Genomic DNA, 55366 nt, shown 5'->3' with positions numbered 1-55366 from the left:
GGCAGGGCCCGCTCCCTCAGGACGGTCAGCGGACCGAGGAGTGGTCCCCGCTGCCCCGACCGCGGGATCGTCTCCGTCGCTCGGCCACAGCAGCCCCGCGAGGAGCACCGCCGCCGCGCACGCGCCGGCCACGATGAGTACCCGCCTGCGCCGGGAACCCGTCTCCCCTCCGCCCGCCGGCGGCCGTACCCTGATGGTCCGCCGATCGAGGAGATGTCGCGCCCCGCTGACGACTCGATCGCGGAGGGCGAGCAGGCCGACGAACGCCCGTACCGAGCCCCCTTTGACCGGACTCTCTTCCCGCATCCGACGCTCCCGCAGCCGTGCGCGGGTGACGGGTTCGGTGCGGACTCGTCGCACCGCACCGGAGACACCTGCTTCCGTGGGCGCCGCCCGGTCCTCTGCAGCCTCTTCCAGTGGTCGTGGTGCTGCGATCTCCAAGAGGTCGCTCTCTGCGTCCTCGAGCAATCGCCGGGGCACCCGGCGCTGTGCTGCGGCCGAGCGAACGCGATCGCGGGTGCGGTCGAGGACCCGGGCCATCGTCTTGTCGGTGCATTCCGCGCGTAGCCGGTCCACGATCACCAGGACGGCGGTCGACGCGTCCTGACCGGGCCCCAGCACCAAGACCGGCCGGCCCCCGTCGGTGAGCCACCATGTCCCGTGCATGTCCACCGCCGACGCAGGCCCCAGCTCCGCCAGTCCACGCAGAAGACTCACGACCACCGTGCTGACCTCCCCCGATGGCAACCCGCCCCGACGGAACCGCCGATCCACGTAGGCCTCCAGGCGCTCGGTGCACCAGGGCAGAAGGACGTCGTGTCCGTCCGCGCGGCGGATCATGTCCACCGGCGCGGCGATGTGCTGGGTGCCCGCATACCGGCAGCCCGCCCAACCAGCGAGGCTCTCGGCCTCGACGCGCACGACCGGACCGTCCGGCGAGGTGACGAGCGCACCGCGAAAGGGCCCCTCAGCAGAGTCGAGGAGTCGGATCGTACGGTGCGCCTGGGGAAGCACGGCCTGCTCGCGGGGGGCACTCTCACGCGCTGGTGTCATGCGATCCATCCCACCCGACCCGCGGGACGCTCCGTCCGAACTCGCTGCTCGGGGACGAGATCCCGTGGCGGGTCGGATTGTGCAGGAGAGATCGCGCACACGCTCTCCGCTGCACGCGAACGGCGGCATCGCACGGCCTTCGGACTCGGTAGGCTGGTCTCCATGGCAAAGCGTGCTCCTGAACCCGAGAAGCGTCCTGGGTTCTTCTCCCAGATCAAGTCCCTCTTCCGGTTCACGCGCGAGGCCTATCCCTGGCTCCCCTGGGCGCAGGCCGCGATCCTCATCGGCGGCGTGCTGCTCGGCCTCCTGGCCGGCTACCTGATCCCGCCCTTCCAGGTGTGGACGCTCGTCCTCTGGGCCATCACGGGCTTGATGCTCGGCGTCCTCGGCGCGCTGTTCCTCATGACCCGGCTGTCGACCTCGGCCATGTACACGAAGATCGACGGCATGCCCGGTGCGACCGGCCACGTGCTCAGCACGAGCCTCGGTCGTCGGTGGCAGGCCTCCGAGACCCCGGTGGGCATCAACCCGAAGACGCAGGAGGCGGTGTACCGGACGGTCGGCCGCGGCGGCATCGTCGTCGTCGGCGAGGGCGCCCGCGGACGCCTCACGCGACTCGTGAACGAGGAGCGCAGCCGTGCGCAGCGCGTCGCTCACGGCGTGCCGATCACGGTGCTCTACGTCGGGCACGGCGAAGACGAGGTGCCCATCGCCGACCTCGCGAAGACCATCAAGAAGCTCCCGAAGGCCATCGACAAGGCCACGATGGCGGCCGTCATCCGCCGCATCGACTCGGTCTCGCAGTCGCTGTCGTCGCTTCCCATCCCGAAGGGGATCGACCCGACGAAGGTGCGGGCGCAGCGTCCGCGCTGACCCGCTGCCCGGGATCGCGAAGCGCGGCCGTCCTCACCGAGGGCGGCCGCGCTTCTCTCATTCCGAGAGCGGCTGCTTGGGCAGGCGGCGCACCTTCGCGCGGCGACGACGACGTTCGGGGATCATCGAGCGCATCTCATCGAGCTTTCCGAAGCAGAACAGGCGGTCGTCGGGCTCGAGCACCACATGCTTGCGAGGGTTCGGGATGACACTGACCCCCCGGTGCAGGGTGAGCACCGTGATGTCGCGCTCCCACAGGCCCGCCTCCCCCAGCGTCTTGCCGACGAGGTCGGCGGCACCGTGGACCATGAGTTCGGCGACGCCGTAGCCGGTGGAGACGGTGAGGCGCTGCCGGACGTCGATCTCCGGGAAGGCGACCTGACCGGCGATGTAGTCGATGATCGCGCCCGCGACGTCGAGCTTGGTCGCGGTCTCGATACCCTGCAGGCCCGGGGAGGAGTTGACCTCCATCACCAGGGGTCCCTCGTCCCCCTCCAGCATGTCCACGCCGGCGACGCGGAGTCCCATGATCTGGGCCGACCGCACGGCAGCCCGCTCGTAGACCGGGTCGAGCTCGATCGCCTCGACCGAGCCGCCACGGTGCACGTTGGAACGGAACTCGTCCCCCGCTGCCGATCGGCGCATCGCGGCGACGACGCGGTCCCCGACGACGAGCGCGCGGATGTCGCGGCCCCGGCTCTCGGCGATGAACTTCTGGATGAGCACGTTCTGCTTGGTCGAGTGGAGCGTCTCGATGATGGCCTCAGCCACCTTCACCTGCGGCGCGAGGATGACGCCGATTCCCTGGGTGCCCTCAAGCAGCTTGATCACCACGGGAGCGCCGCCGACGCGCTCGATCGCCGGCCGCACGTCGGCGCGGTTGCGGACGAAGGCCGTCGGCGGCATCGCGATGTTGTGCCGGGAGAGGATCTGGTTCGCCCGGAGCTTGTCGCGCGCGCTCGAGATGCCGTTCGCCGTGTTCGGGGTGTAGACATCCATCTGCTCGAACTGTCGCACCACCGCGGTACCGAAGTACGTGATCGAGTTGCCGATACGTGGCAGGATCGCGTCGTAGTCGCTGAGCTGCCGACCACGGTAGTGCAGGTCGGGTTCGTCGGAGGTCAGGTCGATCGCGAAGCGCAGGGTATTCAGCACCTTCACGTTGTGCCCTCGCTGCAGTGCGGCCGCGCGGAGGCGTTGGGTGGAGTACGCCTGCGGCGCACGGGACAGCACTGCGATCTTCACGGGGGATTTCCTGCCAGGATGTATCAGGTGAGTAGGTCTACCCATTCAAACACCCTTACGGGGTGGCGCGAGTGGGTGAGCCTGCCCGATCTCGGAGTCGACTGGATCAAAGCCAAGATCGACACCGGCGCCCGCACTTCGTCCCTGCACGCGTTCGACATCCAGGAGTTCGAGCGCGATGACGAGCCCTGGGTGCGGTTCCGTGTGAAGCCCTGGCAGGACAGCCAGGAGGATGCCGTCGTCGTCGAGTCCCCCATCCACGACCGGCGGGCCGTCCGGAGCTCCTCCGGCCACGCGCAGGAACGTCTCGTCGTGCAGCTGATGATCCGTCTCGTCGACCGAGAGGTGCTCGCCGAGGTCACGCTGAGCAACCGGGACGAGATGGGTTTCCGGATGCTGATCGGCCGCGAAGCTTTGCGTCGCGGGTACGTCGTCGACCCCGCGCGCTCGTTCCTCGGCGGCAGAGCACCCCGCGAAGCACGCCGTCGCAACCGCGGCCGCGACTGAGCCTCAGGCGCGGATGAGGACCGTGCCCACAGCCTTGTCGTGGAGACCGCGCTGGTCCGGGTCCCACACGACGGCCGGGATCACGACAAGGAGAAGCAGCGTGCGCACGATCGGGCGCCACAGACCGACCCATCCGCCGTCGAGACGGACGACGCGCATGCCGAGGATGCGGTGCCCTGGGCTGCCGCCGGCGGTCGGGATGAAGAGGATCTGCACGACGCCGAAGATGAGCAGCGTGGCGAACGGGTCGTACTGGAAGAACGCGACGGAGAGGATGACGGCTGCCGTCCAGTCGATCGCGAGGGCCCCGATCCGACGTCCAGGGCGACCGATGCTCCCCGGTCCGGACTCCGGGAGTCCGAGTCGCTCACCGGGGTACGTGTTCACAGCATCCGTCACCCCTCCAGCCTACCGAGGCTGTGGATGCCCTCCGATCCTGCTCACGCTGTAACACGGACGAAACAAAGCGGATACCGTGGAGAAATCCCCCGTCCGTACTGTGCAAAGTGGCCCCGAAGCCATCGATCCGCATCACAGGAGTCGTACATGTTCAAAGATTCGTCCGAGGTACTGGCCTACATCAAGGAGAACGACGTCAAATTCCTTGACATCCGTTTCACCGACCTCCCTGGTGTGCAGCAGCACTTCAACATCCCTGCGGCGACGGTCGACGAGGCCTTCTTCACGGACGGACAGCTGTTCGACGGCTCCTCCATCCGTGGCTTCGCCAGCATCCACGAGTCGGACATGCAGCTGATCCCGGATGTGACGACGGCGTACATCGACCCCTTCCGCGAGGCGAGCACCCTCGTGATGATCTTCGACATCTACAACCCGCGCACCGGCGAGATCTACTCGAAGGACCCGCGTCAGGTCGCGAAGAAGGCGGAGAAATACCTCACCTCCACCGGCATCGCCGACACCGCGTTCTTCGCCCCCGAGGCCGAGTTCTACATCTTCGACGACGTGCGCTACTCCGTCACTGCCGGCGAGAGCTTCTACAAGGTCGACTCCGAGGAGGCCGCGTGGAACACCGGCCGCGAGGAGGAGGGCGGGAACCTCGCCAACAAGACCCCGTACAAGGGCGGCTACTTCCCCGTCAGCCCGGTCGACAAGACGGCCGACCTGCGCGACGACATCACCCTCAAGCTCATCGATGCGGGCTTCATCCTCGAGCGCTCACACCACGAGGTGGGAACGGCCGGCCAGCAGGAGATCAACTACCGCTTCGACACCATGGTGCACGCGGCCGACGACATCCTGAAGTTCAAGTACATCGTCAAGAACACCGCCGAGGAGTGGGGCAAGGTCGCCACCTTCATGCCGAAGCCGCTGTACGGCGACAACGGCTCGGGTATGCACACCCACCAGTCGCTGTGGAGCGACGGCAAGCCGCTCTTCTACGACGAGGCCGGCTACGGTCAGCTCAGCGACATCGCGCGGTGGTACATCGGCGGCATCCTGGCCCACGCGCCGGCGCTGCTCGCCTTCACCAACCCGACGCTGAACAGCTACCACCGTCTGGTCAAGGGCTTCGAGGCGCCGGTCAACCTGGTCTACTCGGCCGGCAACCGCTCCGCCGCGATCCGCATCCCGATCACGGGCTCGAACCCGAAGGCCAAGCGCATCGAGTTCCGCGCCCCCGACGCCTCCGGCAACCCGTACCTCGCCTTCGCCGCGCAGCTCATGGCGGGCCTCGACGGCATCAAGAACCGGATCGAGCCGCACGAGCCCGTCGACAAGGACCTCTACGAGCTTCCGCCTGAGGAGGCCAAGAACATCCCGCAGGTGCCGAACTCCCTGCTGGACTCGCTCGAGGCGCTCCGTGCCGACCACCAGTTCCTCCTCGAGGGCGGCGTGTTCACCGAGGAGCTCATCGAGACCTGGATCTCCTACAAGTACGAGAACGAGATCCTGCCGATCGCTCAGCGCCCGCACCCGTTCGAGTACGAGCTGTACTTCGGAGTCTGAGCCGAACGCAGATCGCGAAAGAGTCCGTCCCCATCCGGGGGCGGGCTCTTTCGCTGCATGGGAACCGTGCGGCTACGGCAGCCCTACCCCCCACGTACTCATTTGGGGTTACTTCCTACGCATATTCAGACATTTCGCTATCCTCTGACCCTGTCTTGACCTATGCTCGATCCCGCAGCCGGGGGGCTCGCAGGAAGAGGGCGGCATGTCGCAGGATTATGAGGTCGACACGGATGTGTTGCGGGCGATGGCGGCGAAGACGCGGCGCATCATCGCAGACGTCGGGGCGACCGACCTCACCCCGCCGACGAGCGCCGGCCACGAGTGGGTGGTCGCAGCCTCTGAGCGGTTCGCCGAAACCTGGTCTGCGGGCCTCGCGGCGCGGGTGACGGACTCCGACGATTTCACCGAACGTCTGGCGACGACGGCCCGGGTCTTCGATGAGGGGACGGATGCCGCGAAGGCCGAGGTCGACGCGATGATCTGGGAAGAATGATGGAGCTCGGGCAGACCCGCTCCGCCACCGCCCTCATCCCTGGCTCCCCCGGCGAGGTCAGGCAGACAGCCGAGGGGTGGAAGGCACACGGCGTGGCTGCGGCACGGGTGCACGACCAGCTCGCGTCGCTCGACGATGAGGGCACCTGGACGGGCGAGGCCTACGACGCGTACCTGACGCGCTTCGATCGTCAGTTGCTGCACTGGTCGAACGCCGGCGACGGGCTCCGCGAGGGCGCTCACGCCCTGTTCACCTGGGCGGATGCGCTGGAGTGGGCGCAGGAGGAAGCCGCGCGCGCCATCACCCTGTGGGACGAGGCCGAGCAGCAGGCCGCCACGGCACTGGCCGCGCACCGCGCTTACGTCCGCGAGCTTCGGGTCGGGCAGGGCCTTCGGCACCCGGAGGTGGAGGTGCCATTCGTCGACCCGTCCGGTCCCGCGCATGAACAGGCCAGAGAGGTGCTGTTCAACGCCCGGGCGACGCTGGAGGTCTTCGCCCGAGACTGCGCTGTCCGGTTGGACCAGGCCGCAGAGGCAGCGCGCATGCCGCTCACCGAGGCTGAGGCCGCGACCGCAGCCCAACATGCCGTCACCGAGGCGGTGTTCACCCTTGCTGTCGTGCAGCCGTTCCAGGCCACGATGGACATGCTCGCCGTCTCCGCGCAGACGCTGTGGGAGCACCCGGACATCATCCTCGAACTCCTCGGCGGGGCTGCGACCTTCATCGGAGGCGCTGCACTGGCTGTCGGCGGTGGAGGTCTGACGGTGACCGGAGTCGGTGCCCTCGCCGGCGCGCCCGCCATCGCCGCCGCAGGTGTCGGGGTCGCCGGAGCCGGTGCAGGACTCATCGGCGACGCGGCAGGGCGATGGTTCCGCGAAACCGACAGAGCCGCCGACCCGCGCAAGGGCGTCGATCGCGGGGATGGACGAGACTACGAGGGCAAATACGCAAACGGTCAGGAGAACAAGCCGTGGGTCGACAAAGAGAAGATCGGACTTGACCAGTATGCGGACGAGCACGGCGCGGAGGTGCTCCGCACGAAGGTCAGGGTCGACTACGACGGATCTCCTCAGAACGGCCGCATCTACGACGGACTCGAGCGAAACAGCGACGGCACCTATACCGCGATCGAGGTGAAGTCAGGAGAGTCGGCTCGATCCTCCTACAACAGCGCGGGAAGCACGCAAAGGCAGTTCGATGACAGCGTGAACGCGGGCATCCCGGCGCATGGCAAACTCGATGGCGACCCCATCGTTGTTACACACGTCGAAGTGAGGTACGTTCCTTGACGTTTTACGGGCCATTCGCGGAGACAACCCCGCGAGGGATGACCGGATGGATCAGCGACCGTCGCCGCCCCATCCCGGATCATCTGCGCATGATGCTCGGGCACCTCGACGGGCAAGAAAAGTTCACTTACGTAATCTGGCGAGCCCCGAACCCCGAGAGTATCATCGTCACTCCGCAAGATGGCGGAGACGGGTTCATGCAGGCGGCGGGTTCAGCCGATCAGATGACCGTGGAAGTGCGCCTCGCCGCGCCTGACGGCGAGACCCACCTGTACACGGTAGGGCGTCCCGAGCCTGCCGACGGGACGACACTGATCCCGATCAGTCAGACCCGTGCGGTGCGCGTGTTCTCGAACGAGGTGTTCACCGCTGACGAAGCCGCGGTTATCTTCTACACGTACTACCTCACGGACGCCGTCGCTCAGCCGTACGTCCTCCGCGAGCTCGACCTCAGCCAGGAGCTGTCGGAGCAACGATGAGAATCGCGGTCCGTCACGACGCCATCGCCGACACGGTCGCGCGTCTCGCCCTCACCGTCCGACAGTTCCAGGAGCAGCTCGACACCCTCGACGCGGAGGCCGCTCGACTTCGATCCTCATGGTCCGGTGAGGCGCAGGCGGCATACGACCGCGCCCACCACGACTGGGACACCGCCATCCGCCGTATGAAGGCCGCCCTCGCCGAAGCCAACCGCCGACTCATCACCGCCAATGCCATCTCCAGGGAGACCGCCAGCACCGCCGCCCGCCTCTGGAAGTGACGCTCATGCGGGTTCGGGATGGACCCCGCGCGCGCCAAACCGGACGGCGAAGACATCGTCGTCACACGAGTAGAAACGCAGGTTGTGCCTTGACGTTCAAGCCCACCTACGCCTCGGTCTCTCCCTCGGGACTCTACGGATTCGTCACGGACGCGTACCGTCCCATCCCTGAGGAGCTCTGCTTCATGTTGGGACGCCTCGACGGGGAAACGAAGTTCACGTGCAGCATCTGGCGAGCCGAGAACCCTGAGAAGGGATTCGTCACGCCGGAAGACCTGACCGGCTCCTTCATCCAGGCGGCGGGATCAGCCGATGGCATTACTGTCGAAGTCCGACTTCCTGGACCTGACGGCGAGACCCACCTGTACACGGTAGGGCGTCCCGAGCCTGCCGACGGGACGACGCTGATCCCGATCAGTCAGACCCGTGCGGTGCGCGTGTTCTCGAACGAGGTGTTCACCGCTGACGAAGCCGCGGTCATCTTCTACACGTACTACCTCACTGACGCCGTCGCCCAGCCATACGTCCTCCGCGAGCTCGACCTCAGCCAGGAGCTGTCGGAAGAACGATGAGAGTCTTGGAGACCGCCAGCACCGCCGCCCGCCTCTGGAAGTGACGGCGCTCCGGGCATGACCCCCGTCAGGGCTCGTCGGCGACGATCTCGGCCTTGAACCCCGCGGAGTTCTCCAGCCATCCGGCGTAGTGATCGGGCCCACCGGCGTGCGGGTAGCGCTCCCCGTACAAAGGCCGCCAGCCGTGCTCGGGTGCCGCCGCGATGATCGCGTCCACTCGGCTCGGCGGGCCCGCAGCGAAGGCGAGATGGTTCACGCCCGGGGCGCGACGATCGTGTGCGTTGCCGCTGAGGTTCGGGGATATCGTGAAGGTGACATACGCGCCACCCGCCTCCCAGGACTCGCCCTCGGGCCATGCGCCGGCCCGGACGAAACCCACCGCACCGAGCAGCCACCCCCACTCCGCTCGCGACGACGCGAGGTCGGCGACCCAGATCTCCACGTGGTGAATCCCTGCCATCCGTCCAGTCTCCCAGCTCCCCATGGATCCGCCGTTGCAGGTGTCGGCCTCCACGTCAACCCCAACGCAGCGTTTTCTCTGCGCGGATACGGTGAAGACATCGTCGGGATACCCGGTCCCGCCAGTGGAGGACGCCGTGATCACCCAGGAAGCTCCGCCGACCGCCGCGCTTCTGGACGGCCGCTACCGTCTGGCAGAGGCCGTCGGTATGGGCGGGATGGCGACCGTGTACCGCGCGGAGGACATCGCCCTCGAACGCACCGTCGCGGTGAAGATGTTCCGCGAGTCTGACGACGCCGTCGTGCCGGTGGAGCGGGTGCACTCGGAGAAGGCGCTCCTCGCGGGTCTCAACCACCCTGGCCTGGTCACCCTCCTCGACGCGCACCTCGAGCCCGGACGACCGAAGTACCTCGTGATGGAGTACGTGCCCGGACCGACTCTGAGCAAGCGCATGGCACGCGCGACGGTCCCACCGCGCGAGATCGCCACGATCGGGGCGGACATCGCCTCCGCCCTCCACGCCGTGCACAGCGCCGGCATCGTGCACCGCGACATCAAGCCCTCGAACGTCCTGCTCACCCCGCCTCTCGACACGAACGGACGGTGGAGCGCGAAACTCGCCGACTTCGGGATCGCCTGCGCCATCGACATGTCCCGTGTCACCACTCCCGGCATCGTCCTCGGGACGCTGACCTACATGGCACCGGAGCAGTTGCGCAACGGCGACATCCGTCCCGCGGTCGACGTCTACGCGCTCGGGCTTGTCCTGTTGGAGGCGCTCACCGGTAAGCCCGGCTTCGCTCCCACCCTCAGCGTCGAATCCGCCCTCGCCCGCCTCCACATCGCACCGGAGATCCCCGCGGAGCTGGGGTCGGAGTGGGTCGGGCTGCTCACCGCGATGACGGCGATCGACCCCGAAGCGCGGCCGCACGCTCTGGAGGTCGAGGGCGAGCTGCGCCGGCTCGTCGATCTGCCTTCGACCGGAGAGGTCGCCACGGACGTCACCGTACCGCTTCCGGCGCCGACGGCAGGCGCCCTCCCCCGCACCCGCGCCGAGGCTCGCGCTCGCCGTCGCGCCGCCTCGGCTTACCCCGCCGCGTCTCCGACCCGGCGCACGCGCCGTCGTCGCGAATCTCTCCTCATCGCCGCCGTGGTCGTGCTCGGCGCGGTGACCACCGCCTCCGCAGCACTGGTCGGGCACGGCGAGCAGGCCCTCGCCAGCTCGGGTGCCGTCTCCGACGGCGCGTCGAGGATCGTCGAGGACCTCGTGCCTATCGAACCGACTCCCGCCGACACCGCCCGCGACCCGGCGCCGGCAGAGACCGTCGCGGTGGAGCCGGTGGCCGCGACCCCGGTGGCACCGGCGTCATCAGTCACCGAGTCGGCGCCGGATACGAGCCTGCCCGAGAACGCCGCACCTCAGGCGCAGGAGAACCGAGGCAAGAGCCCTGGCCGCGACGGCAACAACGGCAAGGGCAACAGCAGCCACTGACCCGACGCACCCGACGCCCGCCGAGCCGGCGGGTGTCGCTGAGCAGCGCGCGGGACCGAGTGGAGGAAGATCGAGTGTCGACTATCGACAGAGGGAGGGGACCATGCGTCGCAGGAAGTTGATCGCACCGCCGGATCCGGCACCCAGCGTGTCCGCACAGCGACGGTCGCCGTCGAGCGTGGTCGCCGGCGCCAGGGCGAACCCGTTCATGTTCGGTCTCCTCGGCGCCCTCGGGGTGCTCGTCGCGCTCATGATCGGCGGCATCGTCGGCCAGCTCGCCACCGTGCTGGTCTACATCGGCGTCGCGCTCTTCCTGGCGCTCGGGCTTGACCCGATCGTGCGCTTCATCGAGCGCAAGCTCCCCCGTCCGGCCGCGGTCGCCGTGGTCGTGATCGGGGTCCTCCTCGCCTTCGCCGGGATCATCCTCGCGATCGTCCCCACCCTCGTGGAGCAGATCGGGAACCTCATCAAAGACGGTCCGGAGATGATCAAGGAGTTCACGAAGAGCGCCTGGTTCCAGGACGTCAGCGGACAGTTCGGCGGCACGATCCAGGATGCGGTCGACGGCGTGCTCGGCTTCGTGCAGAACCCGGACAACTTCCTCGACATCGGCGGCGGCGTCTTCGCCGTCGGCGCAGGGATCGCCGGCGGCTTGACGGGCGTCACGATCGTGCTCATCCTCACCCTCTACTTCATGGCATCGCTGCGCAGCATGAAGCGGGTGGCCGCGCGCTTCGTCCCCGCCTACCAGCGCGACACCTTCAGCGAGCTCCTGGAGGACGTCTCCAGTGCCGTCGGGCGCTACGTCATCGGTCAGGCGAGCCTCGCGCTCACCAACGGCGTCCTGAGCCTCATCTTCCTCACCATCATCGGAGCGCCGGTGCCGGCGCTGCTCGCACTGATCGCGTTCATCGGCTCGATGATCCCGCTCGTCGGAACGCTCTCGGCATCGATCATCATCTCGCTCATCTGCCTGTTCGTCTCGCCGACGACCGCGCTGATCGCGATCATCTACTACCTGATCTACATGCAGATCGAGGCGTACGTGCTCTCCCCGCGGATCATGAACAAGGCCGTCGCCGTCCCCGGCGCACTGGTGGTCATCGCCGCGGTGGCCGGTGGAGCGCTCGGCGGAATCCTGGGCGCTCTCGTCGCCATCCCGGTGGCCGCGAGCATCATCATCATCGTGCAGAAGGTCGTCTTCCCCAATCAGGACAGGAAGAGGACGCCGCCGGCGGTGACCGTCGCCTGATCAGCGAACCAGGACGGCGCCCGGCTGCACCCGCACGGTGAACGCGTCGATTTCGCCGATCTCCTCGCCGTCGATCTCGAACATCTGCGGCGCGGAGAGCTGCACGCGGATCCGCTCCGCCGAGACGTGGGTGGTGGAGTCCGTGCTGACCGCCTGATCGACGTTCCCGATCATGCGACGGATGCCGTTGTCCCAGACGACCGAGCGGACGGTGTCGAGCCACTGCAGCGCGCCGTCGGAGCTGATGAGCAACATGTCGAGGAGCCCGTCGTCGAGGACGGCATCGGGCAGCAGACGGATGCCACCCTGGAGCATGCCGCAGTTGCCGACGAGCAGCGTGTGACCGCGCACCTCCTCCGGCTCGTGGTCGTCGAGCTGCAGCGTGATGTCCGTCATCTCGGTACCGGCCAGTGCGCGCCCCATCGCCTCGACGTAGGCGAGCCAGCCGGCGCGATCCTTGAGGTCGTCGTTGGTCTCCACGAGCATCTGCGCGTCGACCCCGAAGCCGACCATGACGGAGAAGGCATGCTCCTCGCCGTCGAACTCCACCCAGCCGAGGTCGATGCGGTGCGGCTCGGAATCGCGGATGTGCTCGAGCGCCGGCAGCACGCCCTCGAGCGGCACGCCGAGGTTGCGCGCGAGCAGATTGCCTGTGCCCTGCGGGACGATCCCGAGAGCGACATCGGTGCCGACCAGAGCCTCCGCGACCGCGCGGATCGTGCCGTCACCGCCGACCGCGATGACGAGGGCACAGCCCTCCTCCACCGCTTTCGCCGCGACGCCACGGCCGGGGTCATCCGGAGTCGTCTCGCCCCAGCGCACGTCGGCTTCCTCACCGAAGGCGATGGTGACGGCCTCGCCGAGGACATCCCGGTCGGACTTCGTCGGGTTCCAGATCACGCCGATGCGAGGAGAGGTCATACGCTCACTCTGAGCGACGGACGACGATCGTGCAACTCGACCGGCCGTCTAGCCGTAGAAGAGCTGCTCGAAGGTTCTCCGGGCACGCCGGGTGACGGCGAGATAGTCCTCTTCGAGCGGTGTCGCCGACCGGGGTGGATAGCCGAGCAGACGGGCCAGGGCATCCAGCTGACGGCGGTCAGCGGGCAGGACGTCGCTCGTCTGACCCGTGAGCAACGTGATGCCTGAACGGAGTCGGCTCGACAGCAGCCACGCCGCCCGGAGGCGCTCCGCGTCGTCCTCCTCGACGAGCCCGGCGCCGACCGCGGCGTCGAGTGTCTGCAGGGTCGACGTGGTGCGCAGGCCGGGGACATCGGTCGCGTGCTGCAGCTGGAGAAGCTGCACGAGCCACTCCACGTCGCTGAGAGTCCCCGGTCCGAGCTTGAGATGACGACGCGGGTCGGTCCCCTGCGGCAGCCGCTCCCCCTCGACCCTGGCCTTGATCCGCTTGATCTCCCGGAGCCCCTGGAGATCGACCGCCTCCGGGTACCGGATGCTGTCCGCGAGTTCCATGAACCGCCCGATGAGCTTCGCGCTGCCGGCGACACCGCGAGCCCGCAGCAGCGCCTGAGCCTCCCACGACAGCGACCAGCGACGGTAGTAGGCCGCGTAGGCGTCGATGGACCGCACGATCGGACCGTTGCGCCCCTCCGGCCGCAGACCCGCATCCAGGTCGAGCGGGAGGCGATGGTCGGTCAGATGCTCGCGGAGTCCCGCCACGATCCTCGTCGCCAGCTTCTCCGCTCTGCCCGAGTCGACACCGTTCGCGTCGTACACGTACAGGACGTCCGCATCGGACCCGAAGCCGAGCTCCGCACCGCCGAACCTCCCCATGCCGATGACGGCGAAGTCGAGCGCTGCGTCCTCCGGCGGGACGACCTCTCGGAGAACGGCGCGGAGGCCGGCCTGGATCGTCGCATCCGTGATGTCGGTGAGCGCGGTGGCCACCTCCTCGATGGTGACGACGTCGAGCACCGCGGCCATGGCGGTGCGCAGGAGCTCGCGACGCCGCAGGGCGCGGACGGCCCGCAGCGCGTCGGCGACCGTCTCGTGACGCGTCTGGATCGCCCGCGCCTCCTCGTCCAGCGCCTGCGCGCTCCGCGGACGCAGCCGCTCGGCGCTGTCCAGCCAGGCCACCGACTCCGGGATCCACTCCAGCAGCTCGCCGATGTAGCGCGACGACGACAGCAGCCGCGTGAGGCTCTCTGCGGCGCCGGACGAATCCCGCAGCATGCGCAGGAACCACGATGTGTCGCCCAGCCGCTCGCTGATGCGGCGGAAGGCCAGGAGACCGTAGTCGGGGTCGCTCCCATCGGCGAACCAGCGCACCATCACGGGCATCAGGTGCCGCTGGATCGTCGCCTTGCGACTGATCCCGCGCGTCAGTGCCCCGATGTGCCGGAGGGCTCCGGCGGGATCGCGGAAGCCGATGGCCGCGAGCCGGTCATGGGCCTGCTCCGCGGAAAGGGTGCGCTCTTCCTCGGGCAGCCCGGCCACCGCGCTCAGCAGCGGGCGGTAGAAGAGGCGGGTGTGGATGTCGCGCACCTCGCGCCGGACACTCTCCCACCGGGCCCAGACGCCCTCCCCCGTGTCCGCCAGCTTCGTGCTGCGCGCCAGGATGCGCAGACCAGCGGGCGTCTTCGGCATGAGGTGGGTGCGGCTGAGATCACGCAGCTGGAGACGGTGTTCCATGAGCCGCAGCACGCGGTAGTCGTGCGCGAAGGCGCCCGCATCCGCACGGCCGATGTAGCCGCCCGCGACCAGCGCGTCCAGGCTCTCGAGTGTGCTGCGGGTGCGGAGGGAGGCATCGGTGAGACCGTGCACGAGCTGCAGGAGCTGCACCGTGAACTCGATGTCGCGCAGCCCGCCCGCCCCGAGCTTGAGCTGATACGGGGCGTCCTCCGGGTCGATGTGCTCCATGACCCGCTCGCGCATCCGCTGGACGCTCTCGACGAACTCCTCCCTGGCGGCGCTCGACCACACGCGCGGCTGCACGGCATCGATGTAGGCGGCGCCCAGTGCGGGATCGCCGGCAAGAGGACGAGCCTTCAGCAGCGCCTGGAACTCCCAGCTCTTCGCCCACCGGTCGTAGTACGCGACGTGGGAGGCGAGGGAGCGGACGAGAGCTCCCTGCTTGCCCTCGGGGCGCAGTGCCGCGTCGACCTCCCAGAGTGGCGGTTCGACCTCGATGGCGCTGAGGAAGCGCATGGTGTCCCTGGCCAGACGCGTCGCGATGTCGATCGCCTGCGGCTCGGACAGCGTCTCCTCGTCGGACGTGCCCCCGACGAAGATGACATCGACATCGCTGACGTAGTTGAGCTCCCTGGCCCCCGCCTTGCCCATGCCGATCACAGCCAGCTGTGTCGTGGCGACGGCATCCCGACCTGACGACGGTGCCTGGCGCGTGCGGGCGATCGCGAGCGACGCCTCGAGGGCGGCGCCGGCGAGGTCCGCGAGGGAGGCGGCGACCTCGGCGACGACGTCTTCGGGTCGCGGGTGGCCGAGGTCGAACGCCGCGATCTCCGCGAGGTTCCGCCGATACACGACGCGGAGGGCCACGATCGTCGGGTCCTCCGCCGAGTCGGCGAATCCGTCCTCAGCCCCGACGGCGGCGAGCAGCCGATCGCGCCAGACGTCCGCGGCGGGCAGCGCGTCGACGGGCGCCGCAAGCACGTCGAGCTCCTCGGGATGGCGCAGGAAGAACTCGGCCAGCCCCACGGAGGCACCGAAGACGCGCCAGACACGCCGGCGCGTCTCCTCGTCGGTGACAAGGGCCCGCAGCGGGGACGGGTCGCGTCGCGCCACCCGCAGCATCCCACGGACAGCCGCGTCGGGATCTGCAGCGACAGACGCCTCGAGCAGCATCGCCCGCGGTACGTCGAGCAGGCTCTCGAGCTCTGCCAGTGACGCCGCGGCCTCGCTCAGCTCGGCGAATCCGAGTCGAGCGAGGGCCGAGAGCGAGACGGAGGCGTCGGGGCGAGCCATGCCGTGCTCAGAGGAGCTCGAGGTTGTTCTTCAGCTCCAGCGGCGTGACCTGACCGCGATACGCCTCCCACTCCTTGCGCTTGTTGAGGAGCACGTAGTTGAAGACCTGTTCCCCGAGCGTCTCCGCGACCAGCTCGGAGGCCTCCATGTACTCCAGGGCGTGGTCGAGGCTGGCCGGAAGCGCCGAGTATCCCAGCGCCCGACGCTCGGCGTCGCTCAGCGCCCAGACATTGTCCTCCGCCTCCGGCGGAAGCTCGTAGCCCTCCTCGATGCCCTTGAGGCCGGCGGCGAGCATGAGCGCGTAAGCGAGGTAAGGATTCGCCGCGGAGTCGAGGGCGCGGTACTCGACGCGCGAGGACTGGCCCTTGTTCGGCTTGTACATCGGGACGCGGACGAGCGCGGAGCGGTTGTTGTGGCCCCAGGTGATGAAGCTCGGGGCCTCGTCGCCGCCCCAGAGCCGCTTGTAGGAGTTGACGAACTGGTTCGTCACCGCGGAGATCTCGTTGGCGTGCTTGAGCAGACCCGCGATGAAGTGCCGACCGGTCTTGGAGAGCTGGTACTTCGCACCCTCCTCGTAGAAGGCGTTCTGGTCGCCCTCGAACAGCGACATATGCGTGTGCATGCCGCTGCCGGGCTGACCGCTGAGCGGCTTCGGCATGAACGTGGCGTACACGCCCTGCTCGATCGCGACCTCCTTGATGACCGTCCGGAAGGTCATCACGTTGTCCGCGGTGGTGAGGGCGTCGGCGTAGCGCAGGTCGATCTCGTTCTGGCCGGGGCCGCCTTCGTGGTGGCTGAACTCCACGGAGATGCCGAGGTCCTCCAGCATGCGGACGGAGCGCCGACGGAAGTCGTGCGCGGTGCCGCCGGGGACGTTGTCGAAGTAGCCCGCGGAGTCAACGGGCACGGGCCCCTCGGGGCCGAAGGACGACGACTTGAGCAGGTAGAACTCGATCTCCGGGTGCGTGTAGAACGTGAAGCCCGCATCGGCGGCCTTCGCGAGCGTGCGCTTCAGCACGTGACGGGGGTCGGCCACCGCGGGCTGCCCGTCGGGCGTGGTGAGGTCGCAGAACATGCGGGCGGTCGGGTCGATCTCCCCCCGCCACGGCAGCGTCTGGAAGGTCGTCGGGTCGGGCTGCGCGAGCAGATCGGACTCGTAGGTGCGGGTCAGCCCCTCGATGGCGGAGCCGTCGAAACCGATGCCCTCGGCGAAGGCGCCCTCGACCTCGGCCGGCGCGATGGCGACGGACTTGAGCGTGCCGATCACGTCGGTGAACCACAGGCGCACGAACTTGACGCCGCGCTCCTCGATCGTCCGGAGGACGAAGTCCCTCTGCTTGTCCATGGCTACTCTGCGCCCTGGCCCTTCTCCGCACCGAAGCCGCTGGTGGGCTTCGCGTCCCAGCCCTGCTCCGCGGCCTCTTCCTCGGCCCAGGCGCGCGACCGCTCCTTGAGCACCTCGGGGGCGCGGTGCGCCTCGGCCTCCGTGTCGAACGGACCGATGCGGTCGATGGACGGCGAGAGCATGCCGAACTCGACCTCGCCCGTGGCGGAGTTGTACCAGTACTTGTGATCGCCGTCGGTCATGGCTGCTCCTTCTTCCCGCGAGCGGTTGGGGTGATGTCATCGATCCTACTGGCGTGCACCGTGGTCGCTAAGCTATCGGCCATGGCAAAAGCGATCGGCGTCGACATCGGCGGCACGGGCATCAAAGCGGGAATCGTCGACCTCGAACACGGCACCATGGCCTCGGATCGGGTACGTGTGCCCACTCCGGCCGGCGCGGCACCGCAAGACGTCCTGGTCGCGGTGCAGACCGTCCTGAAGACGCTCGACGTGCATGAGTCGACCCTGCCGCTCGGCGTGGCGTTCCCCGCGATCGTCAAGCGCGGGAAGACGCTGTCCGCCGCCAACGTCTCGAAGGAGTGGATCGACTTCGATGCCGAGCGCTTCTTCCGCGACGGCCTCGGCCGGAACATCGTCTTCGTGAACGACGCGGACGCCGCCGGCGTCGCGGAGGCCCGCCACGGCGCGGCGCGCGACGTGCTCGGCTTCACGCTGCTGACCACGCTCGGCACCGGGATCGGCTCCGCGTTCCTGTACGACGGCGTCCTGCTGCCGAACACGGAGCTCGGACACCTGAACTTCCGCGAGTACGAGTCCGTCGAGACGTATGCGGCCACCTCGGCGCGCGAGCGCGAGGGCCTGAGCTGGGAGGAGTGGGCCGAGCGCCTGCAGGCGTTCTACTCCCACATCGAGTTCCTGTTCAGCCCCGACCTGTTCGTGGTCGGCGGCGGCGTGTCGAAGAACGCGGGCGACTTCCTGCCGCTGCTCGACCTGAAGACGCCGATCGTCCCCGCGATCCACCGCAACAACTCCGGCATCATCGGCGCGGCCTCGCTCGCCGGCGACTGACCCTTCGGCGGGCTCAGGGCCCTTCGACAGGCTCAGGGACCCAACGAGACGCTCAGGGGCCCAAGAGGAAGGCCCCGATGACGGGAGTCATCGGGGCCTTCTGCGTTCGGGGCGAATGGGCCGACCTGTACGCCGGGTTCTGTTCCGGGGTTCTTCGCCCCTTCGACGGCCATCTCTCTCGGCGACACGTTGCCGTGCCGCTCCAGCGGTCTACCCGAGGACTCGGCGAGCCGCGTCATCATCCTCTGTCTGACCTTGCTCCGGGCGAGGTTTACCTGGCGGGCCGTGTCACCACGGTCCCCGGTGGTCTCTTACACCACCCTTTCACCCTTACCCCTCGCGGGGCGGTCTGCTCTCTGTGGCACTATCTCGCGGATCACTCCGGGTGGGTGTTACCCACCGCCCTGCCCTGTGGAGCCCGGACGTTCCTCGGTGCGGTTGCCCGCCACGCGACCGTCCAGTCGACCCATTCGCCCCTCCAGTCTACGGGGCCTCACTTCTCCGCGGAGTCCGCGATGCGCAGGTCGAGGGGCACGTCGATCGGGAAGGTGCCGAACAGGCGGATCGTCGCGACGGCGGCGGCCTCGCGGACGGCGTCGGCCGCGGCCTCCGCGTACTCCTGCGGCGTGTGCAGGATCACCTCGTCGTGCAGGAAGAACGCCAGGTGCGGTTCCCGGGCGAACGGCCCTGACGCCTCCGCGGCGCCGAAGACCTCGGGGAGCTGCGCCAGGCGGTGGCGGATCTCGGCGAGCCAGATGAGCGACCACTCGGCCGCGGTGCCCTGGACGATGAAGTTCCGGGTGAAGCGCCCCCACTCCCGCGCGCGGCGGCGGGCGAGGGAGACCACGGCGGGGTCGGCATCGGCGCCGGTGGCGTCGGCCTGCAGCCGCATCCACTCCGTGGACGGACGCGGCGAGGAGCGACCGAGCCAGGTCGAGACGATGCCGCCGTCCTCCCCCACCCGCGCCGCGTCGTCGACGAGCGCCATCGCGCGCGGATAGACCTTCCGCAGCCGGGGAACGAGTCGCCCGCTGTCGCCGCTGGTAGCGCCGTACATCGCTCCCAGCACCGCGTACTTCGCCTCCTCGCGCGTCGCGACGGCACCGGACGCGACGACGCCGGCGTAGAGGTCGCCGCCACGCGCCGCGTCCGCCATCGCCTCGTCGGACGCCATGGCCGCGAGCATCCGCGGCTCGAGCTGGGCGACGTCCGCGACGACGAGTGCCCAGCCCGGATCCGCGCGTACGGCGGGGCGGAGGTTGCGCGGCAGCTGCAGCGCACCGCCGCCGGCCGACGCCCACCGTCCGGTGACGACGCCCCCGGGGATGTACACCGGACGGAAGCGGCCGTCCTGGACCCATTCCGACAACCAGGTCCAGCCGTTCGCGCTGAGCAGGCGAGACAGCTTCTTGTAGGCGAGGAGCGGTTCGATCACCGGGTGCTCGTGGGCGGACAGCTCCCACTTGCTCGTGGACTCCACCGACACGCCGACACGGTGCAGGGCCCGCAGCAGCTTCGGCTGACTGTCCAGATGCAGCGTGGGGTCGTCGAGCAGGGCCCGCACCTCGTCGCCGCGTTCCACCATCCGTCGGGGCAGCCCGCCCGCTGCCGGACGCGCACCCAGCGTCTCGGTGAGGATCGCGTCATGCACCCCCGCGTCCCAGGGCAGCCCCGCGACGCGCATCTCCTCGGCGATCAGCCCGCCGGCCGACTCCGCAGCGCAGAGCAACGTCAGGCGGCCGTCCGTGGCCTCCGCCATCACGTTCCGCTGCGCACGGTACTGCTCGAGCGCCGCCGTGATCGCGTCCTCGCCCGACTCCTCATCGAGGACGTCGAACAGGGAGGGGGTGGTGTCGACCGGGTCGCGACGCTCCCAGCCCGCGGCCGGGGGCAGCGGGGTGTTCACCATGGCGGTGTCGCGCAGGATCGCATGGCAGAGGACGAGGTCGTGGCTGCGCGTGATCCGGACCCCGGCGTTCAGCAGCAGCGCGTAGATCTCCGCCGCACTGCGGATGATCCATCGCGGCGTGTCGGCGGCTTCGACCTCAGCCACCCAGCCGGCGAGTTCGGACGCGGGGAGGAGGGTGCGCTGCTGCTCCTCGTCATGCTCATCCAGCTCGATCGCGGCGTACTCCCCCGCACCGAGGCCGATCAGCGCGAGACGTCGCTCCGGGCCCGACGCCGGCACCGTCACGGGCGGTGCGCGCCGGATGCGCTCACGACGAGAGTCCCGACTCCTCAGTGCGCACGAGGATGCAGCCGCACTCGGGGCACGAGACCACCTCGTCCTCGGGCGCGCGACGGATGTCGTTGAGATCAGTGCCGGGGAGCATCATCCGGCACCCCTCGCACGTACCGCGGGTGAGGAGCGCGGCTCCGGCGCTGTTCACGGCGCGGCGATCATACTCCGCGAGCAGGGGCGCGGGAACCGTGGCGGCGACGGCCTCCCGGTCGCGCGCGAGCTGGGCGCCGAGCTCGGTCGCCGCAGCGACGTCGGCCTTGCCCTGGGCGGTGAGAGCGCTGCCCTCCGCGGTCGTCGCGTCCAACAGGGCCTGCTGCGCGGCCACGGCGGCGTCGGCCTCCTCGACCCGGCCCATGATGTCGAGCTCGGCATCCTCGAGGTCGCTCAGGCGCTTGGCGAGGCTGGCGAGCTCGTGCTCCAGGGCCTGCGCCTCCTTCGGATTGGTGGCTGCCGCGAGGCGCTGGGCATCGCGGTCGCGGCGCTGCTCGGCGAGCGCGACATCGGACTCCAGCCGCGAAAGCTCGGTGCGGGCGTCATCCCTGGCACCGGTCAGAACCGTGAGCTCACGGAGCTGCTCCTGCCGGATGGCGACGAGTTCGGCGATCCGGCCCGCCTGGCTCGGCCGGGTGCGGGCTCGTTCCGCCTGCGCGATGCGCCGGTCGAGGTCCGCGATGTCGAGCAGGGTGCGCTGGTTCTCCGGGGTGGCGTTCACGCTCTCAAATCTAGTCGCTGCCGGGCCGAGCGCCGCATCACCGGATGTCGCCGTCCACGTAGAACCACGTCCGGTCCTCGCGGACGAAGCGGCTGCGCTCGTGCAGCGATCCGCGCGTGCCGCCCTGACGCCACAAGGCCTCGAACTCGACCACGCCCACGGTGTCGAAAGGGCCGCCCGCCACGCGATCCACGATCACCAGCCGCCGCCACTCCAGGTCGGTCTCGAAGCCGATCGTCTCCGGTCGCGTATCCGGGTGCCAGGTGCGAAGGAGGTATGGGGCGTCCTCCCGTACGAACGCCGTGTACCGCGAGCGCATCAGCCGCTCGGCGGTCGGCGCAGGAGCCCCGTCGAGGAGCGGTCCGCAGCAGGCGGCGAAGATGTCCCCGGAGGCACAGGGGCAGCGGGCGGACTCCGTCATGAGAGCGCGACGATCAGGGTCATGCCTGCCAGCATCGCGCAGAGGGCCGCGACCCTCCAACTCGCTCTACGCTGGAGGCACGCCAACGGAGGAGCAACGATGACCACTGTCCCCACCTTCCGCGCCCACAACGGCTTCACCCTGCCGGCTCTCGGCCTCGGGACGTACCGCCTGAACGGCGACGCCGGAGCGGATGCCGTCGCCCAGGCCCTCCGTGCCGGATACCGGCTCGTTGACTCGGCCTTCAACTACGAGAACGAGGGCTCTGTCGGGCGCGGCGTCGCATCCGCAGGCATCCCCCGCTCCGAGGTCATCGTGACGACGAAGCTCCCCGGACGGCACCACGCCCGCGCGACGGCGACAGCCAGCATCGAGGAGAGCCGCTCACGCCTCGGCCTCGATGCGACCGACCTGCACCTCATCCACTGGCCGAACCCGAGCCAGGACGAGTACGTCGAGGCATGGACGGCTCTCGTGGACGCTCAGGCGCGCGGCGTCGTCCGCCAGATCGGCGTCTCGAACTTCCTCCCTGAGCATCTCGAGCGCATCGAGCGGGAGACAGGGGTCCGACCGGTCGTGAATCAGATCGAGGTGCACCCGTACTTCCCGCAGGAGGAGCAGCTGGCGTATCACCGCGAACGCGGCATCCTCACCGAGGCCTGGAGCCCGCTGGGTCGCGCGCAGGCTCTCCTCGACGAGGACGTCGTCCGCGAGGTGGCCGCCGCTCACGACATCACCCCGGCGCAGGCCGTCCTCGCCTGGCACGTGGCCAGAGAGACCGTCGCGATTCCGAAGGCATCCTCCGCGGCGCATCAGGCCGCGAACCTCGCCGCGGCCGCCGTGGTGCTCGATGACGCGGAGGTCGCTGCGATCACGGCGCTCGGACGCGCAGACGGGCGCCTGTTCGACGGTGACCCCGCCGTGCACGAGGAATCCTGAGTCACGACCGCTCAGACGCGCTGCGTGCCGAGGACGCGCAGGAACTCCAGCTTTCCGGCGGCCTCGCTGCCCGGCTGCGCCGTCAGGACGATGAGCGCCTGTGACTCGTCCTCGGTGAACAGCGCCTGACAGTCCACCTCGATCTCCCCCAGCTCCGGGTGGACGATCACCTTGTGCTGCTCGAAGCGACGGGCGACCTCGTGGGCCGCCCAGAGCTGCACGAACTCGGGGCTGCGCTCCGACAGTTCGGCCACGATCTCCCCGGCCCGCGACCGCGCGCCCATCGTTCCATACGCCGCGCGCAGCGCCGCCACCAGTGCCCGGGACTGCCGGGGGTGATCGACCTCCCGGTACCGGCGTCGCTCCTCGTCCGGTCGCGCGAACCAGCGATGGATGCCGCTCCGGTCGAGGCCGGTCAGGGCGCTCGCGTCACCGATCAACGCCCGCGAGGCGTCGTTCTGCACCAGCACCTCGTCGAGAGCCGAGACCACGAACGCCGGGGTGTCGTGCAGACGATCGAGCACGCGGAGGATGCCGGGTCGGACGTAATCGGTGACCACCGTCCGATCGGGTGCACTGAGCCCGCTCAGTCGGTACAGGTAGTCGCGCTCGTCGGATGACAGACGCAGGGCACGAGCGAGGGCGGCGAGGATCTGCGCGCTCGGCTGCGGGCCCCGACGCTGCTCGAGACGTGTGTAGTAGTCCGTCGACATGGTCGCCAGCTGCGCGACCTCCTCCCGCCGCAGTCCCGCCGTCCGCCGACGCGGCCCCTCAGGCAGCCCCACATCGGCGGGACGGAGCGCCTCCCGACGGCGCAGGAGGAAGTCGGCCAGGGCATCGCGATCCATCCGTGCAGTATCCCCCCGGATACCGGACGGGATCCAGGGACCGCCGATCCCCCGATCAGCCGTCTCTGGAACGGCGCCGGTGCAGCGCCGAGGCTGAGGTCATGGACATCACCGGAAACACCATCTTCATCCCCGGCGCGACGAGCGGGATCGGTCTGGCGCTGGCACTCCGACTGCAGGAGCGCGGCAACACCGTGATCGTGGGAGGGCGACGAGAGGACCGGCTGGCCGCGATCGCCGCCGAGCATCCCGGACTCCGCACCGTCCGCATCGACACCACGGACCCGGGAAGCATCGACGAGGCCGCGGCCGCGGTCCTCGTCGCGCACCCGACGCTGAACGTGCTCATCACGATGGCGGGCATCATGCGCGCGGAGGACTGGACCACGCCGGCCGGCTTCCTGTCCACCGCCGAGGAGACCGTCACGACGAACATCCTCGGCCCGATCCGTCTCATCGCCGCCTTCATCGAGCACCTGCGAGCCCAGCCCGCGGCGACCATCATGACCGTCTCCTCCGGTCTCGCCTTCGCGCCCCTGAAGGTCACGCCCACGTACAACGCGAGCAAGGCGGCGATCCACATGCTCAGCGAGTCGCTCCGGCTCCAGCTCGCGGGGACGACCGTCGCGGTGCAGGAGCTCGAACCGCCGGCGGTGCGCACGGATCTCATGCCCGGGCACGCGGAGAACGATGCTGCTCTGCCCCTCGACGCGTTCATCGACGAGGTCATGTCCCTCATCGAGACCCAGCCCGACGCGACCGAGATCCAGGTCGAGCGGGTGAAGTTCCTCCGCTACGGCGAGGCTCGTGGCGACTACGACGAAGTCGTCGCGGTGCTCAACCGCACAGATCCGCACGGTCGATGAGCGCGGTGGATGGCCGGCCGCCCCACCGCCGTCACGCCTGCAGGGACGCGGCGACCGCGGTGAGCGCGTCGGCGGACTCCCGCAGCAGTCCGAGCTCCCGATCCGAGAACGCGGTCGTGCGGATCGGCACCGCGCCCGCGGCGCTGACGATGGACGGAACGGACAGGGCGACGCCGTCGATCCCGTGGAAGTCGTGGAGCACCGTGCTCACCGGCATCACCGCATGCTCGTCCCGGAGGATCGCCTCCACGATGCGCGCACTGGAGAGTCCGATCGCATAGTTCGTGGCGCCCTTCCCCTGGATCACCTTGTAGGCGGCGTCGCGGACGTCGACGGCGATCTCGTCCAGCTCCTCCAGGGTGAAGCGCGGGTGGTCCGGGGTCTCCCAGTCGAGGATCGGGACCGTGCCGATCGTCGCCCGCGACCAGAGCGGGAACTCGGTGTCGCCGTGCTCTCCGATGATGTGGGCGTGCACGCTCGCCGTGGACACTCCCGCCCGCTCCCCCAGCTTCCAGCGCAGCCGAGACGTGTCGAGCACGGTGCCCGACGCGAAGATGCGCTCCGGCGGCAGTCCGGTCTCCTGCTGCGCGATGACCGTGAGCACGTCGCACGGGTTCGTGACGATGACGTAGACGGCGTTCGGCGCGACGGCGAGCAGCTCCGGCATCATGCGCCGGATGATGCCGGCGTTCACCCCGGCGAGCTCGGTGCGCGTCTGTCCAGGGTTCTGTTTCGCTCCCGCGGTGATGACCACGACATGGGAACCTGCGGCCACGGAGATGTCACTTCCGCCGATGATGTCGCTGCTGCCCGTGAACTGCGTGCCGTGCGCGAGGTCCAGCACCTCGGCCTCGACCTTCTCGGTCGCGATGTCGTACAGGGCGACGTGGCGTGCCGAGCCACGGATGAGCGCGGCGTAGGCGACGCTGGACCCCACGCTTCCCGCGCCGACGACGGTGAGCTTCGAGTTCTCGATGATCTCCATGCGCCCATCCTGACAGCGCGGGCGCTGTGACGGCAGGGGTCTCGCCGGGAGAATCGCAGCGTCATCACACCGCCGCGGCGACCGCCTCTGCCGCGGTCCGATGGGTGAACCGGAAGCCGGACTGCTCCAGCACTTCCGGCCGCACATCGGCGTCGGGGAGCAGCAACGACTCGGCGGCATCGCCGAGGGCGAGGCGCAACGCCCACCGGGGAGCGGGCAGCCAGAACGGCCGGTGCATCCGCTGCGCGAGCGCGCGGCCGATGTCATCGGCTGATGCCCTCGTGGGTCCGGCGAGATTGACGGGCCCCGCGAGCTTCTCATCGAGGACGTGGCGGATGCCGCGCACCTCGTCCTCCAAGGAGATCCACGGCCAGATCTGTGTGCCCGTCCCCAGAGGGCCGGCGACGCCGAGCTTCGTGAGCGTGATCATCGGACGGAGCACACCCCGGCGATGGATCACCGGTGCCGTCCGTAGCAGGGCGACCCGCGTGTGGTCCTCGGCGCGCCGCGCCGCGGTCTCCCACCGCACGGTGAGGTCGGCGAGGAAGGTGCTGCCGGGTCCGGAGTGCTCGGTGAGCACCTCGCCCGGCGCCGATCCGTAGTAGCCCACGGCCGAGGCGGAGACGAAGGCGGGCGCGTCGGTGCGCAGGGCGCGCAGCGCGATGGTGAGGGTGTTCGTCGCGTCGAGCCGCGATTCGACGAGTCGACGTCGATACCCGCGCGTCCACGGCAGGCGTCCGACGCTCGCACCACCGAGGGCCACGACGGCCTCGGCGCCGGCGAGAACATCAGGGTCGAGGGCTGCGTCGCCCGGCGCCCACTCGACCTCGCCCTCCGCCTGCGGGGCCCGTCGCACCAAGGTGCTCACGTCGATCCCGTCGGCGCGGAGCGCGGCGGTGAGCGCGGATCCGATGAGGCCCGATGCCCCACTGATGACGATGCGTCGCTCCATTGCCGCTCCCCGCTGCAAATGATACGGGTGGGCCCTGCCGGGATCGAACCGACGACATCCACGGTGTAAACGTGGCGCTCTACCAGCTGAGCTAAAGGCCCTGGTGCGCTCAGTCTATCCGGGCGCGGATGCGCACCCGTGTCGTGGAAGAGGGCTAGGCTGAGGTCGGCGCGCGTTGTGCACGGCCGACAAGGCTGCCCGTGTCGCTTCCCGTTTCCTTGGCATGACCTGCCAGCTTGACGAAAGGTTCCCCCGTGACCGTCCACGACCAGGATCCGTACTCTCAGGGCCCCCTCGACAGCGATCCGGAAGAGACCGGCGAGTGGCAGCAGTCGCTCGACGAGCTGGTGGACGCCAAGGGCCACGGCCGCGGGCGCGAGATCATGCTCAGCCTGCTCAAGCGCTCCAAGGAACTGCATCTGAACGTGCCGATGGTTCCGACCACCGACTACATCAACACCATCGCCCCGGAGAACGAGCCCGAGTTCCCCGGCGACGAGGAGATCGAGCGCCGCTACCGCGCCTGGATCCGCTGGAACGCCGCCATCACGGTGCACCGCGCTCAGCGCCCCGGCATCGGCGTCGGCGGTCACATCTCCACCTACGCGTCGTCCGCGGCGCTGTACGAGGTGGGCTTCAACCACTTCTTCAAGGGCGCGGACCACCCCGGTGGTGCCGACCAGATCTTCATCCAGGGCCACGCCTCCCCCGGCACCTATGCCCGCTCGTTCCTCGAGGGTCGCCTGACCGAGGACCAGCTCGACGGCTTCCGCCAGGAGAAGTCGCACGCGCCGAACGGCATCCCGTCGTACCCGCACCCGCGCCTCATGCCGGAGTACTGGCAGTTCCCGACGGTGTCGATGGGTCTCGGCCCGATCAACGCCATCTACCAGGCGATGTCGAACAAGTACCTCGAGAACCGCGGCATCAAGGACACCTCGCAGTCGCACGTCTGGGCCTTCCTCGGCGACGGCGAGATGGACGAGGTCGAGAGCCGGGGTCAGCTCCAGGTCGCCGCGAACGAGGGCCTCGACAACCTCACCTTCGTCGTCAACTGCAACCTGCAGCGCCTCGACGGCCCGGTGCGCGGCAACGGCAAGATCGTCCAGGAGCTCGAGTCGTTCTTCCGCGGCGCGGGCTGGAACGTCATCAAGGTCGTCTGGGGCCGGGAGTGGGACGACCTGCTCGCCCGCGACACCGAGGGCGCCCTGCTCAACCTCATGAACGTCACCCCCGACGGGGACTACCAGACGTACAAGGCCGAGTCCGGCGCCTACATCCGTGAGCACTTCTTCGGCCGCGACGAGCGCACCGCCGCCCTGGTCAAGGACTACTCCGACGACGACATCTGGAACCTGAAGCGCGGTGGCCACGACTACCGCAAGGTCTACGCCGCCTTCAAGGCCGCGACCGAGCACAAGGGCAAGCCGACCGTCATCCTCGCGAAGACCGTCAAGGGCTACGGGCTCGGCCCGCAGTTCGAGGGCCGCAACGCGACCCACCAGATGAAGAAGATGACGCTGGACAACCTCAAGACGTTCCGCGACGCGATGCACATCCCGATCACGGACGCGCAGCTCGAGGAGAACCCGTACCTGCCCCCGTACTACAACCCGGGACCGCAGGACGAGACGATCCAGTACATGCTCGAGCGCCGTAAGGCCCTCGGCGGCTTCCTCCCGGAGCGCCGTTCGACGCACGTGGGCCTCTCCCTGCCCGAGGACAACGCCTACGCGTTGCCGAAGAAGGGCTCCGGCACGCAGGAGATCGCCACGACCATGGCGTTCGTCCGCCTGCTGAAGGACCTGCTGCGCTCGAAGGAGTTCGGCCACCGGATCGTGCCGATCATCCCCGACGAGGCGCGCACGTTCGGCATGGACGCGTACTTCCCGACCGCGAAGATCTACAACCCCAACGGCCAGCACTACACGTCGGTCGACCGGGAGCTGCTGCTCGCCTACAAGGAGAGCCCGCAGGGTCAGATCGTCCACGTCGGCATCAACGAGGCCGGCGCCGTCGCGGCGTTCACCGCAGCGGGCACCTCGTACGCCACGCACGGCGAGCCGCTGATCCCGATCTACATCTTCTACTCGATGTTCGGTTTCCAGCGCACCGGCGACGCCCAGTGGGCGGCCGGCGACCAGATGGCCCGCGGCTTCATCATCGGCGCCACCGCCGGACGCACGACCCTGACGGGTGAGGGCCTCCAGCACGCCGACGGCCACTCGCACCTGCTCTCCTCCACCAACCCGGCGACGGTGTCCTACGACCCCGCGTACGGCTACGAGATCGCGCACATCATGCGCTCCGGTCTCGAGCGGATGTACGGCGGGCAGCACGAGGACCCGAACGTCATGTACTACCTCACCGTGTACAACGAGCCGATGGTGCAGCCCGCCGAGCCGGCCGACGTGGACGTGGACGGCATCGTCCGCGGTATCCACCGCGTCTCCATCGGCGAGGGCGACGGCCCCCGTGCGCAGCTCTTCGCCTCCGGCGTCGGTCTGCCGTGGGCGCTCGAGGCGCAGGAGCTGCTGAAGAAGGACTGGGGCGTCGTCGCCGACGTGTGGTCGGTCACCTCGTGGACCGAGCTGCGCCGTGACGGCCTCGCCGCCGACGAGCACAACTTCCTCTACCCGGAGCAGGAGCCGCGCACCGCGTACCTCACGCAGAAGCTCCAGGGCGCCGAGGGTCCCGTCGTCGCGGTCAGCGACTTCATGCACGCCGTGCAGGACCAGATCCGCCCGTGGGTTCCGAACCGCTTCGCCACGCTCGGCGCCGACGGCTTCGGGTTCTCGGACACCCGTGCCGCGGCACGCCGCTTCTTCAAGATCGACGGACCGTCGATCGTCGTGCGCACGCTGCAGGCACTGGCCGAGGAGGGCAAGGTCGACCGCGGCCTCTCCGCTCAGGCCATCGAGAAGTACCGCCTGCACGACGTGAACGCCGGCACGAGCGGCAACGCAGGCGGCGAAAGCTGAGCCCTCGGTGACAGCTGCCTCCGCCGCCGGCATGGACAAGGCCGCCACGCTCACCTGGCTCCGCCGGATCTCCGGTGACATCGCCACGGTGACGATCAAGCGGCTGGAGGACACCCTCCCCTGGTACGCCGACATGCCACCGGCCCGCCGCTCCGCGGTCGGGCTGGTGGCGCAGGCGGGCATCACGTCGTTCATCCAGTGGTACGACGACCCCACGTCCACCCCGTGGATCGCCGCGGACATCTTCGCCGCCGCTCCCCGTGAGCTGCTGCGGAGTGTGAGTCTGCAGCAGACGCTCCAGCTCATCCGCGTCACCGTCGAGGTGACCGAGGAGCGGGTCGCGGGCAAGGGCGCGGATCTCCGAGAGGCCATCCTGCTCTACTCGCGGGACGTGGCGTTCGCGGCGGCCGACGTCTACGCCCGCGCCGCCGAGGCCCGCGGCCTCTGGGACGCACGGCTCGAAGCGCTCGTCGTCGACTCGATCCTCACCGGCGAGGCCGACGAGGAGCTGCCCAGCCGGATCGCCGCGCTCGGGTGGCACGGTCACGGGGAGGTCGCTGTCCTCGTCGGGACCACGCCCCCGCAGTTCGACGTCGATCTGGTGCGCCGCACCGCGCGCAAGCTCGCGGTCGACGTGCTCATCGGGGTCCAGGGCTCGCGACTCGTCCTCGTGCTCGGACGCGCGCGCGTCGAGGGTCAGGAGGGCGAGGACGAGGAACTCGGGTTCCAGGAGATCGCCACGCGTCTGGAGCCCTCGTTCGGCCCGGGCTTCGTCGTGCTGGGCCCGGCGGTCGCCGCCCTCGTCGACGCCAGCCAGAGTGCTCGTGCGGCCCTGGCCGGATTCGCCGTCGCCCGGGCCTGGCGCGGCGCACCGCGGCCCGTCGAGGCCGACGACCTGCTCCCCGAGCGCGCCCTCGCCGGCGATCCGCTCGCGAAGCAGACCCTCATCGAGCGCATCTACCGCCCGTTGCAGGCGCACTCGACCGACCTCGTCACGACGCTCTGGAGCTACCTGGACAACGGCCGGTCCCTCGAGGCGACGGCCCGCGAGCTCTTCGTGCATCCCAATACCGTGCGCTACCGCCTCAAGCGGGTGAGCGAGGTGATCGGGTGGGACGCGACCGGGCCCCGCGAGGCGCTCATCCTGCAGACCGCGCTCATCCTCGGCTCCATCGGAGCCGCGGAGCAGGTCCGGCGCCGTTCGCCTCTGCGTCGCCCTCCGCGCTGACCGAGACGGCGAACCTGTGCGCCACACACAAGGGTTCCGCGCAATCTTGTGATGGATCATCCACCGTTCTGCCGAGATCGTTGGCAGACTGGGTGGGTGATTGTCGTCGTCTGCCCTGGACAGGGCTCGCAGACCCCCGGATTCCTCGCCCCCTGGCTCGAGCTCGACGGAGTGGAGGAGCGTCTCGCCGCCTACTCCGAGGCCGCGCAGGTCGATCTCCGCGCGCACGGCACCGAGTCGGACGCGGACACCATCCGCGACACCCGCGTCGCCCAGCCGCTGATCGTGGCCGCCTCGCTCGTCGCCGGTGACGCTCTCGTGGCCGCCGCCGGTCGCCGCGCGGACGGCATCGCCGGGCACTCCGTCGGGGAGATCGCCGCTCTCGTCGGCAGCGGTGTCCTGGACGCCACGACCGGGATGCGCCTCGTCGGCATCCGTGGGCGGGCGATGGCGGATGCCGCGGCCCAGACCCCGACCGGGATGAGCGCGGTCCTCGGCGCTGACGAGGAGACGCTCCTCGCCCGACTCGCCGAGCTCGGCCTCGCGCCGGCGAACTTCAACGGCGGCGGGCAGATCGTCGTCGCCGGCCCTCTTCCGGCCCTGGCGGCCCTCGCCGAGGAGCCGGTCAAGGGCACGCGCGTGGTGCCGCTCCAGGTCGCCGGCGCGTTCCACACCGACTACATGTCCTCCGCCGTCTCGGTTCTCCGCGACGCTGTGGCCGACGTCCAGCCGGCCGACCCCGAGATCACGCTCTGGACCAACCGCGACGGCTCCGTCGTGACCGACGGAGCGACGGCGCTGGACTACCTCGTCGATCAGGTCTCCTCCCCCGTGCGGTGGGACCTCTGCATGACCTCCTTCGCCGACGCCGGCGTGACCGGCGTCATCGAGCTCGCCCCCGCGGGCGCCCTGGTCGGTCTCGCCAAGCGCGGCCTGCGCGGCGTGCCGACGGTCGCCGTAAAGACCCCCGAAGACCTCGAAGCCGCCGTCGCGCTGCTGAACGGAGAAGCCGCATGACCGCCTCCCTCGCCCAGATCGCCGGGCCCGCCTACACCCGCATCTACGCCTTCGGCGCGGCTCGCGGCGAGAACGCGGTGCCCAACGAAGACCTCATCGGGCCCATCGACTCGAGCGACGAGTGGATCCGGCAGCGCACCGGCATCATCACGCGCGTCCGGGCCGACAAGGGGACGGACGCCATCGACCTCGCGACCGAGGCGGCGGCCGAGGCCATCGAGAAGTCGGGTGTGCCGGCCGACCAGGTAGACCTCGTCATCGTCGCGACCATCAGCAACCCGAAGCAGACGCCGTCGGTCTCCGCGATCGTGGCGGACCGCGTCGGCGCCAACCCGGCTGCGGCGTACGACATCAACGCGGCCTGCGCCGGCTACGCGTACGCGGTGGCGCAGGCCGACGCGCTCATCAAGGCCGGTGCCGCCCGCCACGCCCTCGTGATCGGCACGGAGAAGCTGTCCGACGTCGTCGACCCCACGGACCGCAGCATCTCGTTCCTCCTCGGCGACGGCGCCGGCGCGGCTCTCATCGGCCCGAGCGACACGCCGGGCATCGCCCCTGCCGTCTGGGGCAGCGACGGCTCCAAGGCCGACGCCGTCGGCATGAACGGCACCCTCACCGACTTCCGCGACGGCGTGGTGCCGTGGCCGACGCTCCGCCAGGAAGGTCCGACGGTCTTCCGCTGGGCGGTCTGGGAGATGGCGAAGGTCGCCCGCGAGGCGCTGGAGAAGGCCGGGATCGAGGCCTCCGACCTCGCCGCCTTCATCCCGCACCAGGCGAACATGCGCATCATCGACGAGTTCGCCAAGCAGCTCGGCCTTCCGGAGACCACGGTCATCGCCCGTGACATCGAGACCACCGGCAACACGTCGGCCGCCTCGATTCCCCTCGCCAGCCACCGCCTCATGGCCGAGCACCCGGAGCTCTCCGGCGGCCTCGCCCTGCAGATCGGCTTCGGCGCCGGCCTCGTCTTCGCGGCCCAGGTCGTCGTCCTCCCCTGAAGACGCGCCGACCTTCCCTAGACTGTTCCACGGTTCCGAATACAACCCGTAAGAAAGAGGAAGACCACCATGGCTTTCACCAACGATGAGGTCCTCGCCGGCCTCGCAGAGCTGATCACCGACGAGACCGGCATCAACGCCAGCGAGGTCGCCCTGGAGAAGTCGTTCACGGACGACCTCGACATCGACTCGATCTCGATGATGACGATCGTCGTCAACGCCGAGGAGAAGTTCGGCGTCACCATCCCCGACGACGAGGTCAAGAACCTGAAGACCGTCGGCGACGCCGTCAACTTCATCGTCGCGGGCCAGGAGTAATCCCGGCGGGATGCCACCCTCGCCCCGCGCGGGGCGTGGCATCCTCCGGCCCTGCCCATCCCCCGCACGAACTCGTTTCGACAAGGAACCACACCTCATGACCAAGCGCATCGTCGTCACCGGCATCGGCGCCACCTCCGCCATCGGCGGGACGGCCCCGGAGAACTGGGACAACCTCCTCGCCGGTGCCTCCGGCGCCCGCACGATCGAGCACGACTGGGTGCAGGAGTACGACCTCCCCGTCACGTTCGCCGCCTCTGCGAGCGTCCGTCCGGAAGAGGTGCTGCCCCGCCACGAGGCGAAGCGTCTCGACCCGTCTTCGCAGTTCGCCCTCATCGCGGCCCGCGAGGCCTGGGCGGACGCGGGCTCGCCAGAGGTCGCTCCCGAGCGCCTCGGCGTCGACTTCGCGACGGGCATCGGCGGCCTGTGGACGCTGCTGGACGCCTGGGACACGTTGCGTGAGAAGGGCCCGCGCCGGGTCATGCCGCTGACCGTGCCGATGCTGATGCCGAACGCGGCCGCCGGCAACCTGTCGCTGCAGTTCGAAGCCCGGGCCTACGCGCAGACCGTGGTCAGTGCCTGCGCCTCCAGCACCGAGTCGATCATCCACGCGTTCCACCACCTTCAGGAGGGCCTGGCCGACGTCGTCATCGCCGGTGGCACCGAGTCGGCGATCCACCCGATCACGATGGCCGCCTTCGCCTCCGCGCAGGCGCTGTCACGTCGTAACGACGATCCGGCCCACGCCTCGCGACCCGGCGCGATCGACCGCGACGGCTTCGTGATGGGCGAGGGTGCCGCCGCCCTCATCCTCGAGACCGAGGAGCACGCCAAGGCCCGCGGCGCGAAGATCTACGGCTACATCCTCGGAGGCGGTGTGACCGCCGACGCCTACCACATCACCGGCAACGACCCCGAGGGCAAGGGTGCGGCGCGTGCCGTCGTCCAGGCACTCGAGGAGGCCGGCATCACCCCCGACCAGGTGACGCACATCAACGCCCACGCGACCTCGACCCCGGTCGGGGACCCCAACGAGTACGTCGCGCTGAAGAACGTCTTCGGCGACCGGATCGATGAGATCCCGGTGTCGGCGACCAAGGCGTCGACCGGACACCTCCTGGGCGGCACAGGGGCGCTGGAGGCGATCTTCTCCCTCCTCGCGCTGCGGGACCGCCTGGCCCCGCCGACGATCAACATGACCGAGCCGGACCCGGAGGTGCCGTTCCGTCTGTCCGGAGAGGCGGCTCCGCTCGGCGACGGCCCGCAGATCGCCATCAGCAACTCGTTCGGCTTCGGCGGACACAACGCCGTGCTCGTGCTGGGCGGCGTCGACTGACCGCTTCCGCATGCACGACGAAGGCCCCCGGGATGTGAACCGGGGGCCTTCGTCGTACGCGGTCCGCTCTGGCCCTTCGACAGGCTCAGGGACCCAGGGGCGCGCTCGCCCGGGCGGCAAGGCGCTGCGAACGCTCCTGACGTCGGCGCTCGATGCGTGGGAGGAACCAGCCGATCAGCGGACCGACGCCGAATGCGAACAGCACGGTGCCGACGCCGACGGGGCCGCCGAGCAGGAAGCCGACCAGCAGCACGGAGCCCTCGATGACCGTCCGGGCCAGCCAGACCGGCCACCTGGTCACTCGCACGAGGCCGGTCATGAGTCCGTCGCGCGGTCCGGGACCGAAGTCGGCCGCGATGTAGAGACCGGTGGCGAACGCCAGCAGCACGAGTCCGAAGACGAACATGGGCGCCCCCACCCATACGGACGGCGGCGCGGGCAGCACGAGGAGCGTGAGGTCGGCGAACGGTCCGATGAGCAGGGCGTTCAGCAGAGTGCCGAGGCCCACCCGTTGACGGAGCGGGATCCACAGCAGCAGGACGACGATCGAGATGAGCACCGTGACGACCCCGTACCCGAGTCCCGTCCAGCCCGCGACGCCCAGCGACAGGACGTCCCAGGGCGCGACGCCGATGCCGCCCCGCACCATGAAGCCGAGGGCGACGCCGTAGAGGAAGAGCCCGCCCACGAGCTGCGCGAGCCGCTCGACCAGGTCCCGACGGCTGGTCGCGGTGAAAGGCAGGAAGACGGCACGGAAGAGCATCTCTCCATCGTGGCCCGTGCGAAGACCTCCCGAGGACGACCACTGAGCGAAAAGTGGCCTGCACATGGAAGGCCACTTTGCGGCAGGCTGGAGGCATGGCCTCCCGTCTCGTCACGCAGCTCGGCACCCAGGACCTCGGTGACGCCTCGGCGTCCGGTCTCGCCGACCGCATCAGAGCGCTCATCCTCGACGGTCGCCTCACCGTCGGCGAGCGACTGCCGAGCGAGCGCGCCCTCGCCCTCGAGCTGCGACGGTCCCGGTCGACCATCACCCGCGCTTACGGTGTGCTGGAGGCCGGCGGTTACGTATCCCGGCATCACGGCGGCAGCACCCGCGTCGCCCTTCCGCACGGCCCGGCGGTCGTCGCCCCCGGGCGGGACGACGAGGCGATCGACCTCTCGATCGCCTCCATGGACTCGACCCCCGGGCTGTACGACGCCACCGTGCGCTCCCTCCCCCGGCTCGCTGCCCTGCGCGGTACGAGCGGATACTCGCTGCAGGGTCTTCCCGAGCTGCGTGAGGCCGTGGCCCGCCGGTTCACCGAACGCGGCGCGCCCACCACGCCGGACGAGATCATGATCACCTCCGGCGCCCTGAACGCGGTCAACCTCATCCTGACGGCCATCGGGCGACGGGGCGAACGCGCCCTCGTGGAGCAGCCGACCTTCCCGCACGCGCTCGAAGCCCTGCACCGCCACGGATACCGTCTGGTCCCCACACCGGTCGACACCGACGGCTGGGACACCCGGCACCTCACCGACACGCTGCTGACCGCTCGGCCGCACGTCGCCTACCTCATCCCGGACTTCCACAACCCCACCGGCGCGACGCTGCCGCAGGAGGAGCGGTCCCGGATCGCCACGACGGCCCGGAACACCGGCACCCATCTGATCGTGGACGAGACGACGGCGGAACTCGACATCGACCGCGGATGGGCTCCGGTGCCCATGGCCGCCGAGGGGCCGAACGTCATCACGGTCGGGTCGATGTCGAAGATCGCCTGGGGAGGCATGCGCATCGGCTGGGTGCGCGCCGAGCGCTCGGTCATCGCCCGATTGCTGGCCGTGCGTCCCTCGTTCGAACTCGGCACAGCGCTCCTGGAGCAGTGCATCGCCGTGGAGCTTCTCGACGACGTCCCGGCGCTCACCCATCATGTCCGACGCCGCCTCACGGCGGGGCGGGACGCGGTGGCTGCGGGGATCGCGGATATCCCGGGGATGCGCATGCCGGAGACGCCTGGCGGCCTCTCCGCCTGGATCGACCTCGGTGCCCCCTTGTCGACCACGCTCTCCCTCGCCGCACGGGAACGGGATCTCATCCTCCCACCCGGGCCCCGCTTCACGACCGGCGGCGTGCTGGAGCGCCGCCTCCGGGTCCCGATCACGCTTCCCCCCGAGCGGACGGCGGAGGCGATGACGCGCCTGGCGCGGGCCTGGGCGGACGTGCGCGGCGGTGGAGTGGACGCCACCGCCGACCTTGCTCACGCCGCAGTGATCTGACCGACACAGACGAGGACCCCGCCCGGTCACCCGGGGCGGGGTCCTCGTCGAGCGGAGCGGGGATTCGTCTTCTCAGCGTCCGGGATCACTCACCGGCATCCGATACTCACGCCTCCGCGCTCCTGGTCTCAGCGGCCGGTCAGCCGACCTTGTGGAGCCAGACGACGCGCGCGTCGTCGCTGGCGTGACGGAAGGGTTCCAACTCCTCGTCCCAGGCGGAGCCCAGGGCGACGTCGAGCTCGCGCTGCAGCTCGACGGCGTTTCCCGCGGCGATCTCCATCGCGTAGCGGATGCGGTCCTCGCCGATGACGATGTTGCCGGCGGCGTCGGTCTGGGCGTAGTGGATCCCGAGGTCTGGGGTGTGCAGCCACCGACCGCCGTCACTGCGCGGAGTGGGATCCTCGGTCACTTCGAACCGGAGGTGCTCCCAGCCGCGGATCGCGGTCGCGAGGGCAGCGCCGGTTCCGACGGGGCCGTCCCAGTAGAACTCGGCGCGGCGGGCGCCGGTCAGCACGGGCTGCTCGGTCCAATCGAAATTCACCGCACGCCCGATAGCGCGACCCACCGCCCATTCCAGGTGCGGGCAGAGCGCGCGAGGCGCCGAGTGGATGAACACCACTCCGCGTGCGTAAGCCGTCGCCATGATCTCTCCGTTTCATCAGGTGCGTCTTCCCCTACGACCTGAACCACGAAGTGGCGAGAGTATGCGGTTGTGCGCCCATTCTCGCCGAGTTCCCGCGAAATCACAAGCGTGTGATTCGACGACGAAGGCCCCGGTCCGCGGACCGGGGCCTTCGGGCGCTTCGACGAGCTCAGCCACCCACCGTGGGGACGCTCAGCGACCCACCGTGGGGACGCTCAGCGACCCAGCGTGGGGACGCTCAGCGACCCAGTGTGCGGAGGCTCAGGCCTCGCTCATGGCCTGCTTGACCTGCTGGCCCTTGGCGGCGTAATAGGCCGCGCGGGCGGCGTCCTTGCGGGCCTGCTCGGCATAGCCGAACTCGAGCACGTCCTGCGGGACCTCGACGTTCGGGACGTCGTCGGTGCCGTGGTACTTCTCGATGTACGCGTCGAGCTCGGGACCGGACGTCCACGAGGTGATGAGGCAGTAGCGCGGGTCGGTGCCGTTGTGCGTGGCCGCGTGCCACAGGCGCTGGGTGTCGACGATGAGCTGCGCACCGGCCGGCAGGGCGATGCGGTACTCGATGCTGGGGTCCGTGCGGTTCTCACGCAGGACGAAGTAGCTGTCCTTGTCGTCGGTCAGGTTGAAGAACCCGCGCACGACCCAGCCTGTGCCGTCCGGGTTCAGACGGTTGTTGTCGTCCTGGTGCAGGTTGTAGAGGCAGTCGCCGTACGGGGTCGGCTGCAGCTCGATGACGCGGCAGCGACCGACGTTCGCGCCCGGCTCCTGCGCGCGACGCGTGAGGTTCGGGGCCTTGGCGGTCTGCTCGTCGATCCAGACGCCGTCCTTGTCGGTGCGCGGTGGCTTGTGGTTCCAGAAGCCGTTGCACTCGATGTCACCGAAGGCGCTGGCGAGGGGCGCGAACCGGGTGTCGCCCGAGGACTTCCAGTCGACGTACTCGATGTCGAGCCACTCCTTGGGGTCGGCCTCCTGGTCGTAGCTGTCGAGGACGACGAAGCCCTTCTCCTCCAGCGCTGCGGACTTGATGTATCCCATGATCGAGTCATGTTCCTTTCATCGGGGGCCAGCACGTTTTAACAGGCCCTGATAAGGCAAGGCTAACAGCGGGACCTGGCGCTCCCCCGGAGGGTCACCGTGGATAAGCGAATAGACTGGGCGGGGCACCCGGCGCGTCCGTGGCGCCTGTCGCTACGGGAGGACGAGACACCAGCATGAGCACCGCGACCAACGTCGAGGCGACGGCAGTCAACACGATCGAATGGCTCGCGGCGGGACGCACGACCATCGTCGTCCCCGTCTACCAGCGGCAGTACCGCTGGGACATCGGCGGCTGCGAGCGGCTCCTCTCCGACGTCAGGGCGGTGGCCGCGGAAGACGACGCGCATCGCCACTTCATCGGCTCGATCCTCTCCGCCGAGGACGGCTCCGGCGCGGACGCCGACCTCATCCTCATCGACGGGCAGCAGCGCCTCACCACGCTCATGCTCCTCGTCGCCGCGCTGCATCACTCGGTGCGCGACCGGGACCCGGAGCTCGCCGCCGACCTCGCCCGCGTGCTGGTGCGCACCGACGACCCGGAGCGCACGAAGCTTCGGCCGCACGATGCCTGGGCCGATCTCTACGAGTCGGTCGTGCTCGACCGCCGTGACGACCTCGATCGCGAGTCGCGCTTCGACGACAACTACGCCTTCTTCCGCAGCCAGATCCATGCCGACGAGGTGCCGCTCATCTGGCAGGGGCTGCAGCGACTGGAGCACGTCTCGATCACGCTCGGCGCGCAGGCCAACGCGCAGCAGATCTTCGAGAGCCTGAACTCCACCGGCGAGCCGCTGCGGGACCATGAGCTGATCCACAACTACATCCTCATGGGCCTGAACCACGCCGAGCAGATGGACGTGGAGGCGCGGTTCTGGCTACCGATCGAGCAGCACACGGGCGAGGCGATCGGAGCGTTCTGGCGCCACTACCTCGTGCTCGTCACGGGGAGAGAGGTGGCGGCGAACGGGGAGCACGGGGTGTACAGCGCGTTCCGCCAGTCGTTCCCGCGCGTCGACGTCGCGCACCTCCAGGCCGACGCCGAGATCTGGCGGCACTACGCGGAGATCTACGGCCTCCTCCTCGATCCGACGAAGGAACCGGACCCCGAGATCGCGCGTCAGCTGCGGCACGTGAACACGTTCGGACGTTCCTCGTACCCCCTCGTCATGAGCGCGTACAGCGATCACGCACGCGGGCTCATCGACCGTTCCCAGCTCCTCGAGACGCTCGAGTGGCTGCAGGCGATGTTCCTTCGTCGCGCGCTGGTGAACCTTCCCGCCGAACGCCTCATCGCCCGGCTCTGTCGTGCCCGTCGCGACGGGCACGACGCCCTCGCCCGCGCCATCGCGCGGATCACGCCGTCGGACGAACGGGTCAGTGCGGTGCTCAAGTACAGCGAGCTGCCGTATCCGGCCTACGTGCTCGGCCGGCTCGAAGGCGTCGATGACGTGGACGGCTACGACGTCGAGCACATCGTGCCCGCCGTGCCCGGCGACGCCTGGTCCGGCGACGGCGTGCGCCCGTGGAGCGAGTATTCGGAAGACGAGCAGAACAGCCACCGCGCCCTCGCGCCGACCCTCGGCAACCTCACACTGCTGGAGCAGGGGCTGACAGAACGGGTGTTCGGTGCCTCGTTCCCGGTCAAGCGCGATGAGGCCTATGCACGCAGCACCGTGCCGGCGACCAGCGCCCTCGCCGCACAGGAGTCCTGGGGCACGGCGGCCATCACCGCACGCACGGTGGGCCTGACGGCCGACCTCGTCCGCGTGTGGGCACGACCCGCGCTGCCCGAGATCGACGACGACGGACTCACCCCGATCCTCGACGCGGTCCGACGCCGCGGCTGGCCGGCGGGGTGGGAGCGCGAGTTCGACTACGTCGAGTACCGCGGCGAGCGATGGGAGGTCTACGACGTCAAGCATCTGTTCAACCGCGTGTTCCGCCGCGCCTGGACGGACACCACCGAGGCCGCTCTCGCCTACTGCGCGACCCACGGCGGCCCGATCTACCGCGACAAGGCGTGGAAGGGGCACTGGGATGACCTCGACGACACGCACTACCTCTACATGGGCTGGGACTCGAACTACATGATGACGGCCGTCCAGGGGGTCCTCGACGAGTCCGGCATCGCCGCCGAGGTCTTCGTGAAGTACTCCTACATCGGGAATGTGATGTGACCATGACCACTGTCATCCGCCGCCGCCTGCTCGACCTCGCCGTCGAGGAGCACACGCTCACGGTTCCCCTCGTCTGGGACGACCCGGCAGACACCCGCACCATCGACGTGTTCGCCCGCGTCGTCGCGCGGGAGGGAGGCGAGGCCCTCCCCTACCTGGTGTTCCTCCAAGGCGGGCCCGGTCACGAAGCCCCGCGTCCCTTCCACTCCTCCACAGCGCCCGCGTGGCTGGACCAGGCCCTCGCGCACTACCGACTCGTCCTCCTGGACCAGCGCGGCACCGGCCTCTCCTCCCCGGTCGGCGACGGCGACCTCGTGCGGGGCGCCGAAGCCGTCGCCGAGCATCTGACCCACCTGCGCGCCGATGCCATCGTGCGCGACTGCGAGGCGCTGCGGGAGCACCTGGGGGTGCCGACGTGGAGCGTCCTCGGGCAGTCCTTCGGCGGGTTCACGACGCTGGCCTACCTGTCGACCCACGCGGATTCGCTCGACGACGTCTTCATCACCGGAGGCCTCAGCACGGTCGAGCGCGACCCGGACGAGGTCTACGCCCTCTGCTACGACAAGATGCGCACGGCGTCCGAGCGGTACTACCGGCGCTTCCCGGAGCACCGCGACGTCATGCGACGCCTGATTGATCTCGCGGACGCCGGTGACCTCGTCCTCCCCGACGGCGAGGTCGTATCGCGTTCCCGCCTCCGCTCGGTCGGCTCCGCTCTCGGCACCGACGACGGCTGGCAGACGATCTGGTCCCTCCTCGAGCGCGATCCCTCTTCCAACGCCTTCCGCTACGACCTCCAGCACGCCATGCCCTTCGGCGCACGCAATCCGCTGTACTACGCGTTCCACGAGTCGAGCTATGCGAGCGGACACACGACGCGGTGGTCGGCGGAGCGCGTCGAGCCTGACGACTTCCGCGACGACCCCACGCTGTTCACGGGCGAGCACATCCGTCGCGAATGGGCGGACACCGTCCCCGGGCTGCAGCCGTGGCGCGAGGTCACGTCGATCCTGGCGGAGCACCCCTGGCCGCGGATCTACGACACCGTCGCTCTCGCCGACTCCGGTGCCACGGGAGCGGCCGCGGTGTACGTGAACGACGTGTACGTGCCGCTGGAGTTCTCGCTGGAGACCGCCCGCCTGCTCCCCGGTGTGACGCCGTGGGTGACGAGTGAGCACGAGCACAACGGCCTGCGGAGCGGCCCTGTGCTGGCGCGCCTGATCGACCTGGCCCACGGGCGCCGCGTCCGCTGATATCCGCCGCGCGACGGATACCGTCGACGTGGTCGGCGATCTATCCTGGGCGCATGGAGCATCTGTTCGGATGGACCACGATCGTCCTCGTGCTCGGTGCGGGGCCGGTGCTCTTCTTCGTCGGCATCCGGCACTCCCTCTCCCGTCGCCCGGTGGAGGAGAAGTACGAGCAGGTCGGCTCCGGAGGCCTCGTCGGCGTCTTCGACGCCGTGTGGTCCCCCACGGCGCACGAGGCGGGACAGGAGCGCGACCGGCAGACCAGACGCACCGCCCCGGCGCCGAGTCCCGGCGACCCGCCGGGCCGCATCCAGCACGGACGCATCATCATCGACGTGTGAGCGCCCCACCGGGCATGACGAAGGCCCCGTGCTCCGAGGAGCGCGGGGCCTTCGTGGAGCGGTCCTTACTTGGAGCCGCCGAAGCCCTTGAAGCGCTGGTTGAACTTCTCGACGCGACCGGCCGAGTCCATGATGCGCTGCTTGCCCGTGTAGAAGGGGTGCGAGGCCGAGGAGATCTCGACGTCGATCACCGGGTACTCCACGCCGTCCAGCTCGATCGTCTTGTCGCTCGTGACGGTGGAGCGGGTGAGGAAGGTCTCGCCCGAACCCAGGTCGCGGAACACGACAGCCTTGTACTCGGGGTGAATGTCAGTCTTCATGGGATTCCTTTGTTGCTGCCCTGGATTGTGCCAGGGACGAGGGAAGTCTGTGGTGCCGAACGCACCAAGGATCGATTCTACCAGTACTTCGACGAGCTCAGTAACCCATCGGGGCCGAGCTCAGTAACCCATCGGAACCGAGGTCAGTGACCCGTCGGAACCGAGCTCAGGAGGCGGCGCGGGCGGAGTAGCGTCCGTCCTCGCTGCTGAGCGCGATCGGCATGCCGAAGGTCTCGCCGAGGGTGTCGACGGTGAGCGTCTCGGCGATCGGGCCCGCCGCCACCACGGCCCCGTCGCGGATCAGCAGCACGTGCGTGAACCCGACCGGGATCTCCTCGACGTGATGGGTCACCATGAGCATCGCGGGCGTCGTCGGAGCAGAGGCGTAGCCGCCCAGCAGCGCCAGCAGCTCCTCACGCGACCCGAGATCGAGCGAGGCCGTCGGCTCGTCGAGCAGCAGCAGCTCGGGGTCGGTCATGACCGCGCGGGCGATCTGCACGCGCTTCTGCTCGCCGTCGCTCAGCGTGCCGAACGTGCGGTCGGCGAGGTGCGCGAGACGCCAGTCCCCCAGCACCCGCAGTGCGCGCCGCTCATCGATGTCCTCGTAGCTCTCGTTCCAGCGGCCGAGCACGGAGTACGCCGCCGTGAGGACCGTGTTGAGAACCGTCTCGTCGCGCGGGATGCGCTTGGCCATGGCCGTCGAGGCGAACCCGATCCGGGGTCGGATCTCGAAGACGTCCGCGCGTCCGAGCGTCTCGCCGAGGACGGTGACGGTGCCAGAGGTGGGATGCATCAACGTGTCGGCGAGCTGCAGCAGGGTCGTCTTGCCCGCCCCGTTCGGCCCGAGGATCACCCATCGCTGATCGTCTGAGACCTGCCAGGTCACGTGATCGATGATGTTGCGCCCCTCTCGGCGCACGACGACGTCGGTGAACTCCAGAGCGATCGGCATACCGAAAGCCTATCGGCTCAGGCGGACAGCTCTGCGTAGAGCGCGCGGGTCTCGTCGGCGATCGCACCCCAGCTGAACTGCGCGCGGGCACGCTCCCGACCGGCCTCCCCGTACTCCCGAGCTCGCGCCGGATCCGAGGTGACCTCGGTCAGGACCGCCGCGAGATCGGCGACGAAGCGGTCTGGATCGGTGGGTGTGCCCGTGCCGTCCTGTACCTGCTCGATCGGGACCAGGCGGCCCGTCACGCCGTCGTCGACGACCTCCGGGATTCCGCCGGTCGCGGTCCCCACGACGGCCGCTCCACAGGCCATCGCCTCGAGGTTCACGATCCCGAGGGGCTCGTAGACGGACGGGCAGACGAACGTGGTCGCCGCGGCCAGGATCGCCGACAGCTCATCGCGCGGCAGCATCCGCTCGATCCACACCACGCCCTCGCGGGTCTGCTGCAGCAGCCGCACCCCCTCCTGCACCTCCGCCATGATCTCCGGGGTGTCCGGCGCTCCGGCGCACAGGATCAGCTGGACCTCCGGAGGCAGCAACCGCGATGCCTGCAGGAGGTACGGCAGCCCCTTCTGCCGCGTGATGCGGCCGACGAAGACCACCGAGGGACGGTCAGGGTCCATGCCGATCGAGGAGAGGAAGGCGGGGTCGTGCACAGGACGCCACCGCTCCACGTCGATGCCGTTGTGGATCACGCGGACCCGTGCGGGGTCGACCTGCGGGTAGCTGCGCAGGATGTCGGCGCGCATGCCGGCGCTCACCGCGATCACCGCGGCGGCGTTCTCGTAGGCGAGCTTCTCGATCCCGCTCGAGACGGCGTAGCCGCCCCCGAGCTGTTCGGCCTTCCACGGCCGGAGCGGTTCGAGGCTGTGCGCCGTGAGCACGTGCGGGATGCCGTGGAGCTGGGCGGCGAGATGGCCGGCGAAGTTCGCGTACCAGGTGTGGCTGTGCACGACGTCGGCGCCGGCGATGGCCGACACGATCTCCAGGTCCGTGCCGAGGGTCTGCAGAGCCGGGTTGGCGGCGGCGAGGCTCTCCGGGGCGCGGTAGGCGAAGGTGCCGTCCTCATCGCGCGGCGCACCGAACGCGCGCACCGTCACGCCGATGTCACGACGCAGCGCGGAGACGAGCTCGGCGACGTGTACACCCGCACCTCCGTAGATCTCCGGCGGATACTCCTTGGTGATCATCTCGACTCGCATGCCTAGACGCTATCGAGCGGGTTGTCCAGATGCTAGTTCCCCGCGCCGAACGGGATCTATGGTGGAGCCATGTCCGCTCCAAAGAAGGTCTTCGGGATCATCCTCGCCGGCGGCGAGGGCAAGCGACTCATGCCGCTGACGGCCGACCGCGCGAAACCTGCCGTCCCGTTCGGCGGGCAGTACCGCCTGATCGACTTCGCCATCTCGAACCTCATCAACTCCGGGCTGAGACAGATCGTCGTGCTGACCCAGTACAAGTCGCACAGTCTCGACCGGCACATCTCGCAGACGTGGCGGATGTCGGCCCTCCTCGACTCCTACGTCGCGTCCGTCCCCGCCCAGCAGCGTCTCGGCAAGCGGTGGTTCTCCGGCTCCGCCGACGCGATCCTGCAGAGCATGAACCTCATCAACGACGAGAAGCCGGACATCGTCGTCGTCATCGGCGCCGACCACGTCTATCGGATGGACTTCCGTCAGATGCTCGAGGCGCACATCGAGTCCGGCGCGAAGGCGACGGTGGCGGGCATCCGCCAGCCCCTCGCCCTGGCGTCGCAGTTCGGGGTCATCGACGCCGACCCGGAGTCCGGGCGCATCCGGCAGTTCCTGGAGAAGCCGACCGACGCCACGGGTCTTGCGGACTCCCCGCACGAAGTCCTGGCCTCCATGGGCAACTACATCTTCGACACGGACGCCCTCATCGCGGCGGTCGAGGCGGATGGAGAGCTGCCGACGTCGAGCCACGACATGGGTGGCGACATCGTCCCCTACTTCGTCGACCGCGGCGAGGCCGGCTACTACGACATGAAGCAGAACGAGGTCCCTGGCTCGTCGCCGCGCGACCGCTCGTACTGGCGCGATGTGGGAACGATCGACTCGTTCTTCGACGCGCACCGGGACCTGATCTCGACCCTCCCGATCTTCAACCTCTACAACATGGAGTGGCCGATCCACTCGCAGGCGGTCAACTCCCCGCCGGCGAAGTTCGTCCGCGACTCCGTGGGACGGATCGGGAACGCGATCGACTCGATCGTGTCGCTGGGGTCGGTGCTCTCCGGCACGCACCTCGAGCGCAGCGTCGTGGGCCCGTGGACGCTCGCCGGCGGCGGGTCGACCATCACGGACTCCGTGGTGTTCGATCACGTCCACGTCGGCCAGGGCGCACGCGTGCATCGGGCGATCCTCGACAAGAACGTCGTCCTCGCCGACGGGGCGACGGTCGGGGTCGACCGCGAACGGGACCTCGCCCGCGGGTTCACGGTCACCGAATCGGGGATCACTGTCGTCGGCAAGGGCGTGTTCATCGAGCGCTGAGGCGTCGAGCGGTGCCGAGCCCCGGACTCCGGTCGCTAGGCTCGATGGCGTGACCACCGCGCGATTCCTCGTCGTCCTCGATGCCGATTCCACGCTCATCCGGAACGAGGTGATCGAGCTCCTCGCGGAGGAAGCGGGTCGCCGCGCCGAGGTGCAGGCGGCCACCGAAGCCGCGATGCGCGGTGAGATCGACTTCGCGACCAGTCTCCGCTCCCGGGTGGCGGCTCTCGCGGGCGTGTCCGTCGAGGCGTTCGCCCGGGTCCGCGCCCGCGTCGAGCCCAGCCCCGGTGTCCGCGAGCTCACCGCCGCCGTCCACGCCCGAGGCGGGGTGGTCGGCGTGGTCTCGGGCGGGTTCCACGAGATCCTCGACGACGTCGCGCCGGGGCTCGGTGTCGACCGCTGGCGTGCCAACCGTCTGTCGGTGGCCGACGGTGCGCTGACGGGCGAGGTGGACGGCGACATCGTCGACGGGGCGGCCAAGGCCTTCTGGCTGCGCACCTGGGCGGAGGAGCTCGGCGTGGCACGGCACGCGACCATCGCGATCGGCGATGGGGCGAACGACCTCCCGATGATGGCGGTCGCCGGCCTGGGGCTCGCGTTCAACGCCAAGCCCGCCGTCCGGGAATCGGCGAGCCTGGTCATCGGCCCTGTCGACCTCGGAACGGTCATCCCTCTGCTCCCCTGACCCTCGACGATGTCCGTGGCCGGGTCTACCGTCGGGTCATGGACATCATCCTCATCCCCGGTCTCTGGCTCGACGCATCGAGCTGGGACGACGTCGTGCCCGCTCTCGAGAAGGCGGGGCACCGCGCGCACCCGCTGACCATGCCCGGACTCGACGCCACCGCGGAGGCAGCAGCAGGCATCGGGATCGATGACTGGGTGGCGTCCGCGGTCGCCGCCGTGGACGCCGCGGAGGGCGACGTCGTGGTCGTCGGGCACAGTGGCGGAGGCAATGTCGCCTGGGGCGTCGCCGACGCACGCCCGGACCGCGTGGCCCGGGTCGTCTTCGTCGACACCGTCCCGCCACCCCCGGGCTCCGGCATCAGCGAGTTTCCGGTGCAGGACGGCGTCGTCGCCTTCCCCGGGTGGGGCTTCTTCCCCGACGAGGACGTGCACGACCTGGACGACGAAACCAGGGCACGGACGAGCGCCCTCACACACAGCATCCCCGCTCGGGTCCCGACCGGCGAACTCGCGCTGCGCAACGCCGCGCGGCATGGGATCCCGGTCTCCCTGCTGATGGGAGGACTGGACCAGACGTCGTTCGACGAGGTGATCAGCCAGTGGGGCCCGTACGCGACGGAGTACCGGGCGATCGACGATGCCGAGGTCGTCCGGATCGGGTCCGGACACTGGCCGCAGTTCTCCGCGCCGGAACGTCTCGGCGAGCTCCTCGTGCGTGCGATCGACCGCTGACCGCGAGGGCCGGGGTCAGTGCCCCATGCCGAGACCGCCGTCGACCGGGATGACGGCGCCGGAGATGTAGCCGGCGTCGTCGCTCGCCAGCCAGGTCACCACGCCCGCGACCTCGTCCGGCGTCGCGAACCGGCCGGCAGGGATGTTCGCCTTGTACTGCTTCTGCGTCTCCTCGGGGAGCTCTGCGGTCATGTCGGTCTCGATGAACCCGGGCGCCACGACGTTAGCCGTGATTCCGCGTCCGCCGAGCTCGCGCGTGAGGGAGCGGGCGAAGCCGACGAGCGCGCTCTTCGAAGCGGCATAGTTCGTCTGCCCCGCGGAGCCGTAGAGGCCCACGACGCTGGAGATGAGGATCACCCGTCCGAACCGCGCGCGCAGCATGCCCTTCGAGGCACGCTTGACGACCCGGAACGTGCCGCCGAGGTTGGTCGCGATGACGCTGTCGAAGTCGTCCTCGCTCATGCGCATGAGCAGGGTGTCCTTGGTGATGCCGGCGTTGGCGACGACGATCTCCACCGGGCCGAGCTGCTGCTCCACCTCGGTGAAAGCCGCGTCGAGTGCGGCGGCGTCCGTGACATCCGCGCGCACCGTGAGGGTGCCCTCCGGCCCCTCTCCGCTCCGAGCGGTGACCGCCACCCGGTATCCCTCCCTCACGAAGCGCTCGGCGATGGCGCGGCCGATGCCGCGGTTTCCTCCGGTGACGAGGACGACGCGCTCCGCGCTCATGGGACACTCCTGGGTCTGGGATCGAGGGCCGGGGTTCCGGGCCGTGATCGATCCTAGCGACGTTGCCGGTCCGGGTTCACGACGGCCGTTTGACAGACGAAGACCGTCCTGGAAGCCTGAGGGCGACGAAAGGCAGCAGCGTGAGCGATCCCCGTACCCCCGGTCCGTCGGGTGAGCCGCCGGCCATCCCGCCGGCCCCCGGCTCCTCCCCTGCGTATCCGGGATTCCCGCCGGCGCCGCCGACCAACGTCGCACCGCAGCAGTACTCGCCACCTCAGCAGTACTCGGCCCCGCAGCAGTTCACCACCCCGCAGCAGTACGGGGCGCCGCCCGCACGGCCGTCCAGCGGGCTCGCGATCACCTCGCTCGTCTGCGGCATCGCCGGTGTCGTGCTGTTCTGGGCGATCGTGCCGATGCTCGCCTCGATCGCGGCCGTGATCACCGGCCACATGGCACTCGGGCAGATCCGGCGCACTCCCGGTCTCGGCGGACGCGGCATGGCGATCGCCGGACTCATCCTCGGCTACCTGATGATCGGCGTGCTCGTCTTCACGATCGTCTCGACGCTCATCAGCCTCGTGGTGTTCGGCGCCTTCACCCTGCCCTTCGTCTTCGCGAACTGAGGCTCCTCGCGGGCATGCCGATGTCGCTGCGGCGGCGTAGGCTGGAACCATCGTGAAGAACGCACGTCGAGTACCGGCCGTCACCTCACTGCCGCAGTCCCCGCGGGATGAGGGTGACCATCGTGTGCGCCGGTACGCCCTCACGATGACGATCCGCATCGTGTGCTTCGGGCTGATGTTCTTCGTGCAGCCGTTCGGCTGGTGGACATGGGTGTTCGCGCTGGCCGCCGCGGTCCTGCCGTACATCGCCGTGGTCTTCGCCAACGCCGGCAGCGACAGCACGGAGACGGCAGCCGAGTCGCCGATGCGCGAGATCGACGCACCGTCGGCGGCGCCGACGCCCGCTCCGGAGATCGCCCCTGACGTCATCACCATCCGCGAAGGCCGCACGGACCGATGAGCGAACTCATCTGCTCGCGCGCCGGATGCCGGAGCGCGGCCACGAGGCAGGTCGTCTGGCGCAATCCGCGCATCCATGCCGCCGACCGCGAGAAGATCTGGCTGGCGTGCGATGAGCACGTCGACTTCCTCCATGACTACCTGGCCGCGCGGGACTTCCCGGTGACGGTGCGAGACGGGGTGCCCTCATGAGCAACCGCCTGACCCGCTGGGGTGTGTACGTCCTCATCGCCATCGGCTTCGCGATCGCGTGCGTCTTCCTGTCGAACTGGCAGTTCGAGCGGAACGAGTCCCGGGCCGAGCAGATCGCGCTCGTGGAGCAGAACTACGATGCGCCCGCCGTCCCGCTCGCGGACGTCGTCGCCGAGGACGACCTCGACCCCGCAGACGAATGGCGGCCGGTCACGCTGCATGGCGAGTACCTCGCCGACGAGCAGCTCCTGGTCCGCAACCGTCCGCACGGAGGCACCAGTGCGTTCGAGGTTCTGGTCCCCTTCCGGGACGCGGACGGCCGTGTGCTCATCGTCGACCGCGGCTGGGTGCCCCCGGGCGAGGGCGAGCTCCCCGACACGGTTCCCTCTCCGCCTTCTGGTGAGGTCACGGTGACCGTCCGGCTCCGCCCGGGCGAGCCGCTTCCCGCATCCGGGCGAGGGGCTCCGGAGGGCCAGGTGCCCACCATCCACCTCCTCTCCATCGGGGACCTCGTCGGAGACGACGTCATCACCGGCGCCTACGGGCGCCTGGTCGAGGAGCAGCCCGCCGCGGATGCGGCGCTGGGCGGTTTCGAGTCCCCGACCGACGACCCGGGGCCGCACCTGTCCTATGCGATCCAGTGGATCCTGTTCGCCATCATGGGCTTCATCTTCATCGGGTACATCATCCGGACCGAGATCGTGAAGCACCGCGAAGACGTCGAGGGGAAACCGGCACCGGTGAAGGTCACGAAGCGGCGCGACCGCGACGCGGACGTCGAGGACGAACTGCTCGACGCCCGCTGACGCACCCGCCGAGCGTCACGCGAGCGCGAGAACGCGCCGGACGCTGCGCTGCCCGGCACCCTTTCGATCCCGGACGGCCCGCCCTGCCGACGCAGGATGGGAAACGGGCCTTTTGGACCGTCGGCAAGCACCATTTCGATCCCCCCCGGCGGGGCGCCTCCGGTCGTTCTCGATGTCTAGCGCTCGCGAGCAGAGCCCGTGACGGCATGCCGCCATCCGCGGCCGACGACGTCATAGACGATCCGGGTGTGGTTCCGGTCGGACGCCCCCTGCCAGAACTCGACCCGCGTGGGCACGACACGCCACAGCACCCAGTCCCCCGGACGGAGACCGGCTCGCGCGTCCTCGGAGCGGGCAGCGAGGTCGGCGTCGCTCTCCGCCGGGGACGCCTCTTCCACGGTTCCCCGCACCCGCACCGCGCGTCGCTGCGGCTGCCACCACAGATTCAGGGCCGCGGCCGGACGCGCCTCGAGCTGCGTGGCCTTCCGTGAGGACCGTGCTCCGGCGAACGCCCAGCCACGCGCGTCCACGTCCTTGAGGATCAGCGTGCGCGCGTCCGGCAGGCCGTCCGCGTCGACGGTCGCGAGGGTCGCGGCGTGCGGTTCCGGAACGCCGTCTGCGGCCGCCGTGCGGAGCCAGTCGCGGAAGAGCGGCACCGGATCGTCGGGGAGATCAGCGAGGCGCAGCGGTGGGGCCGTCCCGGTGAGGGCCGGCTGTGCGCGCAACCATACCGCGAGCTCCGAGGGAGGAAGGATCGACTGCTCGGCCATCCTCCGACTATGCCACGACCGGCTACGCGAGCTCGATGAGGTCCTGGTACTCCTGGCTCCAGATGTCCTCGACGCCGTCGGGCAGGATGAGGACGCGCTCCGGGTTCAGCGACTGCACCGCGCCGGGGTCGTGCGACACGAGCACCACGGCACCCTCGTAGTGGGCCAGAGCCCCGAGGATCTCCTCGCGCGAGGCCGGGTCGAGGTTGTTCGTGGGCTCGTCGAGCAGCAACAGGTTCGCGGACGATACGACGAGGGTCGCCAGCGACAGTCGCGTCTTCTCACCGCCGGAGAGCACGCCGGCCGGCTTGAGGACGTCGTCGCCGGTGAACAGGAACGAGCCGAGGACCTTGCGCGCCTCGGTCTCGGTGATGTGCGGGGCCGCCGACACCATGTTCTCCAGCACCGAGCGGCCGACGTCGAGGTTCTCGTGCTCCTGCGCGTAGTACCCGACCTTGAGGCCGTGGCCGGGCTCGAGCTGGCCGGTGTCCGGCTGGTCGACGCCCGCGAGCATGCGCAGCAACGTCGTCTTTCCCGCACCGTTGAGTCCGAGCACGACGACCTTGGAGCCACGGTCGATCGCGAGGTCGACGTCGGTGAAGATCTCCAGCGAGCCGTACGACTTCGACAGTCCGGACGCCATGAGCGGGGTCTTGCCACAGGGCGCCGGCTTCGGGAACCGCAGCTTCGCGACGCGGTCCTCCTGACGCACGTCTTCCAGGCCCGACAGGAGCTTCTCCGCGCGGGCGAGCATCTGGTGCGCGGCCGCCGCCTTGGACGCCTTGGCTCCGAAGCGCGCCGCCTGCTGCTGGAGAGTGGTCGCCTTCTTCTCCGCGTTGGCCCGCTCCTTCTTGCGGCGCTCCTCATCCGCGGCGCGCTGGCGCAGGTAGTTCTTCCAGTTCATGTTGTAGATGTCGATGACCTGGCGGTTGGCGTCGAGGTAGAAGACGCGGTTGACGGTCTCGCCGACGAGCTCGACGTCGTGGCTGATGACGATCAACCCGCCCTTGTAGTTCTTGAGGAACTCGCGCAGCCACACGACGCTGTCCGCGTCGAGGTGGTTGGTCGGCTCGTCGAGGATCATCGTCTGGGCGTCGGAGAAGAGGATGCGCGCGAGCTCGATACGACGGCGCTGTCCACCGGAGAGGGTCGACAGCGGCTGGTCGAGGATGCGGTCCGGCAGCGAGAGGTTGTGCGCGATCGACGCCGCCTCGGCCTCGGCCGCGTAGCCGCCCTGCGCCTCGAACTCCTCGGTGAGCGCCCCGTAGCGCTTCATCGCCTTCGCCGCGACCGCGGGGTCGTCCGAGCCCATCGCGAGCGAGGCCTCGGTCATGCCGAGGTTGAGCTGGCCGAGGCCGCGGGCGTCGAGGATGCGGGTACGGGCGAGGTCCTCCGGGTTGCCCGAACGCGGGTCCTGCGGCAGGTAGCCGAGTTCGCCGGAGCGGGTGACGGTACCACCGGAGGGCAGCACGTCGCCGGCGAGCACCTTGGTGAGTGTCGTCTTGCCCGCACCGTTGCGTCCGACGAGGCCGATCTTGTCGCCGTCGGACACACGGAACGAGACGTTCTCCATCAGCAGGCGCGCGCCAACGCGGATCTCGAGGTCGTGCACGGCAAGCACAGCGGACGTCCGTTCGTTCGGAAGGAGGGTGATGGCCGAGCGGCCAGCCTCCCAGTATATGCCGCTGCGACGGCGCTGATCGCCGACAAGATCCCTCTGCAGGGTGACCGAGGCGATACCGGGGAGTGATGACCCGCCCCGCACCCGCTGCCTACGGTGCTGGAGTGGACATCCTCAACGACCTCATCCTGCAGGCGATCGCCTCCCCGTGGCTGTACGCGGTGCTCTTCGCGGTGACCGTGATCGACGGGTTCTTCCCTCCGGTCCCGAGCGAGACGGTCCTCGTCGCTGCGGCGGCCGTCGCCGCGTCCACCGGCGACGGCAACATCCTGCTGCTCGGGGCGGTCGCCGCCCTGGGCGCTGCGATCGGCGACAACATCGCATTCCTCATCGGTCGCCGACTCGGCACCACGAGGTTCGCGTGGATGCGTCGCCCTCGCGTCGCCGCCGCGTTCGCCTACGCGCAGCATGCTCTCGACCGCCGCAGCGCGACGCTGATCCTCGGCGCGCGATACATCCCGATCGGCCGCGTGGCCGTGAACATGTCCGCCGGAGCGCTCGGGTTCCCCTGGCGGCGGTTCCTCCCGCTGAGCCTCATCGCCGGTGTCAGCTGGAGCGTGTTCAGCCTCGCGATCGGGTTGCTCGCCGGCGCCTGGCTGCACGACCAGCCCGTGCTCAGCGCCGCCATCGGCGTCGTCATCGCCCTGATCGTCGGCATCGTCATCGACCGGATCGCCGCGCTCCGCCGCCGCCGTACGGCGGTCCCGCACCTGGCAGGATGAGACGCATGGCACGCCGCCGAGAGCGCACCCCGCGCCCGTCACGGATCAGCCGTCGCACCGGCGCCCTCGTGGCGCTGACCGCGGCGGTCGTCGTGCTGTACGCGCTCCTCGTCCCGCTCCAGACGGTGCTCTCGGGCACGCCGCTGCCGCTGTCTTTCCTGCTCGGTGCCGCCGTGTGCGGGCCTCCCCTGCTCGTCCCCTCCCGTCCGCGGACCGCGATCGTCGTGTTCGCCGCCGGCGCCTTCCTGCTCCCTCTCCTCGTCGAGCCGGCGCGGGCGATCCAGTCCCCCTGGCCGTGGTCGGTACCGGCACTGCTCGCGTTCGTCCTCTTCGTGGGCGTGATGTCCTTCGTGCAGGGAGCCCGACTCGGCGCCCTCACCCTCGTGATCGGCGCACTCACCTCCCTGACGGCGCCCCTGCTGCGGCCGGACATGGTCGCGACGCCGGCGAGCTCCGGGAGCGTCACCGCCGACCTGATCGTGACGACCTCGGTCGCCGCCGCGATGTTCCTCATCGCCGTCCTCGTCGCCGGCCGCGTGCGGGTGGCGGCCGAGCTGACCAGGGAGAAGGAGCACAGCGCCCTGGAGGAGTCGCGGCGCGCCCTCGTGGAGGAGCGCACCCGGATCGCCAGGGAGCTGCACGACGTCGTGGCGCACAGCATGTCGGTGATCCAGGTCCAGGCGTCGACCGCGCGCTACCGGATCGCGGACCTCGATGCCGACGCGGCGGCCGAGTTCGACGACATCGCCGCCACCGCTCGCTCCTCGCTCACCGAGATGCGGCGGATGCTGGGGGTGCTCCGCACGGAGGACCAGCATGCCGAGCTCGCACCGCAGCAGGGACTGGACGACGTGCCGGCCCTCGTCGACACCATCCGACGCGCCGGCGTGGAGGTCGGTCTCGTGCTGGAGGGGATCGAGGCGGCCTCGGCCGCCGGACCCGGTGTGCAGATCGCCGCCTTCCGCATCGTGCAGGAGGCACTGAGCAACGCCGTCCGCCATGCCCCCGGAGCACGGGTCACCGTCCGCCTTCACGCCGATGCCGGCAGCCTGCACATCCGAGTGCGCAACGCGGCGCCCCCGCAGCCGGTCGAGAACCCCACCGGGGGCTACGGCCTCCGGGGAATGCGCGAGCGCGCAGAGCTGCTGGGCGGGAGCCTCGCGGCCGGCCCGTCCGACGACGGGGGCTGGACGGTCGACGCCACCCTGCCCCTGTCCCCCGCGGCATCAGCGGCCGCCCCGACCGCCCCGGCGGAAGACAAGGAGAACTCGTGACGATCAGCGTGCTCATCGCCGACGATCAGGCGATGGTCCGCGCCGGCTTCGCCGCCCTGCTGGACGCCCATGAGGGCATCCGCGTGGTGGGCCAGGCCGCGGACGGCGCAGAAGCCGTCACGCTCGCCGCGCGGCTCGACCCCGACGTCATCCTCATGGACGTCCGCATGCCGGAGCTCGACGGCATCGAGGCCACCCGGCGCATCCTGGGTCCGTCGTACCCGGCCGCGCACGTGCCGCGGATCCTCATGCTCACCACGTTCGACATCGACGACTACGTCTACGACGCCCTCGCCGCCGGCGCCAGCGGCTTCCTCCTCAAGGACGCCCTCCCGGAGGAGCTCGTGCATGCCGTCCGCGTGGTGGCGGGGGGCGATGCGCTCCTCGCCCCGAGCGTGACGCGGCGGATGATCGAACAGTTCGCCGGACGGCGGCCGGCATCACGCAGGTCAGCGACCGCCCTCGCCGATCTCACCGACCGGGAGCGCGAGGTGCTCGTCCTCATCGGCAAGGGCCGCTCCAACACGGAGATCGCGGGCGACCTGTTCATCGCCGAGCAGACCGTGAAGACCCACGTCGGCAAAGTGCTCGCGAAACTCGGTCTCCGCGACCGCGTGCACGCCGTCATCCTCGCCTACGACACCGGTCTGGTCGAACCCTCCGCCTGAGTCACCCCTGCGTAGGGGTCAGGACGGCACCACGGGGTGATGTCGTGCCGACCACCGCGTCCATAGCCTCCGATGACACCGTTCCCAGGAGGACTCATGGTCATCGCCGCGGCTCCACGCCTCAGCACCCCCGCCCCCGCCGTATCCGCCCCCACCGGCCACCGCGACACCGGCATCGACGTCGTCCGGGCACTGTGCGTGCTCGGCGTCGTCCTGCTGCACGCCGTCATGGTGGGGGTCACGGTGTCCGAGTCCGGGCCGGTGTTCGAGAACGCGAGCGACGGCACGGGCTGGATCGCGCCGCTGAGCTGGCTGCTGCAGGTGATGCCGCTCTTCTTCGTGATCGGAGGGTTCTCCGGACTCCTCGCCTACCGCCGCCTTCGCGACCGCGGCGGGAGCGCCACCGCCTTCGTGGCC

Annotated in this window: 57 protein-coding genes, 1 tRNA gene and 1 other RNA gene (2 of these 59 cut by a window edge); 34 read left to right on the top strand and 25 right to left on the bottom strand. The window is 69.6% G+C overall.

The window, feature by feature from the left end; all coding sequences use genetic code 11:
• Window positions 1–1053, bottom strand: partial view of a hypothetical protein gene (locus AB0P08_RS06995; protein WP_363588991.1) — the 5' portion only. The gene continues 369 nt to the left of window position 1, outside the view; only the first 1053 of its 1422 coding nucleotides appear in the window; it begins with the start codon at window positions 1051–1053; the stop codon falls past the left edge of the window.
• A 162-nt stretch (window positions 1054–1215) separates the two neighbouring features.
• Between AB0P08_RS06995 and AB0P08_RS06990 the strand changes: the two genes are divergently transcribed.
• Window positions 1216–1926: a DUF4191 family protein gene (locus tag AB0P08_RS06990; protein WP_071328700.1), complete on the top strand. Its 711-nt coding sequence runs from the start codon at window positions 1216–1218 to the stop codon at window positions 1924–1926.
• 57 nt (window positions 1927–1983) lie between these two features.
• Here the strand turns inward: AB0P08_RS06990 and AB0P08_RS06985 are convergent, their stop codons facing one another.
• On the bottom strand, window positions 1984–3171 hold the full coding sequence (locus AB0P08_RS06985) for a RimK family alpha-L-glutamate ligase (protein ID WP_060923121.1): 1188 nt from the start codon (window positions 3169–3171) through the stop codon (window positions 1984–1986).
• Between the two features lie 18 nt (window positions 3172–3189).
• On the opposite strand from AB0P08_RS06985, the gene AB0P08_RS06980 reads away from it, so the two are divergent.
• The gene (locus tag AB0P08_RS06980) at window positions 3190–3678 is read left to right on the top strand and encodes an ATP-dependent zinc protease family protein (RefSeq protein ID WP_187661579.1); all 489 of its coding nucleotides are present in this window, start codon (window positions 3190–3192) and stop codon (window positions 3676–3678) included.
• Window positions 3679–3681: 3 nt separating this feature from the next.
• Here AB0P08_RS06980 and AB0P08_RS06975 read toward each other — a convergent pair whose 3' ends face one another.
• Window positions 3682–4077: an RDD family protein gene (locus AB0P08_RS06975; RefSeq protein WP_232089029.1), complete on the bottom strand. Its 396-nt coding sequence runs from the start codon at window positions 4075–4077 to the stop codon at window positions 3682–3684.
• A gap of 147 nt (window positions 4078–4224) precedes the next feature.
• Here AB0P08_RS06975 and glnA (AB0P08_RS06970) point away from each other — a divergent pair, with 147 nt between their 5' ends.
• From glnA (AB0P08_RS06970) to AB0P08_RS06945, 6 genes are all read left to right on the top strand, one after another.
• Window positions 4225–5649, top strand: coding sequence for a type I glutamate--ammonia ligase (gene glnA, locus AB0P08_RS06970; RefSeq protein WP_187661580.1), 1425 nt, complete (start codon window positions 4225–4227; stop codon window positions 5647–5649).
• 205 nt (window positions 5650–5854) lie between these two features.
• Entirely contained in the window at window positions 5855–6145 is a 291-nt protein-coding gene (locus tag AB0P08_RS06965) for a hypothetical protein (protein WP_187661581.1), read from the top strand.
• Entirely contained in the window at window positions 6142–7434 is a 1293-nt protein-coding gene (locus AB0P08_RS06960; protein ID WP_363588989.1) for a putative T7SS-secreted protein, read from the top strand. Before AB0P08_RS06965 ends, AB0P08_RS06960 begins: the two co-directional genes overlap by 4 nt.
• A 224-nt stretch (window positions 7435–7658) precedes the next feature.
• Window positions 7659–7913, top strand: coding sequence for a hypothetical protein (locus AB0P08_RS06955; RefSeq protein ID WP_363588987.1), 255 nt, complete (start codon window positions 7659–7661; stop codon window positions 7911–7913).
• Window positions 7910–8194, top strand: a complete 285-nt coding sequence (locus tag AB0P08_RS06950) for a WXG100 family type VII secretion target (RefSeq protein ID WP_363588985.1) — start codon at window positions 7910–7912, stop codon at window positions 8192–8194. Before AB0P08_RS06955 ends, AB0P08_RS06950 begins: the two co-directional genes overlap by 4 nt.
• Before the next feature lie 89 nt (window positions 8195–8283).
• Window positions 8284–8766, top strand: coding sequence for a hypothetical protein (locus tag AB0P08_RS06945; RefSeq protein WP_363588983.1), 483 nt, complete (start codon window positions 8284–8286; stop codon window positions 8764–8766).
• A gap of 67 nt (window positions 8767–8833) precedes the next feature.
• On the opposite strand, the gene AB0P08_RS06940 is transcribed toward AB0P08_RS06945, so the two are convergent.
• A complete protein-coding gene (locus AB0P08_RS06940; RefSeq protein ID WP_363588981.1) occupies window positions 8834–9226 on the bottom strand; it encodes a VOC family protein in 393 nt (130 codons plus the stop codon).
• 136 nt (window positions 9227–9362) lie between these two features.
• Here AB0P08_RS06940 and AB0P08_RS06935 point away from each other — a divergent pair, with 136 nt between their 5' ends.
• Both AB0P08_RS06935 and AB0P08_RS06930 read left to right on the top strand, forming a co-directional pair.
• Complete coding sequence (locus AB0P08_RS06935; RefSeq protein ID WP_363588979.1) at window positions 9363–10718, top strand: serine/threonine-protein kinase; 1356 nt, start codon at window positions 9363–9365, stop codon at window positions 10716–10718.
• A gap of 103 nt (window positions 10719–10821) precedes the next feature.
• Window positions 10822–11970 carry an AI-2E family transporter gene (locus AB0P08_RS06930; protein ID WP_363588977.1) on the top strand — a complete coding sequence of 383 codons (1149 nt, stop codon included), beginning with the start codon at window positions 10822–10824 and terminating at the stop codon, window positions 11968–11970.
• Here the strand turns inward: AB0P08_RS06930 and AB0P08_RS06925 are convergent, their stop codons facing one another.
• Genes AB0P08_RS06925 through AB0P08_RS06910 form a run of 4 tightly spaced genes read right to left on the bottom strand, consistent with a single transcriptional unit; the run spans window position 11971 to window position 17502 of the window.
• Window positions 11971–12891, bottom strand: coding sequence for a diacylglycerol/lipid kinase family protein (locus AB0P08_RS06925; RefSeq protein ID WP_187661590.1), 921 nt, complete (start codon window positions 12889–12891; stop codon window positions 11971–11973). It lies immediately after the preceding gene.
• Between the two features lie 48 nt (window positions 12892–12939).
• The gene (locus AB0P08_RS06920) at window positions 12940–15915 is read right to left on the bottom strand and encodes a bifunctional [glutamine synthetase] adenylyltransferase/[glutamine synthetase]-adenylyl-L-tyrosine phosphorylase (RefSeq protein WP_363588975.1); all 2976 of its coding nucleotides are present in this window, start codon (window positions 15913–15915) and stop codon (window positions 12940–12942) included.
• A 7-nt stretch (window positions 15916–15922) separates the two neighbouring features.
• The gene (gene glnA, locus AB0P08_RS06915; RefSeq protein WP_071329447.1) at window positions 15923–17260 is read right to left on the bottom strand and encodes a type I glutamate--ammonia ligase; all 1338 of its coding nucleotides are present in this window, start codon (window positions 17258–17260) and stop codon (window positions 15923–15925) included.
• A gap of 2 nt (window positions 17261–17262) precedes the next feature.
• The gene (locus tag AB0P08_RS06910; RefSeq protein ID WP_187661592.1) at window positions 17263–17502 is read right to left on the bottom strand and encodes an SPOR domain-containing protein; all 240 of its coding nucleotides are present in this window, start codon (window positions 17500–17502) and stop codon (window positions 17263–17265) included.
• Between the two features lie 81 nt (window positions 17503–17583).
• On the opposite strand from AB0P08_RS06910, the gene ppgK reads away from it, so the two are divergent.
• Window positions 17584–18330: a polyphosphate--glucose phosphotransferase gene (gene ppgK / locus AB0P08_RS06905; RefSeq protein WP_363588973.1), complete on the top strand. Its 747-nt coding sequence runs from the start codon at window positions 17584–17586 to the stop codon at window positions 18328–18330.
• A gap of 112 nt (window positions 18331–18442) precedes the next feature.
• On the opposite strand, the gene rnpB is transcribed toward ppgK, so the two are convergent.
• From rnpB to AB0P08_RS06885, 4 genes are all read right to left on the bottom strand, one after another.
• An RNA gene (gene rnpB / locus AB0P08_RS06900) (RNase P RNA component class A) lies at window positions 18443–18799 on the bottom strand.
• A gap of 24 nt (window positions 18800–18823) precedes the next feature.
• Window positions 18824–20524, bottom strand: coding sequence for a bifunctional 3'-5' exonuclease/DNA polymerase (locus AB0P08_RS06895; protein WP_363588971.1), 1701 nt, complete (start codon window positions 20522–20524; stop codon window positions 18824–18826).
• A gap of 22 nt (window positions 20525–20546) precedes the next feature.
• On the bottom strand, window positions 20547–21284 hold the full coding sequence (locus AB0P08_RS06890) for a zinc ribbon domain-containing protein (protein ID WP_259952445.1): 738 nt from the start codon (window positions 21282–21284) through the stop codon (window positions 20547–20549).
• 37 nt (window positions 21285–21321) lie between these two features.
• A complete protein-coding gene (locus AB0P08_RS06885) occupies window positions 21322–21705 on the bottom strand; it encodes a YchJ family protein (protein ID WP_363588969.1) in 384 nt (127 codons plus the stop codon).
• 99 nt (window positions 21706–21804) lie between these two features.
• On the opposite strand from AB0P08_RS06885, the gene AB0P08_RS06880 reads away from it, so the two are divergent.
• Window positions 21805–22644 (top strand): aldo/keto reductase, encoded by an 840-nt coding sequence (locus AB0P08_RS06880; RefSeq protein ID WP_363443734.1) that lies wholly within the window; start codon window positions 21805–21807, stop codon window positions 22642–22644.
• An 11-nt stretch (window positions 22645–22655) separates the two neighbouring features.
• On the opposite strand, the gene AB0P08_RS06875 is transcribed toward AB0P08_RS06880, so the two are convergent.
• Window positions 22656–23492: a helix-turn-helix transcriptional regulator gene (locus AB0P08_RS06875; protein ID WP_363588967.1), complete on the bottom strand. Its 837-nt coding sequence runs from the start codon at window positions 23490–23492 to the stop codon at window positions 22656–22658.
• Window positions 23493–23593: 101 nt separating this feature from the next.
• On the opposite strand from AB0P08_RS06875, the gene AB0P08_RS06870 reads away from it, so the two are divergent.
• Window positions 23594–24358, top strand: a complete 765-nt coding sequence (locus AB0P08_RS06870) for an SDR family oxidoreductase (protein WP_187661598.1) — start codon at window positions 23594–23596, stop codon at window positions 24356–24358.
• A gap of 31 nt (window positions 24359–24389) precedes the next feature.
• Here the strand turns inward: AB0P08_RS06870 and AB0P08_RS06865 are convergent, their stop codons facing one another.
• From AB0P08_RS06865 to AB0P08_RS06855, 3 genes are all read right to left on the bottom strand, one after another.
• Complete coding sequence (locus AB0P08_RS06865) at window positions 24390–25343, bottom strand: L-lactate dehydrogenase (RefSeq protein ID WP_187661599.1); 954 nt, start codon at window positions 25341–25343, stop codon at window positions 24390–24392.
• Between the two features lie 64 nt (window positions 25344–25407).
• Window positions 25408–26295 carry a TIGR01777 family oxidoreductase gene (locus AB0P08_RS06860; protein WP_363588964.1) on the bottom strand — a complete coding sequence of 296 codons (888 nt, stop codon included), beginning with the start codon at window positions 26293–26295 and terminating at the stop codon, window positions 25408–25410.
• A 28-nt stretch (window positions 26296–26323) separates the two neighbouring features.
• A tRNA-Val gene (locus AB0P08_RS06855) sits at window positions 26324–26396 on the bottom strand.
• A 153-nt stretch (window positions 26397–26549) separates the two neighbouring features.
• Here AB0P08_RS06855 and aceE point away from each other — a divergent pair.
• The 6 genes from aceE (at window position 26550) to AB0P08_RS06825 (ending at window position 34173) form a co-directional block, all read left to right on the top strand.
• Window positions 26550–29276, top strand: coding sequence for a pyruvate dehydrogenase (acetyl-transferring), homodimeric type (gene aceE / locus AB0P08_RS06850; protein ID WP_363588962.1), 2727 nt, complete (start codon window positions 26550–26552; stop codon window positions 29274–29276).
• A gap of 31 nt (window positions 29277–29307) precedes the next feature.
• Window positions 29308–30504, top strand: coding sequence for a PucR family transcriptional regulator (locus AB0P08_RS06845; protein WP_187664166.1), 1197 nt, complete (start codon window positions 29308–29310; stop codon window positions 30502–30504).
• A 96-nt stretch (window positions 30505–30600) separates the two neighbouring features.
• Window positions 30601–31521, top strand: coding sequence for an ACP S-malonyltransferase (locus tag AB0P08_RS06840; RefSeq protein WP_363588960.1), 921 nt, complete (start codon window positions 30601–30603; stop codon window positions 31519–31521).
• A complete protein-coding gene (locus AB0P08_RS06835; protein WP_259952297.1) occupies window positions 31518–32519 on the top strand; it encodes a beta-ketoacyl-ACP synthase III in 1002 nt (333 codons plus the stop codon). Before AB0P08_RS06840 ends, AB0P08_RS06835 begins: the two co-directional genes overlap by 4 nt.
• A gap of 69 nt (window positions 32520–32588) precedes the next feature.
• The gene (locus AB0P08_RS06830; protein ID WP_017202249.1) at window positions 32589–32837 is read left to right on the top strand and encodes an acyl carrier protein; all 249 of its coding nucleotides are present in this window, start codon (window positions 32589–32591) and stop codon (window positions 32835–32837) included.
• A gap of 97 nt (window positions 32838–32934) precedes the next feature.
• Complete coding sequence (locus AB0P08_RS06825; protein ID WP_363588958.1) at window positions 32935–34173, top strand: beta-ketoacyl-[acyl-carrier-protein] synthase family protein; 1239 nt, start codon at window positions 32935–32937, stop codon at window positions 34171–34173.
• Between the two features lie 85 nt (window positions 34174–34258).
• On the opposite strand, the gene yczE is transcribed toward AB0P08_RS06825, so the two are convergent.
• Complete coding sequence (yczE, locus tag AB0P08_RS06820) at window positions 34259–34936, bottom strand: membrane protein YczE (RefSeq protein WP_363588956.1); 678 nt, start codon at window positions 34934–34936, stop codon at window positions 34259–34261.
• Window positions 34937–35031: 95 nt separating this feature from the next.
• Here yczE and yczR point away from each other — a divergent pair, with 95 nt between their 5' ends.
• Window positions 35032–36435, top strand: a complete 1404-nt coding sequence (gene yczR, locus AB0P08_RS06815) for a MocR-like transcription factor YczR (protein ID WP_363588954.1) — start codon at window positions 35032–35034, stop codon at window positions 36433–36435.
• A 139-nt stretch (window positions 36436–36574) separates the two neighbouring features.
• Here yczR and AB0P08_RS06810 read toward each other — a convergent pair whose 3' ends face one another.
• Both AB0P08_RS06810 and AB0P08_RS06805 read right to left on the bottom strand, forming a co-directional pair.
• Window positions 36575–37078: a DUF3145 domain-containing protein gene (locus tag AB0P08_RS06810; protein WP_187661607.1), complete on the bottom strand. Its 504-nt coding sequence runs from the start codon at window positions 37076–37078 to the stop codon at window positions 36575–36577.
• A gap of 261 nt (window positions 37079–37339) precedes the next feature.
• Window positions 37340–38113 carry a hypothetical protein gene (locus AB0P08_RS06805; RefSeq protein ID WP_025103622.1) on the bottom strand — a complete coding sequence of 258 codons (774 nt, stop codon included), beginning with the start codon at window positions 38111–38113 and terminating at the stop codon, window positions 37340–37342.
• 176 nt (window positions 38114–38289) lie between these two features.
• Here AB0P08_RS06805 and AB0P08_RS06800 point away from each other — a divergent pair, with 176 nt between their 5' ends.
• From AB0P08_RS06800 to AB0P08_RS06790, 3 genes are read left to right on the top strand one after another with little or no spacing between them, the layout of a single operon-like run.
• Window positions 38290–40293: a DUF262 domain-containing protein gene (locus AB0P08_RS06800; RefSeq protein ID WP_363588952.1), complete on the top strand. Its 2004-nt coding sequence runs from the start codon at window positions 38290–38292 to the stop codon at window positions 40291–40293.
• The gene (locus AB0P08_RS06795; protein ID WP_522727302.1) at window positions 40290–41546 is read left to right on the top strand and encodes an alpha/beta fold hydrolase; all 1257 of its coding nucleotides are present in this window, start codon (window positions 40290–40292) and stop codon (window positions 41544–41546) included. The genes AB0P08_RS06800 and AB0P08_RS06795 overlap by 4 nt, the downstream gene beginning before the upstream one ends.
• Before the next feature lie 53 nt (window positions 41547–41599).
• Complete coding sequence (locus AB0P08_RS06790) at window positions 41600–41884, top strand: hypothetical protein (RefSeq protein ID WP_363588948.1); 285 nt, start codon at window positions 41600–41602, stop codon at window positions 41882–41884.
• 65 nt (window positions 41885–41949) lie between these two features.
• Here AB0P08_RS06790 and AB0P08_RS06785 read toward each other — a convergent pair whose 3' ends face one another.
• From AB0P08_RS06785 to glgA, 3 genes are all read right to left on the bottom strand, one after another.
• A complete protein-coding gene (locus tag AB0P08_RS06785) occupies window positions 41950–42204 on the bottom strand; it encodes a type B 50S ribosomal protein L31 (RefSeq protein ID WP_187661611.1) in 255 nt (84 codons plus the stop codon).
• A gap of 166 nt (window positions 42205–42370) precedes the next feature.
• Entirely contained in the window at window positions 42371–43156 is a 786-nt protein-coding gene (locus tag AB0P08_RS06780) for an ABC transporter ATP-binding protein (protein WP_363588946.1), read from the bottom strand.
• Between the two features lie 17 nt (window positions 43157–43173).
• Complete coding sequence (glgA, locus tag AB0P08_RS06775; protein ID WP_363588944.1) at window positions 43174–44358, bottom strand: glycogen synthase; 1185 nt, start codon at window positions 44356–44358, stop codon at window positions 43174–43176.
• A 69-nt stretch (window positions 44359–44427) separates the two neighbouring features.
• Between glgA and AB0P08_RS06770 the strand changes: the two genes are divergently transcribed.
• Genes AB0P08_RS06770 through AB0P08_RS06760 form a run of 3 tightly spaced genes read left to right on the top strand, consistent with a single transcriptional unit; the run spans window position 44428 to window position 47088 of the window.
• Window positions 44428–45669, top strand: coding sequence for a glucose-1-phosphate adenylyltransferase (locus AB0P08_RS06770; RefSeq protein WP_062634342.1), 1242 nt, complete (start codon window positions 44428–44430; stop codon window positions 45667–45669).
• Window positions 45670–45718: 49 nt separating this feature from the next.
• Window positions 45719–46354, top strand: coding sequence for a phosphoserine phosphatase SerB (gene serB / locus AB0P08_RS06765; RefSeq protein ID WP_363588942.1), 636 nt, complete (start codon window positions 45719–45721; stop codon window positions 46352–46354).
• Between the two features lie 38 nt (window positions 46355–46392).
• A complete protein-coding gene (locus AB0P08_RS06760; RefSeq protein ID WP_363588940.1) occupies window positions 46393–47088 on the top strand; it encodes an alpha/beta fold hydrolase in 696 nt (231 codons plus the stop codon).
• Window positions 47089–47103: 15 nt separating this feature from the next.
• Here the strand turns inward: AB0P08_RS06760 and AB0P08_RS06755 are convergent, their stop codons facing one another.
• The gene (locus tag AB0P08_RS06755) at window positions 47104–47814 is read right to left on the bottom strand and encodes a beta-ketoacyl-ACP reductase (RefSeq protein WP_187661617.1); all 711 of its coding nucleotides are present in this window, start codon (window positions 47812–47814) and stop codon (window positions 47104–47106) included.
• Between the two features lie 140 nt (window positions 47815–47954).
• Here AB0P08_RS06755 and AB0P08_RS06750 point away from each other — a divergent pair, with 140 nt between their 5' ends.
• From AB0P08_RS06750 to AB0P08_RS06735, 4 genes are read left to right on the top strand one after another with little or no spacing between them, the layout of a single operon-like run.
• Window positions 47955–48437 carry a DUF4190 domain-containing protein gene (locus AB0P08_RS06750; RefSeq protein ID WP_363588938.1) on the top strand — a complete coding sequence of 161 codons (483 nt, stop codon included), beginning with the start codon at window positions 47955–47957 and terminating at the stop codon, window positions 48435–48437.
• A gap of 52 nt (window positions 48438–48489) precedes the next feature.
• Window positions 48490–48837, top strand: a complete 348-nt coding sequence (locus AB0P08_RS06745; protein WP_363588936.1) for a DUF3099 domain-containing protein — start codon at window positions 48490–48492, stop codon at window positions 48835–48837.
• Window positions 48834–49028 carry a hypothetical protein gene (locus AB0P08_RS06740; protein WP_363443690.1) on the top strand — a complete coding sequence of 65 codons (195 nt, stop codon included), beginning with the start codon at window positions 48834–48836 and terminating at the stop codon, window positions 49026–49028. The genes AB0P08_RS06745 and AB0P08_RS06740 overlap by 4 nt, the downstream gene beginning before the upstream one ends.
• Window positions 49025–49834 carry an SURF1 family cytochrome oxidase biogenesis protein gene (locus AB0P08_RS06735; protein WP_363588934.1) on the top strand — a complete coding sequence of 270 codons (810 nt, stop codon included), beginning with the start codon at window positions 49025–49027 and terminating at the stop codon, window positions 49832–49834. The genes AB0P08_RS06740 and AB0P08_RS06735 overlap by 4 nt, the downstream gene beginning before the upstream one ends.
• A 176-nt stretch (window positions 49835–50010) precedes the next feature.
• Here the strand turns inward: AB0P08_RS06735 and AB0P08_RS06730 are convergent, their stop codons facing one another.
• Complete coding sequence (locus AB0P08_RS06730) at window positions 50011–50604, bottom strand: pyridoxine/pyridoxamine 5'-phosphate oxidase (protein WP_363588932.1); 594 nt, start codon at window positions 50602–50604, stop codon at window positions 50011–50013.
• Between the two features lie 22 nt (window positions 50605–50626).
• On the bottom strand, window positions 50627–52225 hold the full coding sequence (locus AB0P08_RS06725; protein ID WP_363588930.1) for an ABC-F family ATP-binding cassette domain-containing protein: 1599 nt from the start codon (window positions 52223–52225) through the stop codon (window positions 50627–50629).
• Between the two features lie 128 nt (window positions 52226–52353).
• Between AB0P08_RS06725 and AB0P08_RS06720 the strand changes: the two genes are divergently transcribed.
• From AB0P08_RS06720 to AB0P08_RS06705, 4 genes are all read left to right on the top strand, one after another.
• Window positions 52354–53007 carry a DedA family protein gene (locus AB0P08_RS06720; protein WP_232089031.1) on the top strand — a complete coding sequence of 218 codons (654 nt, stop codon included), beginning with the start codon at window positions 52354–52356 and terminating at the stop codon, window positions 53005–53007.
• A gap of 5 nt (window positions 53008–53012) precedes the next feature.
• Window positions 53013–54281 (top strand): sensor histidine kinase, encoded by a 1269-nt coding sequence (locus tag AB0P08_RS06715; protein ID WP_363588928.1) that lies wholly within the window; start codon window positions 53013–53015, stop codon window positions 54279–54281.
• Window positions 54278–54949: a response regulator gene (locus tag AB0P08_RS06710; RefSeq protein ID WP_062634324.1), complete on the top strand. Its 672-nt coding sequence runs from the start codon at window positions 54278–54280 to the stop codon at window positions 54947–54949. Before AB0P08_RS06715 ends, AB0P08_RS06710 begins: the two co-directional genes overlap by 4 nt.
• Before the next feature lie 72 nt (window positions 54950–55021).
• A protein-coding gene (locus AB0P08_RS06705) for an acyltransferase family protein (protein ID WP_363588926.1) crosses the window boundary here: on the top strand, window positions 55022–55366 show its 5' end (the start). 990 nt of this gene lie beyond the right edge of the window; the window shows 345 of its 1335 coding nt (coding positions 1–345); it begins with the start codon at window positions 55022–55024; its stop codon lies beyond the right edge, outside the window.

It is taken from the genome of Microbacterium meiriae (genome assembly GCF_040686935.1).
Taxonomy (GTDB): domain Bacteria; phylum Actinomycetota; class Actinomycetes; order Actinomycetales; family Microbacteriaceae; genus Microbacterium; species Microbacterium meiriae.
This window is presented reverse-complemented; position numbering and strand designations above follow the sequence as displayed.

Coding starts and splice junctions, on each gene's coding strand:
- AB0P08_RS06720 (WP_232089031.1), top strand. CDS start 52,354: ATGACCCGCCCCGCACCCGCTGCCTACGGTGCTGGAGTGGACATCCTC.
- AB0P08_RS06955 (WP_363588987.1), top strand. CDS start 7,659: ATGACCGTGGAAGTGCGCCTCGCCGCGCCTGACGGCGAGACCCACCTG.
- glnA (WP_071329447.1), bottom strand. CDS start 17,260: ATGGACAAGCAGAGGGACTTCGTCCTCCGGACGATCGAGGAGCGCGGC.
- AB0P08_RS06910 (WP_187661592.1), bottom strand. CDS start 17,502: ATGACCGACGGCGATCACAAGTACTGGTACAACTCCGCCACGGGCGAG.
- AB0P08_RS06805 (WP_025103622.1), bottom strand. CDS start 38,113: ATGGGATACATCAAGTCCGCAGCGCTGGAGGAGAAGGGCTTCGTCGTC.
- AB0P08_RS06800 (WP_363588952.1), top strand. CDS start 38,290: ATGAGCACCGCGACCAACGTCGAGGCGACGGCAGTCAACACGATCGAA.
- AB0P08_RS06780 (WP_363588946.1), bottom strand. CDS start 43,156: ATGCCGATCGCTCTGGAGTTCACCGACGTCGTCGTGCGCCGAGAGGGG.
- glnA (WP_187661580.1), top strand. CDS start 4,225: ATGTTCAAAGATTCGTCCGAGGTACTGGCCTACATCAAGGAGAACGAC.
- AB0P08_RS06920 (WP_363588975.1), bottom strand. CDS start 15,915: ATGGCTCGCCCCGACGCCTCCGTCTCGCTCTCGGCCCTCGCTCGACTC.
- AB0P08_RS06770 (WP_062634342.1), top strand. CDS start 44,428: ATGTCCGCTCCAAAGAAGGTCTTCGGGATCATCCTCGCCGGCGGCGAG.
- AB0P08_RS06845 (WP_187664166.1), top strand. CDS start 29,308: ATGGACAAGGCCGCCACGCTCACCTGGCTCCGCCGGATCTCCGGTGAC.
- yczR (WP_363588954.1), top strand. CDS start 35,032: ATGGCCTCCCGTCTCGTCACGCAGCTCGGCACCCAGGACCTCGGTGAC.
- AB0P08_RS06860 (WP_363588964.1), bottom strand. CDS start 26,295: ATGGAGCGACGCATCGTCATCAGTGGGGCATCGGGCCTCATCGGATCC.
- AB0P08_RS06865 (WP_187661599.1), bottom strand. CDS start 25,343: ATGGAGATCATCGAGAACTCGAAGCTCACCGTCGTCGGCGCGGGAAGC.
- AB0P08_RS06740 (WP_363443690.1), top strand. CDS start 48,834: ATGAGCGAACTCATCTGCTCGCGCGCCGGATGCCGGAGCGCGGCCACG.
- AB0P08_RS06880 (WP_363443734.1), top strand. CDS start 21,805: ATGACCACTGTCCCCACCTTCCGCGCCCACAACGGCTTCACCCTGCCG.
- AB0P08_RS06730 (WP_363588932.1), bottom strand. CDS start 50,604: ATGGCCGAGCAGTCGATCCTTCCTCCCTCGGAGCTCGCGGTATGGTTG.
- glgA (WP_363588944.1), bottom strand. CDS start 44,358: ATGCGAGTCGAGATGATCACCAAGGAGTATCCGCCGGAGATCTACGGA.
- AB0P08_RS06885 (WP_363588969.1), bottom strand. CDS start 21,705: ATGACGGAGTCCGCCCGCTGCCCCTGTGCCTCCGGGGACATCTTCGCC.
- AB0P08_RS06965 (WP_187661581.1), top strand. CDS start 5,855: ATGTCGCAGGATTATGAGGTCGACACGGATGTGTTGCGGGCGATGGCG.
- AB0P08_RS06980 (WP_187661579.1), top strand. CDS start 3,190: ATGTATCAGGTGAGTAGGTCTACCCATTCAAACACCCTTACGGGGTGG.
- AB0P08_RS06735 (WP_363588934.1), top strand. CDS start 49,025: ATGAGCAACCGCCTGACCCGCTGGGGTGTGTACGTCCTCATCGCCATC.
- AB0P08_RS06950 (WP_363588985.1), top strand. CDS start 7,910: ATGAGAATCGCGGTCCGTCACGACGCCATCGCCGACACGGTCGCGCGT.
- AB0P08_RS06875 (WP_363588967.1), bottom strand. CDS start 23,492: ATGGATCGCGATGCCCTGGCCGACTTCCTCCTGCGCCGTCGGGAGGCG.
- AB0P08_RS06760 (WP_363588940.1), top strand. CDS start 46,393: ATGGACATCATCCTCATCCCCGGTCTCTGGCTCGACGCATCGAGCTGG.
- AB0P08_RS06790 (WP_363588948.1), top strand. CDS start 41,600: ATGGAGCATCTGTTCGGATGGACCACGATCGTCCTCGTGCTCGGTGCG.
- AB0P08_RS06785 (WP_187661611.1), bottom strand. CDS start 42,204: ATGAAGACTGACATTCACCCCGAGTACAAGGCTGTCGTGTTCCGCGAC.
- ppgK (WP_363588973.1), top strand. CDS start 17,584: ATGGCAAAAGCGATCGGCGTCGACATCGGCGGCACGGGCATCAAAGCG.
- yczE (WP_363588956.1), bottom strand. CDS start 34,936: ATGCTCTTCCGTGCCGTCTTCCTGCCTTTCACCGCGACCAGCCGTCGG.
- AB0P08_RS06960 (WP_363588989.1), top strand. CDS start 6,142: ATGATGGAGCTCGGGCAGACCCGCTCCGCCACCGCCCTCATCCCTGGC.
- AB0P08_RS06835 (WP_259952297.1), top strand. CDS start 31,518: ATGACCGCCTCCCTCGCCCAGATCGCCGGGCCCGCCTACACCCGCATC.
- AB0P08_RS06715 (WP_363588928.1), top strand. CDS start 53,013: ATGGCACGCCGCCGAGAGCGCACCCCGCGCCCGTCACGGATCAGCCGT.
- AB0P08_RS06925 (WP_187661590.1), bottom strand. CDS start 12,891: ATGACCTCTCCTCGCATCGGCGTGATCTGGAACCCGACGAAGTCCGAC.
- AB0P08_RS06930 (WP_363588977.1), top strand. CDS start 10,822: ATGCGTCGCAGGAAGTTGATCGCACCGCCGGATCCGGCACCCAGCGTG.
- AB0P08_RS06830 (WP_017202249.1), top strand. CDS start 32,589: ATGGCTTTCACCAACGATGAGGTCCTCGCCGGCCTCGCAGAGCTGATC.
- AB0P08_RS06755 (WP_187661617.1), bottom strand. CDS start 47,814: ATGAGCGCGGAGCGCGTCGTCCTCGTCACCGGAGGAAACCGCGGCATC.
- AB0P08_RS06940 (WP_363588981.1), bottom strand. CDS start 9,226: ATGGCAGGGATTCACCACGTGGAGATCTGGGTCGCCGACCTCGCGTCG.
- AB0P08_RS06825 (WP_363588958.1), top strand. CDS start 32,935: ATGACCAAGCGCATCGTCGTCACCGGCATCGGCGCCACCTCCGCCATC.
- AB0P08_RS06870 (WP_187661598.1), top strand. CDS start 23,594: ATGGACATCACCGGAAACACCATCTTCATCCCCGGCGCGACGAGCGGG.
- AB0P08_RS06990 (WP_071328700.1), top strand. CDS start 1,216: ATGGCAAAGCGTGCTCCTGAACCCGAGAAGCGTCCTGGGTTCTTCTCC.
- AB0P08_RS06810 (WP_187661607.1), bottom strand. CDS start 37,078: ATGGCGACGGCTTACGCACGCGGAGTGGTGTTCATCCACTCGGCGCCT.